A 57,671-nucleotide genomic window follows, 5' to 3' on the forward strand; every position below is an offset into this window, starting at 1 on the left:
GGTTTACGGTAACTCGTTGATGTGAAAAACTTTCCTTGGTGTCCACAATTTTTATGATTTTTCTTGCCCCCACGGTTTGGGAGCATTTTCGGGCATTTTGGGACACCATGGATACCAAGCCTTTTCGACCCAAATTCGACCCAAAATTCGCCTCACATGAGAATGAAACATTCGACTCTGGTGTCCAGCGCTCTCTCCGCCACCCTTGGTGTCCGGTTTGGTGTCCAGCGATGTGTCCTGCTTGGTGTCCATTCCGGTGTCGATCCTCGTGTGAAAATGCCGCATTCTCCACCAAGCCGTTTGCAGTGCCGGAAAGGTATTTGGCGTCAATTTGGAGCTTTGGTGTCCACCTGTCGCTTAACCGGCATCTGCGAAGTAGTTTACGCCAATCTGGAGCCAGATATCGGGACTTCCGGAGTGCCAGTAGCTCCGACTACAATCACAAGCTTTCGCGTTTGCATTCTTCCGCAAGGCGATTGAAACAGTAAACTAAAGTTGGTTGGAAATCCATGACAGATAACCAGCAATTGAATAACCCCTCAGGACCGAGCACAGTTACGATCAAGCGGCTTTTCGCTGAATCGGGGAATAGGTGTGCGTTCCCCAAGTGCAAATCTACCATCGTCGAGGGGAAAACGGTGATCGGTAAAATCTGCCACATAAAAGCCAGAGAAAAAGGCGGACCTCGGTTCGATGTGAATCAAACTCCGGCGGAACGGCATGACTATAACAACCTGATCCTGCTCTGTGGAAGGCATCATGATGTAATCGATGACGATCCTGATGCTTACACGGTAGACCGTTTGCAGAAAATGAAATCAGAGCATATGGCGAGTGTTGGGCAACTTTCTGAGGAACAGACTGAACAAGGAGTCAGACTGCTAATCGATCAGTCTCTCTCCACAACATACCAATCCGGTGGAATCACCGCTCATACTGTCAACATTCATTTCAATGGATTGACAACCAGCGGCTCAGCAGAGATCACGAAAGCTAGGATTCACCACCCGACTCTGAACCTCATTTTCACGGGCGCGGATTTTGCTCCAGTCTCGGGTGCAGGCCAAACATTATGGAGCCGCGACATGGGCAGATTCGAGAAACAGTGGGTCGTGGAGCACGGGCAGATTGCACTTTTAGCGAAGTTTACGAACGAGGCTCAAAGGGGGGCTCAGAATGTGGGTGGTCCTGTAAGAGCCCAACTGATTTACCGAAGCCAAGAAGGAGAATTTCGGCGGATTGGAGGATGCTGGTTGGAAGCAGCATCCGACATTATCGAATTTCGCGTCGACGAGACGCAGGAGTTGATAATTGCGGCGATGCTCGATGATCGGGTACACACCGTCGAAAAACGGCGAGTACCAGCCGAGTTCAACATGGAGAGCATTATGACGGAAGAAAAACCAATGCCCGACTTAACGGAAGGGACCGTCGTCGTGCGTCTGACCAACGCGGACACGGGGGACTTTCTGCTTGAACATGAGTTCCGGTTCACTACGAGGCCGCTGAAACTGGTTGAACTATCATAGCTCGTAGTAAATGAGCCGTGCTCGGACAGCTAGCCAAGCTTTCAGAAATTAAGGAACCTATACTTTTCAACTCATTTAAGGAACGCGTTTGGTGACACGATTGGGGATCACAACCTCCTCAAGGATTTCGAGAATGTGCGGGCATCTGGCGTTGTCATCAAGCCGCACGCGATAACCATGTTGACGATGAAGTTCTGCCGCAAGTGCAGTGGTTACATATGCGTAGCAGCTTTCTGTGTAGCTGCCCTTCTCTTCGGAGAAGACGTCAAAGCGTACCTTGTCGTCACCCTGCCGCATCACGCTCTTTCTGTAGGGGCGAATAACGGCCATTTGACCGTGTGCAGCAAACCTCGTAGCGGCTCCGGAAACCATTGAACGCGCAACTATACCGGGTCGATAGCCCCGGTCAACATCAGTACCATCGCGCTTTGCTGCATTCTTCGCTGCTTTATCAATTTGCTTCAGGATGGGCGTTTTCTTCCCGGCTGTCCATTCGAAATGAACTGTCATCCCAACTTTCTGAGATACGGAGAGAAACTCCTTCCAGAGATCAGAATTTTCTACAGGCTCGCCGTGCTGATTGCGCCACCCATTTCTCCGCCACATCTGTGCACGCGATCTATTGTCATCAACATAGCGAGAATCAGTGATGATCTGTACGCGAGATACACCTGACCATGGAGAGTTTCCGCGAATCCAATCAAGCGCACGAATACATGCAAGCAGTTCCATTCGATTGTTGCTGCTTTCAGAGCAGCCAAAATCGAGAATCTGTTCATCTTCTCGACCTAGATGGTCCGGGTACTGCACAATCGCGGCACAGCCGGAACTGCCGCCTGGGTTTCGGTAGCATGATCCGTCGGTGTAGATGTGAAGTGCGCGGGGGTCGAGTTGCATCTTGCTGAGAAGTTTAAATCAAATTTGTAATTCAGGATGCGCAAAAGAAGAGTCCCACGGCTGCAATGCCTATCAACACGCCTCGCATGGTATATGACTATGCCTTCAGCACCCTTTTGAGCACCCTCAATTGCATCAAAGCAGCGCTTCGAACCGTTCCAGTGCTGCTGTCAACTCCCGTTTGGGTAACCGTACCGTCGGATCATCCGCAAAGACGCTGAGAGCCGCATGAAGTGCCTTCACCGTAGTCAAACGCCCCCGGTGAATTTCATCCACGACCCACAGAACCCCGTGAACCTCAATCTTGTTGCTTGTCGCAAGCGCCCTGAGTTGGCCGTCGCCGGTCAGGAGGATGCTATCTGTTCGACTTTCAGCGAGTGCATAAGCAAAGCCATCATGGACGGACAGACGCGGTCTGCTCGTAATGACATCTCGCGCACGGAGCACCTGTTGACCAGGTAAGTCCACAACCTGCAAGCCACCTTGAAGCAGTATTCGCTTATCTGCCGCCGTAAAGCTGAGCAGCTCGTCCTCGAAGAGGGTATTCGGGATGAGAATCTCATACGGAAGGCTCAAAAAGACCCCGAGCAGCGAGGCCTTTTTGAGGTCGATGAGACAACTGCTGTCACTGACGATGATCCGCATTGGCTACCAGCGGTCCTTTCAAACCGGATTCCACCAAGGGTAGAGGAATTCGCAGCAGTTCCGCAGCCTTGCTGAGGGAAACAAAGTCCTCGGCCAGAGCGCGGTAGCAGAGCCGTTCAAAGCGAAGTGGCCGCTCCTGCGATCCGCGCTCGCTTTGCGGTTCCAGTTCTTCCGGTTCCTGAGTCCGCCAGCCACGCGCTACGGTTTGGAAGGCATAGATCAGAACCGGCTCGCTGATAACGCCAATCTGCCGCAATCGCATCAGCAGCGCCACGCCGCTCACGCGATACTGGCGTTTCAGGTAGATCAGTTCCCGGTAGCCGAGGGCATTCCGCTGTTTCCCAACCTCGCGGAGCAGGTGAGCGCGCGGCATGAGGAAGGCACCGGCAAACAGAGTGGCAGCCTTCTCTTCATCCTTGTCGCTCAAACTGGCGGTGTCAATCAGCCGGTGAGCCAATTCGTGGGCCAAGGTCAAGCGCCGGCGCTCCAAAGAAAACTCCTTGTTGACGACAATCACCGGCAGGCCGGGATTGTCCTTGCCGCGACCGACTATGCAGGTAAAGCCGGAAACCCGCTGAGGAAGAGAAACAATGAGCACCTTGAGCCCTTTTTCCTCTAGCAGTTCGGTCATATTGGGAATCGGGTCAATTCCAAGATTCCACTTCTTCCGCACTTCGGTAGCGAGCGCCTCCGCATCGGCCGCTTCGTTCAGACGCCGGAGGGGCGCAATCGGGCACTGCCAAGCCGAACTCTCCAACTCCAGCACATGCTCAATCTGCAAATAGCGTTCAATCCACTCCAGGACTTCGGTCTCAACAACGGCCCGGTCAGCGGCGGTCGTGCTGGCCTTGGTGCGGAACTCTACGCCAGACAGCACAACTCCCTGGGTATCCATCAGGTAAGCGATTGATACACCAAGGGTTTTGGCCAAGGAGATCAGAACGCCCGAACTCGGAATATCCTCGTTGCGTTCATACTTTCCAATGGCCTGTGCGGTGACCCTGTCGTTCATTGCCGCTGCCAAACCCCGGAGGGAAAGGCCAGCCTTACGCCGTGCGAGCTTGATGCGATCTGCGATCATGGCCAACTCCTCTCTCTGATTTACAATTATGCACTACTTAGATGTTTTGTAAACTGATTTTGGTGCAATGTAGAGAACATTTCCAATGGCCGTCGTGGCCGTGTGGCAAATAATCGCATCTGAGAACGCTTTCCATCTGAGTGCGGGTGCTCAGACTCGATAACAGAATTCGTCTGCATAGATGAACTTGGTGGCCGTAGCCAGCGCCGGGGAAGGCCAATCATGCGCCAGCGGAATACCATCATTCCCAATAATCATTGGACTTGAGTCCAGAGGCAGCTTACGTTTCGGCATATCGCGGCCTTTCAGGGCCGCTGGAGGTGCCGATGATTGTCATGCTCACATCCGCCATTCGGCGCAGAATTGCCCGATGGCGGTCTCCTCACTGGATTCGCCCGTTCCTCAGCCTCTTCACCGTGCTCATTGTCTCGCCTGTATTCGCGCACGCAATGAGCAGCTCTCCCTTCGATAGTGGTCTCACCTCGATGCAAACCCTGTTTACCGGAACCGTCGCCAAGGTGGCCAGCCTGATCGCCATCGTAGTAGGCGGCTACCAGTTCGCGCACGGCGAACCGGGCGCGAAGAAAACCCTGGCCGGTGTTGCCGCCGGCACGGGAATCGCCGTCATGGCAACCAACGTTTTGACCTGGCTGTGGGGCAGCTAACCTCAGCCAGTCATCAAGAGTGAGGGGCGTCGATGCAAACACACACCAATAGCCGGAGAACAAACCGCGTCTACAAGAGCTTGCACAAGCCCCTCACATACCTCGGCGTCGAACGCACGTTGTTCTACTTCGTCTGCGTCGGAGCCGTTGGCGCATTCAATCTCTTCAACAGTCTTGTTGCAGGGCTTGCCGTATTTATCGGCGGATACGCTTTCGGGCGTTGGGTCACAACGAGCGACCCGGCCTTTCTGCGCATTCTCGCCAAGTCAGAGCGGTACAAGCTGCGCTACGACGCGGCCAAACAAAGCGTGCCGCGCGTGGAGGTGCTTTGATGCTGCGCCTGGATAAAGTCATCAAACCGTGGAAGGAGGCAGCCGCACTCTGCGACCACATCAATCTGTATGGCTTCTGGAATGAGACGGCATTCCTCACCAAGAGCGGCGATCTTGGCATAGTGCTACAAGTCCCCGGCGTGGATTACGAGAGCCTCGACCATGCCAGCCAGGAGTACGCTGTCAAGCGGTTGGAGTCTGCCCTCAAGTCCTTCGGACCGGGATTCCACGTCTATCAATATCTCTTCAAATCGAATCGGCCGGATATTCCCTTTGCCAGCTACGACGATCCAGTCGTGCAGGCGGCCATCGAGCAGCGCAAGCAGTTCTTCGAGGCCAAACGCGACCACCTCTATCAAATCGAAATCTTCTATTGCATCCTGCTCGAAGGTCCGCGCTCGAAGACCGGTCTGATGGCCGCGCTATCGTGCCTCTTCAGCGATCCCGCTGGTGCGGGCGCTGAGTTGAAGGCGCAGTTTATTGGCAACAGCATGAAGACGCTGCTGCGCTCGCAGATCGAAAGCGACCTCGCGCAGCTCAGCCAGCGCGTGCAGGCGTTTACGCGCCAGCTTGGCGACTTCATGCAGATTCAAATTCTTGACCAGAACGGCCAGTTCAATTTCTTCCGCCGGTTGCTCAACTACGATGAGCGACGCATCGCCGGACGGCCGAAGCACACGCAATTTCTCGACTACCAGGTGGTCAACTCCGATCTTGAAGCGGAGCGCGACCATCTACGCATCGGTGGGCATATTGTCCGTGTGCTAACCATGAAAGAGGCCATCGGAGAGACGCGGCCTCTGGTGCTCGACGCCCTGCTTAAGATTCCGGGGAACTTCTACGTTGTCACCGAATGGGTGCCCCTTGCCGCGGACAAGGCGCGCAAGGAAGTGGACAAGCGGCGTCGCCACTTCAACATCTCGAAGACCGGATTCGTCTCGCAGCTTGGCAACAGCGCCGCCATGGTGAATCCCCGCGATGTGCTGGTCGATGAATCGAAACAGGCCGACATCGAGAACCTCGGCGACTGCCTGCGTGATCTGGGCGAAGGCCAATCGCTGGGCGAGTTCTCGCTGACCATTGTTTTGTATGGCGAGGATAAACGCCAACTCGATCAACTTGCCGGAGAATTCACCGGAGTTTTCACCAATGCTGATGGGAACTTATTCGTAGAGACCTACAATCAGCTCAACGCTTACTTCGCTACGATTCCCGGCAACTACGCAATGAATCTGCGCCGGATGTTCCTGCTGAATACCAACTATGCCGACTTGAGCTTTCTGTTTACCATCCTGCCCGGCGAAAGAACGAATGCGCACCTTGGTACGGAGTACCTCGCCGCGCTTGAAACAGAAAACAGCACGCCCTACTTTCTGAATCTGCATAACGGCGAAGTTGCACATACGCTGATTCTCGGCATGACAGGATCTGGCAAATCGTACTTGTGCTGCTTTCTGTTGCAGAACGCGCAGAAGTACGCGCCGCTGACCTTCATCTTCGACATCGGCGGTAGCTTTGAATCGCTGACAACGATCTTTGGCGGTTCGTATCTCAACGTCGGTCAGGAGGCGCGTGACTTCACCATCAACCCCTTCTCGCTGCCTCAGACCAAGGAGAACCTGCAATTCCTTTTCAGTTTCTTCCGCGTGCTCATCGAAGGCAACGAGCAACGCTATCGGCTTGACTTCAAGGAAGAGCGCAAGCTGTGGGATGCCATCGAGCGGGTGTATATGCTGGAGCCCGATCAGCGCACGATGTCGAACTTCGCCAACATCGTTGGCGAGTTGAAAGAGCGCCTGCACCGCTGGACACGCGGCGGGCAATACGGCTTTCTCTTCGACAACGCCGAGGACACGCTTTCGTTCTCGCGCTTCCAGACTTTCAACTTCCACGGCTGGGGCGATGCGCCGGATGTGCTGGAGCCACTTCTCTTCTATGTCCTGCACCGGGCATCGAATGAAATCAGTGATCCGAAGAAGCTATCCACCTTCAAGCTCTTCCTGCTCGATGAGGCGTGGCTCTTCATTCGCAATGAGACCATCCGCAACTATATTGTGCAGGCGCAGAAGACGTGGCGGAAGCACAACGCCGCGATGATCCTGGCCACGCAGTCCATCAAGGAACTTCAGGAGTCGGGAATGTTGCAGATCGTTTCCGAGAGTTGCCCAACCAAAATCTTCCTCGCTAACCCGGAGATGGACCGCGACGTGTACCGCGAGGCGTTCCATCTGAACGACACGGAACTCGACCTGATTGCCGGTCTCGTTCCTCCGGGCCAAATGCTCATTCGCAAAATGCAGACATCGAAGAAGGTCCAGTTGAACGTCGATTCGGTTTCGCACTGGACGGCGACCAACAATGCCCGCGACAACCTGAAGAAGCGCGATTACTTCGAGCGCTTCGGCATCGCCGATGGCTTACGCCATCTGGCCGAAGACTTTCCCTTCCGGCCGCGCACACAGGCCGGTGTTGTATCAACCAAACCCCAAGGAGCGACCCAATGAACAACAAGCACATCTGCATCGCCGGGCTTGCCCTGGCGCTTACCTCCGTTGCCGCTGTCGCACAGGATGCGTCGGCTCGCACCGTTCAATATCATTCGCAGGACATCGTTCCCATTCACGCCAAGCTGAAGTACACCACGCTGATCGAAGTACCAACAACCGAGAAGATCATGGAGGCCGCCACGGGCGACAAGGACTTCTGGGTTGTCGATGTGGTGGGTAACTTCTGTTTTGTGCACCCGGCCAAGGCCGGCATCAGTTCCAACCTGAACCTCATCACCGACAAAGGCAACATCTATTCGTTCACGCTTCAGGATGTTTCCGGCAGTTCTGTAACGCCGGACCTGAAGGTGATCGTCGAGCCTGCCGACCGCTCCTCGATCGTCGCGGCCAGCGGCCCTCCGCAGTTTGTTCCCGCCGCGCAATTGGAGCAGTCCAAGCAGCAGCTTGCCGCTCTTCAGTCGCACGTCTCCCAGGCAGTGGATGAATACAAGAGCGCGTACCCAACGGAACTCAAGTTCGATTACGTTTACAAGCGGAACGAAGCGCCCTTCGATATTCAGTCGATCTATCACGACGACAAGTTCACTTACATCAAGACCAATGCGCCGGAAAAGTTCAGCGTCTACGAGATGAAGGACGGCAAGCCGAATCTTGTCACCTACGATCTTCGGGACGGAACGTACATCATTCCCAAGGTCATGGACTCGGGATACGTCGAGTTGGGCAAGAAAAAAATGGAGTTCACGCGCAAGGGATAACAGCGAGGTGAGAGATGGCAGAACCGATCATCAATTCTCAGAGTAGTGCGCCTACAGAACCGGAATTGCGCCAGAACCCGCACGAACCGATGGGCGTTTTGCGCAAGAACCTGAAACCTCTGCTCTATCTTGGCGTGGCGGGGCTGGTAATTGCAGCGGCGGTCTTCAGTAGCACTGGCAAGAAAACGCCCGCGCAGCAGGCAGCGGCACAACATGAGCCGCCTCAGCCGATGGTGCAGGATAACACCGACAACAACGTGCAGGATCTCAAGAACCAGCTTGCCACGGAAAAACAGCAGAGTACGCAGGCTGGCCTTACTCCCGCCCAGGCCTCGGCCATGTCAGCATACAGTCCCACGGGACAGCAAACGCCGTGTGTCCCTGGCCAGACCTGCCCGCAGCAACAAAACGGCTACGGACAGGCCGCTGGAGAGCCACAGCTTTCTCCGGCACAACAGGAGGCGCAGCAACTCGCCATCAAAGAACGGCAGCTTGCGTATGATTCTCGCTTCGCCTCGAATCTTGTCTATGCACACCAAGCTGATGCGGCTTCGCCTGCGACGACCGCACGTCAGTCTACAAGTAACCTCGTCGCAGCGCGAGCGGCGGGCGATCCGTCGTTTGCAACTGGCGGGCAAACTTCCGCCAAGCGCAGCGCTGAGGTCAACATTGATTCCGCCGTTGGCCAGCCTTATGTGATCTATGAAGGGACGACGCTGGATACCGTGCTGATGAACCGGCTCGACGGCGATGCCGTCGGTCCGGTCAAGGTGCTCGTGTCCAATCCTGTCTACTCGCACGATCACCAGCACGTCCTGATTCCTGACGGAACCGTCGTGCTGGGCGAGGCCAAGAAGATCGGTTCCGCCGGCTTCGGCCAGCAGCGCCGCATGGCTGTCGCCTTTCACCGCATGATTATGCCAGACGGATATTCGGTCGATCTCGACCAGTTCCACGGTCTCGATCAGATCGGTGCAGAGGGTCTTAAGGACAAGGTCAACAACCACTACCTGCAAATCTTTGGCGCGTCGATTGCGCTTGGCATTGTCTCCGGCGCGGCCGAGATTGAGCAGGGCGGCGGAACGATCAGCACGAGCGGTTCCCAGGCATTTACCTCAGGAACAGCCAGCAGCGTCTCGCAGTCGGCAACCACGGTCCTCGACCGCTTTATTCAGATACCGCCGACCATCACCATCCGCGAGGGGCATCGCGTGAAGGTTTACTTCACCCAGGATATGCTTCTTCCGGCATACGAAAACCACACCATTTCGCAGACATTTTGAAGGAGATATTCATGTACAGCATGGCCAGAATCTTCGCACTGATGGCAGTTCTTGTTTTCACACTTCCCGGCTGCCAGAGCCATCAAGCTAAGATCGATGCGCTCCAGAAGGAATACGACCAGATCAACCAACAATTCGCCAAGGACTGCTCTGCCGAATACCTCAAGGTTCCGCCTACGCTCAGTCCGAAATGTGTTGACGAAAACAAGCAGATGAAGGACGCATGGGACCGGCTGCAAGCAGAGCGCGCGAAGAAGTAGTCACGGAGGACAAAATGAAATTCACGCTCACGTTCGCACTCGTTGCGGCGGCAGGACTCGTGCCGTCCGCACAGGCTCAATTCGGCTCCGGGATCGTCTTCGATCCTACACAATCAGCGCACGCTGTCCAGCAGATTGAGCAATCCAGCCAACTCTACACGACGACAGTAGAGACGACGCGGAACGTCATCGCCGCATACAACCTTGCGCAGCACATGACGACGCTGCCGCAGACACTCTACACCTCTTTCAGCAACCTCGGGCGTCAGCAGTGGACCACTTTAACAACGCCCGCGAACACCTATGGCAACTCCCTGGTATGGATGAACTCCGCATCCACGGGATACGGTGCCGCGTCGGCGAACCAGACGGCCAGCATTCCGCGCACGGGACAGATTGCCGGGTACAGTTCACTGAGTTCTCAGGGCCAGCAAACTATTGCTGCACGCGGCGCAACAGTCGATCTTTCGGACGCTGTAAACGCCAGCAGCTTGCAAACCATCGGAACCATCCGCGCGAATGCCGCGCAGCGTGAATCTGACATCAGCCAATTGGAAGCTGCCACCCACTCCACCGACTCGTCCCAACACACGGAGATGGCAACTTTGCAACGCATCAATCAGGCGCTCCTGATCGAGCTACGAACGCAGCAGGAAACCAATCAGCTTCTCCAGGCGCAGGCGCTGCAACAACTCATTGGGCAGAAGGTGCAGCAGGACAACCTCAAATCACTCTTTCAAACTGGCAACAGCTACCAACAGACCTTCAACAGCGTAACCCCACAGCAGACGAGTTCCGGCACGCAGTGGGCATTTCATTATTGAGGGAAAGGAGCGGCGAACATGGATTTCCTCATCCTCATCAAGAACGGCTGCGACAGTATGACATCAACCGCGTCACCGTCCATCGACTCGCTGGGGTTGCGGATGGTAATTGCGCTAGCCACAATCATGCTCGTCTGGTTCGGTGTACAAGAATCATTGGCTTCGGCTCAGGGAGGCTCCGGCTTCAACATCGCAAAGTTCATCAGCTTCTTTATGCTGATTACCTTCGCCTATTGCTTTGTGAAGTTCTACGACAGCTCGATTCCTGGCATCGGCTACTCGCTCAAGAGCTTCATCAGCGGTGGGACCAGCAGCCTTGTCGATTACATCGGAAGCGACTCGACGCAGGAAGTGCAGACCACCATTCACACAGCATTGAGCAAGGTCGGAACCATGTCCCCTTCGTTGACTGAGCCGTACACCCTGCTCTGCACGTATACGGTTCAGATCATCCTCAGCATCCTGACCGCGCTGATTGGCGTCATCATCGCCTATGGCGCAATCGGAGCGGCGGTCATTGGCCTGCTCGGACCGGTATTCATCCCGTGGATGGTTTTCGACAAAACCGACTTTCTCTTCTGGGGATGGCTCAAGGCTTTTCTTGGCTTCGAGTTCTACAAGGTCGTAGCCGCGGCAACCATGAGCGTGATGAGCCACCTTCTCATCTCCTATCTCACCAGCGGCGCAATGAACGTGAGCAGTCCTTCCAATCTGATTTACGTAATGCCGGGCCTACTCATTCTCTGCATTGTTGCCGGCTTCGTTCTGCTCAAGATTCCCACCATGACCGCGACGCTCTTCTCTGGCCATACCGGAGGACACGGCATGGGAATGGGCGGTCTGATTACCGCCGCGATTATCCGAGCGGTGTAGCAGTAAGGAGGCAACGAAATGGCAACCATGACCAGACCAACATCCGACATCACCCGCGCAGCGGAGCGGTACTTGGAACAGTACGGCGACCCGCTGGTCATGAACACCTATTTGAAGGTGACGATTCTTGTCCTCTGCGCGGTCTCTCTCGCACTGGCGGCGCTTGCTTACAAGAGTCAGCAAGCGCTTGCCAATATGCACCCCATGATTGTCCGCATCAATGACGTTGGCCGCGCCGAGGCGATTGACTATCGCAATTTCCAATACCGCCCGCAGGAAGCCGAGAACAAATACTATCTCACGCGCTGGGCGGAACTGTACTTCGCGCGCAATCGCTTCACGATTGAGCGTGACCAGACAAACGCTCTCTACTTCCTGAACAGCGACGTGCAGCGTGCCGTGATCGAGCAGGAACGCAAGGACAGCATCATCCAGAACTACGTCCGGGACAGCACGCTTCCGTATGTCGATGTGGAGGTCAAGAACGTCGTCCTTGACGACCTGCGGCAGTCGCCCTATTCGGCGCGCGTCGAGTTCGAGAAAGTCTACACGAATACGGCGGATCATACCGAACTCAAGCGCGAGCGTTGGACGGCCAGCGTGACCTACGTCTTCCGCGACAGCGTGAAGAACAATGAGCTGGCGGTTAATCCTCTCGGATTGACCATCGTCCGCTTCAGGGCCGACCAGGCGTTCGAGTAGTCGAAGCCACTCCCATAACGAGGTGTTTCATGTCCACACGCGGCCACAAATCGCGGCAGCTACGCCCTTCGTTTCTTCGCAGACGGCACAACGCATCCTCACGGGCGATGAAGCAGTATGGCCCATCGCCGCAACTGGTCCTTGTACAAGCGGCAAAGAGACGGTTCCGCGTCATGCGGCGTAAGGCTGGCTTGCCGGGAATGCCTCTTGCTATGCGTGCCATGAAGCGTTCGTCTTCCCGTTTCCTCCCTTGCTTGTCCGGTCACACGCTTCGGGCCTTATCCGACGCCCGGCGGCACTACGCCGCTCTGCTTCCCGGACTCCTCTCCCAAAGCGAGTTTGGGCCCCTGCTCCAGAATGCGCGGCTTGGCACTTGGGAGTCGGGCTCCTCGCTCGGGCTTCGCCAAGGGGTGACCCGGCCAATCCGGGAATCCAACTCAGGAGACTTCACCATGTATCTGACAGTTATGTGGAATTGGGTGTCGCTTTTCCGGCGCGTTTCGGGCCGCGGCCACTCGCCGGTGGCGAGAGTCCACCGGCGCGGGTGCAAGGATGAAATGGCGGCCGGTGCCCAGTTCCTCAGGCTCGCACCGTCCGCACATCTCAGCGCCACGGAGAAGAGGATGAAGTCGAGCCAACTTGTCAGTGAGATCCGATGGGATCGCATACCGTTCGTCGCAGGCCACAGAGATGCCCGCGCCTGGCTTAGCTTTCAGGCGTGCCGAGGTCTTGCCCTCAACACGCTGGATGCCTACGGCCGCAACCTGGAGCGATACCTGCGATTCCTAAGCGCCGAAGGCAAGCAACCGCACGAGATCAGGCAGGAAACCGTGGGCGCCTGTCTTCGGAATCTGGTAAAGCCATCGTCTACCGAAGGAGAACCGGACCTCCGGATGGCGAACGCGACCATCCAGCAGCATCTGGCGGTGCTTCGGATGTTCTACGACTTCCTTGTGGAAGAGGAGCGCTGCACAAGAAACCCGTTCCGCCGGGGAGAAGGTCGTTCGGCGCGGTCTCTGGTGCAACGAGAGCATCGGCTTCCCACGATTCCAACCGAGGAAGAATGGTGCCGGATTCTCTCCGAGGCTGCAAAGGAACCAATCCGCAACCGCCTGATGTTGGCGATGAGCTACGATGCCGGTCTTCGCCGGGAGGAACTGTGCCTGCTCGAAACATCGGACATCGATCCATCGCGGCGCACGATCCGCGTGCGCGCAGAGACCACCAAGAACCGGAGGTCGCGTGTCCTGCCATATTCGGTTACGACCGATGAGTTGTATGGCCAGTACCTGGAACACCGCCGCACTCTGAGCCGGCAGCGCGGGCGGCTGTTCCTTTCGCAGTCACCGCGCAACCGCGCACAACCCGTCTCGATGTGGGCGTGGTCCAAGGTCGTCACCGCCATCGCGAAACGCGCGGTGGCTCCAGCCTTCACGCCGCATACTCTACGACACCTCTGTCTGACCGATCTCGCGCGAGCGGACTGGGACATCCACGAAATCGCGACCTTCGCCGGTCATCGCAACATCGAGACCACGATGATTTATGTGCATCTCAGCGCACGCGATCTGGCGGCCAGGTTCAACTCCACGATAAAGCAGTTGCATCAGCAGCGGCTGGAAGCAATGGGGAGGCTGTTTCAATGAGTGCGAAGAAAACAACCGACACGTGGAGCTGGCCCGTCGACGCAACAAAATACGATCGGGCACACAGCCTGACTGCCAGGGAGCGCCACTTCCTCGCAGTGGAACTGCCGTTGCGGAGCAAATTCAGTAAGACTAGGCAGCCGTCGCTCGATGTTGTCCACCGGCTTGTACGTCCCTTGCACGACGTCTTCGATCATATCGAGTACAAGGGACAAAAACGTCGTTCTCTCGTCTTTTACCTGCTGGAAGAGATGGGGCGCCGTAATCGTGCTCTGTGGGCCTGGACAGACGAGGAGTGGATCGAGATCGTTGAATCGCGTCGACATAACGGCAATCACATCGTCGCAGCGGCCTTCCTGCTGCGGGGTTTTGATGCGCTGGCGAGCTTCCCCAAACGGCGGCATGTTTTTTCATGTCTGGCGCGCCGGGTCTTCGGGTTCAAGGTTGTTGCGGAGGCTGAGAGGCAAATCAAAGCTGGACTGCGCGATCTTGGCTACCGCGCCCGCACGCTGCGGATAGCGCCGCTCACTCTGGCGCAGTTGTTGCTCATCGTGCACTCTCCGCGCATAGAAGACATTACGGAGAGCGCACTGCTCCAGATACAAGAACAAGGCGGCACTGTTGCTTTGGAGCAGTGCATAATCGCGCTGTCACGTCTGCTGGTATCGAAAGGGATCATCGAGAGCCCGATTCGCCGTCTGGGATTACGACCTTCACTGATGCTTGGCACTCCCGAGGTCATCCTTGCGAATGTTCCTGACGAATGGGCGCGTCTGGCTCGGTACTGGCATGACACATCAACGCTGACCCCCAACTGTCGGCTTCGCCATTACTATCGAATCCTTACAGTGGGTCGATGGATGCAAGCGACGTATCCTCAGCTGACAAGTCCGGCAGAGTGGACACGTTCTATGGCCGCCGAAGCCGTTGCCATGTGTCTCCAGCAGAAGAGCGGTGAATGGGCACATCGTCCTGTGGCAGAAGTGCGTAACGCCGGCCGTCTCATGGCCGCACACACTCGTATCCACTCGCTATCCACGCTGCGGAGGTTCTTCAGCGACCTGCAACAATGGGAAGTCATTCCGCGCCGTTTCGATCCGTACGGTGCGTTTCGAGCACCTCGATCCCTGCAATCACTTGTCGACCGCAATCCCCGCATCCTGTCCGACGATGTATGGGCCAAACTGATCTGGGCCGGACTGAATATCGCAGCGGCGGATCTGTCGGCCCAAGGCCGCGGCGCGGCGCACTACTATCCCTTGCCCCTGGTGCGGGCGTTATCCGTCGTGTGGCTATTCGCGGGTCTGCGCTGGGACGAAATCCGGCGGCTTCGACTGGGCTGCATACGATGGCAGCAAGATGCTCCAGGGGAGCGCGTCTGCTTGTTGTCGGTTCCGGTCAACAAGACCAGCACTGCGTTCACAAAGCCCGTGGATGCAACCGTTGGTGAAATGATCGAAGTATGGGAAAAAGAGCGACCCGCGCAAGCGAAACTGACGGATCGCAAGACTGGTGAGCAGGTTGATTACCTGTTTGCGCATCGTTCCAAAACACTGGGCGATAACTACCTCAACGGTGTTCTGATCCCCTCGCTGTGCATCAAGGCTGGTGTCCCACACGAGGATGTCCGTGGCCCCATAACCAGTCACCGAGCACGCAGCACGATCGCCACTCAGCTCTTCAATGCGCGCGAGCCGATGTCGCTTTTCGAAATCCAGGAGTGGCTGGGGCACAAGCATCCATCTTCCACGCAGCATTACGCAAAGATCAATCCGTCGAAGCTGACCAAATCGTTTCAGAAGGCTGGCTACTTCGAACGGAACATCCGGGCGATCGAAGTGCTGATCGACCAGGATGTGGTTCGCAAGGGGCTGGCGACCGAAGAGGCGTGGAAGTTCTTCGATCTGGGCCACGGATACTGCACCTACGACTTCTTCGATCAATGCCCGCATCGTATGGCCTGCGCCCAATGTTCGTTCTACGTTGCAAAAGAATCTACGCGGGCTCAGGTTCTGGAGGCCACGGCCAATCTCCTCCGGTTGCGGCAAGAGATCCCTCTTTCCGAACCTGAACTGGAGGCGGTCGAGCAGGGCCTGGCAGCCTACGAAACGCTCATCGGGAAGCTTGCCGATGTTCCGACACCTGACCGCCTATATCAAATCGAGACCGCGCCTGCTCTCCAGGCACGCAATGGTGACAACAAATGCTAATCGCAACTATCTTCAAATCACACCCACCCGCGCCGGTGGACTCCCACCACCGGCGAGTGGCCGCGGTCCGAAACGCGCCGGAAAAGCGGCCCCAATTCCACATAAAGAACCGCATTTCACTCATCGGCTTCCTCGGCCAAAACGCCACCACCTACACCGCCAATAACGCCAGCTTCACCGTTCTCTCGCTTGCCACCAAGAGTTCGTACAAGGACAAGAAGACCGGCGAATACAAGGGCCATACCGAATGGCATCGCTGCATCGTTTGGGGCAAGTTGTCTGAGTACGCGAAGACGCTCACGAAGGGCGCGCATCTGGCCATCGATGGCGAGTTGCGCAGCCGCGAGCGCGTGGACAAGAAGACCAGCGCCAAGCAGCGCGTATGGGAAGTGCGCGTGGCTTCGATCCTGAAGCTCGACCGCGCCGAGAAGGCCGCCCCGGAAGAGGCGGAAGAGACAACCGAGGACGTGCCCGAATAGGGCACGTCCTCAATCCAGTTCAGTTAGGAAGCTAAAACCATGCCGCTTCATATCCAAGGAGTCGTAAAACGCATGTGCCGCCTCTCTATGAACACCGCTCGAAAGCACGAATTTGTAACAGCCCGCCTGCTGGCATTGCGCCTTGGCATGTTGCATCAAGGCACGACCTATTCCGCTGCCTTGATGCCCGGGAGAGACAGCCACATCTTCCACCACCCCGGAGCGTCGCCCATGCTTGGCAAGATTGTCCATGACGAGCAGTTCATAGGTGCCAACAATCTGCTCTTCGAGTGTTGCCACAAAGACGTGATAGTTCGGGTATTGCGTAAAGACGACGAAATGTTTCTGAGCTTCTTCCGGCGTGAAAGGTTCCTCCGACTCAATTCCTGCATTTTGGTAGAGCAAGAGAATTTGAGCCACGTCATTAGCAGTCGCTTCGCGGATGAATAAGCCTTCCATACCAGAAAGGATATATCACTCATGAGTTTTGAATTAATTCTTCCATTTCTCCGGCCCATCGAGCCGCTCCTGCTCGACGAGAACATCAGCGAGATCATGGGCAATCCCGACGCATCATGGTGGTATGAACGGGACGGAATCATCCACCAGGAGTTATCGATTTCCTTCGACGCCGGCAAACTTCGCACCGGCCTCGAAGTCATTGCCAACAACCTCGGCAAGAAGCTCGACGAGGACAATCCCCTGCTTCACGCGCAGCTCCCGGATGGAAGCCGTCTTGCGGCAGTCATTCCGCCCGTTGTGCGGCCAGCTCCGGCGCTCGTAATCCGTAAGTTCACCAGCCGCCATTACACCATCGATGACCTGATCGCTCGCGGCACGCTGACGCGACCGCTTGCGGAGTTCCTTGAGGAGCAGATTCGCAACGGCAAGACGCTGCTGATCAGCGGCGGAACCGGCAGCGGAAAGACCACGCTATTGCGCATTCTGGCCAACGCAATTCCCGACCACGAGCGCATCGTAGTCATCGAGGATACCTCCGAACTGGACATTCAGAAGCCGAACATCCTGGCCACCGAATGCCAGACCGATACCTTCAAGACCAAGATCACCTTCGACGATCTGCTGAAGTCCGCTCTGCGCTGGCGTCCAGACCGCATCATTCTGGGCGAAGTGCGCGGAACCGAGGCGCGCACTCTGCTCGATTCCTTCAATACAGGCCACTCCGGTTCGCTTGCCACCATCCACGCCAACTCGGCCGCAAAGGCATTACGGCGCTTTGCGAATCTCGTCCTTCGCAGCAATGCTCAGGCGACCTTTTCGGACATTGAAGCGGAGATCGGCGAGGCTGTCGATTTCGTTGTTCATGTGGACCGCGAGCCGGGCCGCCGCGTTGTACGCGAAGTGTTGCAATTGAACGGCTATGACCGGAGTACGCAGAGCTTCCGGTTGGAGCCGGTATTCCGGGCTGAAAGCCGCGCAATCACGGAGGTCAAGCCATGCTGAAAGCGACTGTTTCCCGCAATGAATCGGCCTGCATTCGCGTTGCCTTTCAGGCCGCGAACGGCACTGGTAATCTCGCCCGCGAGCTTGCTTCGCGCCATTCTCAAGAGCACCGTTCCGCTGTCCTTTCCCGCCGGCTTGCGGACACCGCATCGGCTCGCCTTTGGCTTGTCGATGGCTTCCCGATTGCGGACCTTCTCACCATGCTCGAAGTCCGCCGTCGCTTCGAGCTTTCCCCAGACGTTGCCCGCGTCTATGCCGTCGAGATTCTCTCGGCTGCAAGGGCGGAGATTCACCTTGCTAATCAACCCGTAATCGCACACCAAAAGGAGATTAAAAATGCCGCTGCTTGAGATCGTTCAAACCCACCAGATTTCTGCCACGATCCGCCTTGAGCAGACCACCGCCGAGCAGATCGACCAGTACGCCGCGTTCCTCCACGTCTCCGCTGACGATGTGGTAGACAAGGCGTTGGCCTATGTCTTTGCCAAAGACCGCGACTTCCAGGAGTACCTTCGGACCCCGGAAGCCGCTCGCTCTGCGCAGAGCCTTCGTGTCCGTCGCCCATCTCAGAATGGCGATGGTGCAGAGCCTCAGCCGCGTCGTACCAAGCCTACAAGAGGGGTGGATACCGCCAGTGATTCACGCCCACGCAGCAGGGATGGAGCGGTTTGATGCCCGTTCGGTGCTCCGCACCGGGTTTATCTCGACACTCCATCCCTGAAAGGGTGCTGTCGAGCTACTTTTGTAGCTCGTTGGCTACTACTGAAAACAAAAGGGTTGCGAAAACACGGTAGCTAACGAGCTACCGAAATTGATCGCACAGGAGGTGCGTTCATGACTGCTTTGACAGATACAGGACACATTACGACACGGAAGCTCAAAGGCCGCACACGCCGTGCCGTTACACTCAGCACAAAAATTACGCCGCAGGAGTTGGAACTGATAACGGCGGCATCCGAAGCAAATGGCCGCGCGTTGGGCGAATGGGTCCGGGAGGTTCTTCTCACTGAAATTCATTCGCCTTCAATTGCCCTTGGAGCGGACCAACTCATGACCGAAATCATCGGCCTGCAACTCTTTCTCACCAATGCTCTGGCACCAATTGTCTGTGGTGAGCACATCAGCGCCGAACAGTATGACGACCTGATGCGCAACGTGAAAGCCACCAAGCGCCAGGCCGCGCAGGAAGTCATCGCGCAGTACATCGAGGAGAAGAAGGAGGCAAACCATGCCTGAGATGAATTTTGGCAGGAAAGAAACGATTATCTGGCCATCGCACCAACCGATCTACACCTACGGCGCGATCTTTCTTGCGCTGGTTGCGGCGGGATTTTTCGTCTATCTGCGCTTTGCGATTGCGCTCAATCCGTTGGAGCGATACTACCTGCCGACGTACATCAAGACCTCCATATCGCTCAGTGTTCGTTCCTCGGGAAAGTACCAGGTTCTGCTTGTCTCCGACGCCAGCGGAAAGGCGTGGTATGCGCTGAATGCCAATGTGCAGGCAGGTTCCACGCCGCAGGCAAACGATAAGCCGATCCCGCTGGCGCTTTCGGATACTGCTCGCCAACGCGGTATGGTTTCTCTCTATCGCGGCGCACAGACCGTTTATCAAAACCAGCCGCTCCATGCGTGGCTCCAGAAACAAATTTATTCCGGCGATACCGTTGCCAGCATCTTTGAACAACCGCTTGTTTTTGGCTTGGTTGCGCTGCTGTTGCAACTTCCGTTCTCGATCACAAAGGACATTCGCCGCCGGAAGCAGATGAAGTATGGACGGCGTCTGAAGGGACCAATTCTTGTCACGCCAAAACAGTTCAATAACGCCATCGGGGGAACCGGCATCGGCCTCAAGGTGGATCAATGCGACAAGATGCTGCGCATTCCCCTGCTGGCCGAGGACCAGCACTTCGAGATCATCGGCGACACCGGCAGCGGCAAGACGACAATCATCATGCAGATGCTCCGCCAGATTCAGGCGCGTGGCCATTCGGCCATCTTGTACGATCCCGCCTGCGAGTTCATCGAGAGGTTTTACGACGAGAGCCGGGGCGACATCGTGCTCAACCCGCTCGACCGCCGCTGCCCCTACTGGGGACCATCGGAGGAGCTTGTTCGCCGCGCTGAAGCACGCACCATCGCGGCCTCGCTCTTCCAGCCGACCAACGAGCGGAAGGGCGAGTTCTTCATCGAAAGTCCACAGAAAATCTTTGCGCACCTGTTGCTCGACCTGCCCACGCCGCAGCAGTTGGTCAACTGGATGTCGCACCCGGAGGAGATCGACCATCGCGTCAAAAATACGGAGTTGGCGTCGCTGATCGATCCATCGGCCCCGCAGCAGCGCTCCGGCGTTCTCGGCTCGCTGAGCCTGATCGCCGATAGCTTCCGATTGCTGCCCACCAAAGAAGAAGCCAAGTCGGAGTGGACCGCACGGGAGTGGTCGAAGGAACGCAAGGGTTGGATCTTTATTACCTCGCAACCAGCAGAGCGCGAGGCACTCCGCCCGCTTCACAGCTTGTGGATCGATATGCTTGTTCTCCGGCTGCTCAGTGCACCAAAGCCGGAACAGCACCCGGTATGGTTTGTGCTGGACGAACTGGCCAGCTTGCAGAAACTTCCGCAGCTTCATACTGCGATTACCGAGAATCGCAAGTCGCGCAATCCAATCGTGCTTGGCTTTCAGGGCAAGGCACAGTTGGAGGTCATCTACGGGCATCTGGCCGAGGTCATGCTTTCCCAGCCGGCGACCAAGATTTTCCTCAAGACAACGGAGCCGAACGCCGCCGAATGGGTCAGTCGCGCCATCGGCAAAGTGGAGATCGAACGCATGAAGGAAACGCACTTCGACGGCAGCCGGAGCTTTCGAAACTTCTCGCTCGACCGCCAGACCGAACCGCTGGTTCTCGACTCTGAGATCAGCGGCCTGGACAACCTTCACGCCTATCTGAAGCATGGCAACTACGTTGCCCGCTTCTCCTTTTCCGTGCTGGATATTCCTGCGACAAAACCAAAATTCATCGAACGGCTGAAGGACGATTACATCGTGCGCGAACCGAAGAAAGAAACGCCAGTGAAAGAGACACCACCGCCAGAACCGTCTGTTCCGGTGGCGGTGCCCGCAGTCGATGCAGCTAAACCCAAACCAGCGCCGGTCGTCAAAGCCACGAAAAAATCACCTGATAAGAACCAGACCGAATTGGCATTCGGACCGAGGATATAAGCCATGCTCACCATTTCCAAACCGCTTTCAGCGAGCCAGGCGCAGAACTATCACGCGAAAGAATTCACCGCCAAGGAACAGAATTATTGGTCGCAGCGCGGTGAGATTCAGGGTGAATGGCAAGGCCGACTTGCTTCGCAGTTCGGCCTTGCCGGGGCGGTCTCCGCCGAAGATTTTGCCAAACTGAGCCAGGGACAACATCCGCAGACGGGCGAACAACTCGTCCGCCAGCGCGCCTCCTATCAATATATGGATGCGGACGGCAAGACGGTCAAAACGATGGAGCATCGCGCCGGGTGGGATGCGACCTTCTCCGCGCCAAAATCTGTTTCGCTCACCGCGCTTGTCGGCGGGGATGAGAATGTCCGAGTGGCGCACCGCGAAAGCGTCAAGATCGCTCTCGAACAGCTTGAACAGTACACGCAAGCACGCATCGGCGGGAACAACCCAGCGGAGACAACCGCCAAGTTCGTTGCGGCCAAGTTCGAGCATGATACTGCGCGTCCGGTCGATGGGTACGTTGCCCCACAACTCCACACGCACGCCGTCATTTTCAATATGACCGAACGCGATAACGGCCAGTTTCGCGCCCTTCAGGAGCGCGGGCTATTCCAGTCTCAGCAGTTTGCAACTGCCGTCTATCAATCGGAGTTGACCTACCGGCTTCGCCAACTTGGTTACGAGATCATTACCGGACGCAGCGGAGCGCCGGAGATCAAGGGTTATACGCAGGAATATCTCGACGCATCCAGCCCGCGCAGCCAGCAGATTCGTGAGTACCTGGAACGCACCGGGCGCACGGGCTCCGAGGCAGCGGAGATTGCCGCGCACTCGACCCGTGACAGCAAGGAGATTCATTCGCAGCGCGAAGTCATGGCGGCGCATCGCAAGCTCGCCGCCGACTTCGGGCACCAAGCCGAAGCCGTTGTCCGCGCTGCGCGCGAACAGCTTCAGCATCAACAGAAGCCCGTCAACACCATCGACCGCGTGCGCGAATCGCTCACCTTCGCCCGCGACAAAAACTTCGAGCGCGAGGCCGTCGTCGATGAGCGCACCCTGATTCGTGACGGTCTCCGCCGTGGCATGGGTGAAGTTACCTACGCCCAGGTGCGCGGCAATCTTGATGCCCGCCTCGCAGCCGGAGAATTCCAGGTTGTAGACCATGGGCAGAATACACCGGCGCGGCAGTTTACAACCGCCAGGACCATCGAAGCCGAACACGAGATCGTCCATCGGGTAACAGAAGAACGGAATCAGATTGAACCTGTGTTGTCCCGTTCGAACGCGATTGCTGTTGCCGACCAACACCAGTATCTCAATCGGGCGCAGAAATCCGTGGTCGAGGATGTATTGAGCGCTCCCGACCGTGTTCAGGGAATTCAAGGCTACGCCGGGGCTGGCAAAACAACGACACTTTCTGTGATCCGTGAAGCTGCGGAGTCCCGAGGTTACACTGTCGAGGGCTTCGCCCCGACCTCACGCGCCGCACGACAATTGAATGAAGCTGGCGTCGAGTCGGGAACCCTGCAAGGCTTTCTTGCACATTCCGCCAAGCCGGATGCAGCCGAACAAAAGCACTTTTACCTCGTCGATGAATCGAGCCTTGCAAGCACCAATCAGATGCGCGAGTTCCTTGCGCGGCTTGGTTCCAACGACCGCGTTCTCCTGATCGGCGACACGCGCCAGCACCAGGGTGTCGAAGCAGGACGCCCCTTCGAGCAGTTGCAGGAAGCTGGGATGCGGACAGCCAAACTCGACGAAATCGTGCGCCAGAAAGACCCGGCGCTGAAGTCAGCCGTCGAAATGCTAGCCAAGGGGCAAGTTTCCGCAGCACTCGAATCGCTCCAGCAGCAGTGCCGCGTAAAAGAAATATCCAATCCAGAAGAACGCATCCGTGCCATCGCCAAAGCCTATGTCGAATCGCCAGAGAAGACGCTGATTGTTTCTCCCGACAACGCCTCCCGCCGCGAGTTGAATGTTGCCGTGCGGCAGGAATTGAAAGCCAACGGAACCCTTGCGCCGGAGGATCGCACCTTCCGGGTGCTCGTTCAGCGCCAAGACATGACCGGCGCTGAACGCACTTGGGCCAGCCACTACGAGATCAACGATGTGGTGCGTTATTCACGTGGCAGCCAGGCCATCGGCATGGAGGCCGGGAGCTACGGAACCGTAGCTGCGATCAACCCCGCCGCCAACCTGCTCACCGTCGAGAAATCCTCCGGCGGAGAGGTTTCCTATGATCCGCGTCGCCTGACCGGCGTCAGCGTTTACCGCGAGATTGACCGCGAGTTCTCCGTCGGCGACCGCATCCAGTTCACCGCGCCCGACAAGGCGCTTGGCGTCGCCAACCGCGATCTTGCCTCCGTCGAATCCATCTCGCCGGACGGCCGTATTTCAGCCCGTCTCGACAACGACCGCCAGATCGAATTCGACGCCACAGAACATCGCCATTTCGATCACGGTTACGCCGTTACCAGCCACAGTTCCCAGGGACTCACCGCCGAGCGTGTCCTTGTGAACGCCGATACCGGCGTCCATCCGGATCTGCTCAACTCTCGCTTCGGCTACGTTTCCATCTCCCGCGCCAGCCATGAAGCCACGCTCTTTACCAACGACCTCGCCAAGCTCAGCCCACAACTCAGCGCCGATGTCTCCAAGACTTCTGCGCTGGAGATCAATCAACCTGCTCCCGTTTCCCAAGAAATCGGCATGGGAATATGACGGATGCAAACAGTAGAATGGAGGCTGCGCAAGCCTCCACAACGTCCGCGTTTATCGGAGGAATTGCAATGACTGACCTGATAGCCATGCCTGAGAATTACGACAACATCCGCACTGGAATCGTCGAACTGCTCAAAGCGGCGCGCTCCGCTGCCGCCCGAAATGTCAATTCGATCATGACCGCCACCTATTGGGAGATTGGCCGCCGTATTGTAATTTTCGAGCAAGGCGGGGAGCAGCGTGCCGAATACGGCGAACAGCTTGTCGAGCAATTAGCCCGTGATCTAACTCAGCAATTCGGCAGAGGATTTGGACGAGCAAACCTGGGACAAATGCGCGCTTTTTATCTGGCATGGCCCGAACAGAAGATTTCCCAGACACTGTCTGGGAAATCTATAAACGCCATTAAACTCAGCGCCATAGACAGTTTTTCTTCAACCGTTTCGGCCCTTGCATCTCGCTTTGCATTGCCCTGGTCTGCCTACGTCCGGCTGCTTTCCGTCAAGCGCCCAGAAGCGCGGTCTTTTTACGAGGCTGAGGCGTTGCGGTCGGGGTGGTCCGTTCGCCAGCTTGACCGCCAGATCAACAGCCAATTCTACGAGCGCATCGCGCTCTCTAAGAACAAAGCCGCCATGCTGGAAAAGGCTGAGACCGCCGAACCAGGAGATGCAATCACGCCCGAAGCAGCCATCAAAGATCCGTTCGTCCTTGAATTCCTCGACCTCAAGGACGAATACTCCGAATCGGAATTGGAGGAGGCGCTCATCCAGCACCTCACCGATTTCCTGCTAGAGTTGGGCGACGATTTTGCGTTCGTAGGCCGTCAGCGCCGGCTGTCTATTGGTTGAAACACAAATGGTAATCAAAGCTCATTTGCTCCCCCGTGCGCCAACTACAACAGTGAATTGAGCACACATTCTGTTGGAGCTTACCGCTGCGCCATTTTCGGAGGAAGACATATGCCTTGATTGTTCCAACCGCACCGGCTACAACACGCTGCTCCTGCGTCACTTGGAACTGCTGGCTGTCCACGGCTTTCGCAACATCACGAGATCATCGTCTAAACCATGACGCAGAACATCGAGCTTGGGCGAAGCAGCCACAAGACTCTCGGTCGTGATTGGCATTATTCGAAAAGGGAAGAGGCTGGGACTATCGATCAAATCCCTTAAAGAACTCGCGAAGTTGTCCCTTGTATAGAGGGATGCTTCGGCAAGCCAAGCAACCAGTTGAGAATCATGAACGGTCAGCGTTGGCCCGGTGGTATACATTCCTGTTGTGCCGCTTTCTTGAAGCACACCCCAATCAATATATGACCGCAGTACGCGTCGAGTTGCTCGGGAAACGGTCTCCCGTTCACCGTATTGCTCGCAGACTCGACGCTGAATCTGAGCTGCAACTGCTGAGCCCTGAAGCCTTAAGAGCCGCCCTGCTTGCAATGCAACACCGGACCAGAATGGGTACACTGCCATCACCATGCCCCAATGGATGGCCAGGTGCTCACGACTAGGAACATTTCTGAGCAGCTCCAACCCTTCAGTCCTTAGAGCTTGGAGATCTTCAGGAACTGATAGCCATGTTCTCAACAGAATCGTGATGATCTTCTCGCGATTCCCGCGTTCGGCCTTCCCACCGATGGACACTTTGTTCTCAAGCAATTTCTGCAAAGCACCGCTAACTGAAGCCTTGTTATTCCCAGAAAGGACTAAATTAGCTGTCTGCTCCAGCCATTCGAGACGCACACGTTGACTGAATCCAATTTGGTTAGTCCGTGTGCTCATTCGCACCTTCTCTCGATTTTAATCAAGGGAACGATCAGTTCCTCGACTGAAATGCCGCCATGGCACACGGTTTGCTTATGTTCTTGAATGAACGCCCGCCGCGCAGGGGCTAGGAGTGGAAAGTAGTTCTCAGGGAGGCCAACTTGGTTCCATTCCAATGCGGTAGGAAAGCTGATCTTAACCTTGTCACGAAGCGCGGCATCGGGATAGACGCGGGCCCTTTCTCCTCGCAAGTCTGCTACAGCTCCTTCCGTCGGACGACCGCACCCTTCAGCCTCGATATTGCCATGGTCAGATGTCAGATATACACGGAATCCATTGTCCAAAAGAAGATTGAGCAGGGTCTTCAGGTAAGGTCCCCTGGCCCATTGGCCAACTTGGTTATGCATTCCTGCAGTGCCTAGCTCCATCCCGTGCATAATCTTGTCAATCTTGTCGATAACAAGCCCAGCGATCCTTACTCTAGGATGAGAGACAGCGTCAGAAACATTCTCTAGACATCCGTCTCCCAGTCCTTTAAGGTAAACAATCTCGTTTTCCGTGAAGCCCTGATCTGCCCAGAACTGCGTCCATAACACCGGCTCTCTGTCCGTCGTCCAAATACTGTTTGGAAAAAAGATGGGAGCCTTACCTGCAAAGGTCGCTTGACGCGATACTGAAGTGAGAGAGGGAATCCAAGCAAAGACTGCCTCTTCCCGAAATCCAAACTCAGGTTGCTGTTGCGCAAGCGAATCACGAACTATTAGCCATTGGTCCATCGCAAGTCCGTCCATCACGATCAGTGCCAGCTTTGTCCTATGGTCTTGATCCGTCTGGCGGGCAAGAAACCGCGGCAGATGATGCAGCATGACAGGAGGTACTGGGGGAAGATTGACAAGTCCCGCATATCTCTTCAAAAGCCACGCTGTGAAGCCTGCGTCCATACTAGCCTGCAAGCTTTTTGCTGCCTCATTTGTTTCTCCTGGAGCGATGTTAGGTTCTTCGGCCATGAGCACAACGAGTTCAGCCCATGTACGGGCGAAGTGAAACCAGTCTGTATGTTTTGCGTCATCAGCGGGAATGGATATCTGCAAGCCAGCTATGAGTTTGCCAAGCCGACGATACTTATCGTCAACCGGGGCAGTTAGAATTCCAATGGATGCCCAGCTACGAGATAGCGAATCAGTAAGCTCGTGCGAGATTGGATGTAGCATACCTTCAACAAACAGGTTATCGATGTATACTCGAATATCCTGGTGTTCAAACGGAATGTCCGCCGGCCCCTTGATAGCCAGACTGTAGGCCCCTTTGGCTTTACTTTCGCCAGATTCACCTTTTTCTATTTGGCGATCAAGAAAAATCGGCCAACGTTCCTGAAGAAATGCAAAGAATGCTTCTCGGTCTGCTACAAGGACCTCAAGTGGCCAACCATCGAAGATACTGTTTTGACGAAGCAGTTGGATGAATCGTTCGTTCAAAACGTCTGGGATTCGTTGATCTCGATAATGCCGCCGTAGAAGGACGCGTAAGAGGTCAGATGGTTGCTTAATCAACTCGGGAGCAACTTCAAAAACATGCCGGAGCACGAATTCCTTTGTTGCATTGTCGCCCAATAGACCGGGCGCACGCTGCTCCTGTGCCAGATACAACGTGTCCAAATCTCCACGATCCAGAGCAGCCACGACAGGATAACTGAGGCCTGGAAACAAATCTCCTAGACTGAACGAGAGCTTCCGACCTGCAAGGAGGAGATCGAATGGTAAGCCGCTGATGTCAGTCGATTGAGATCGCAATACGACCACTAAGTCAGTTTGCTCACCTCGGTCCCAACGGGATCGAAACTTCGATTCGTAAGCGTAGCGAAATGTAACGCTGTCTTCGAACGGAACTAGCTCGAATCCTCGTTCGCGAATTCCTTGGAGAATTCCTTCTTCAAGCAGTAGCCCGTCTGGGTCAGCCACAAGCGTGAGCCGTGCACTATTAGGAGTGAACTCCTTTAATATTTGAGCTCGCCAGCTACTCATGGTCACCGCCATCCACCCGAATCACAAGCAGCGGTACCATTTCAGGAAAGGCGTACGCTTTCTGATCAAGCTGCTTATGCAAATTCAGCTCCTCTTGGGCAAGTTGGTTCATTCGATAATTGCGCACCTCAACCAGTCCGATTCGCCGAACAGTTTTGCGACGTGCGGAAAATGCGTAATTGGCTTTCTCTCGTTCACGCGCAATGAGGACCCGGTGCTCACGGACAAGTTCTTCATAGATCGGCTTGCCTTGCTCTTCCGCTGCGTTCTGAAGCCTAACAAAGGCAGTTTGGGAATCCTGCGAATCTTGTACAGACAAGACACGAACGTCTGTCGCGAGGAGCTGATCCCACACATGCCTAGCGGTTTGCATATAAACCATTCCGTTGTCGGCCAGGAAGAGAGGCATTATCTTTCTACGATTCCACTCCATAGCCGCAATTGCAATGCGCCACAAGGACCAAACCCCATGGACTTTTTCGGAAAGACCCGGTATCAACACGACAGAAACCGGCTGCCCTGGAGCAAATCGAGGCAACCGCATAGTCAATCCGCGGACCTTCGACTCTTCTAAGGTAAGATGCCTGGACGCCGGAAGTCTGTCAGCTTCCTTGCCCGTGAAGACTACATTTTCGTATGTCTCACCATCGGGCCATGTGAGGTTCCAGCTTTGACTTCCTCTTTCGGCTTGGCCGCCATGGGCTCTCAGGTAGCTCACGGTCATACGCTCAACCCAATGTGGCAAGGGGTGAGTCAGAAGTCGTTGGGCTTCACCTGGCTCCAGATTCTCGGTTGCACCGAGCACTGACGCAGTTCTTCGTGCCTCGCGTGCCTGCTCTTCCAAGCGAGCAACCATGCTCTCCACAGACCCTTCCACCTTCTCAGGATTGAGAATCGCCTCGACATACATTTCGTCGAACATCTGGCCTGCTTGAGCTGAGTCAAGTACGTCGCCGGTCTTATCTATTCCGAATTCCTGAAAAATGATGGCGAGTTTTTCCTCCAAGACTTCGCGGACTCGGTGCTCCACCGAACCCTCGAAGACAAAGTTGATGGCACGGACCACATGGGCCTGGCCAATACGATCAACCCTGCCAATCCGCTGTTCAAGACGCATTGGATTCCATGGAATGTCATAGTTAAATACCACATGGCAAAACTGAAGATTCAGTCCCTCCCCGCCGGCATCGGTTGAGATGAGAATGCGGGCATCTTTAGCAAATGCCTCCTGCACGCGCTTACGGTCGTCCATCTCCATCGAGCCATTCAGACAGACCACTGAGAACCCTCGCTCCGTCAAGAAGCGGTGCAGCATCTTCTGGGTGGGCACAAATTCCGTGAATACGAGCGCCTTTAATTCTGGGTCATTCTCCTCAGATTGCAGACGGTAGAGCCAATCGAGCAATGCCTCGGCCTTGGCATCTGAACCTATCTGTTCGCAGCGGGCAGCGGTATCCAATAAAAGCTTAACCTCAGCGCGTTCGTTCTTCAGCGCCTTGAGCCGAGTGCGAATCAGCACTTCAATTTGCTCTTGGCCGTCCAGGTCTGCCCAATCCTCCTCGGAAGTGACCGGGAACAGCGTCAGTTGCTGCTGCGGTGTGGCAAGCGCTTCGAGCCGCCTTTCCAGCGTGGTGCGAATGGCGCTGGTGCTGGAGACCACCAACCGTTGCATCAGGATCATCAGAAAGCCGATGTAGCTTTTCTTCTCCTGCATGGCTTGGTTGTAGCCTTCACGGACATATTCGGTGACAGCCTCGTAGAGAGCTTGCTGAGTACGGTGACGCTCTTCCCAGCGAACCGGAATGAGCTGAGTATGCCGAGGTTTGAACAGCGGCTTGCCATCAGCATCTATAGCCTGCCGCTTTTCGGTGCGGATAACATGCGGCTGAACCCGCTCGCGAGTAACGCTGCTGATGTCCGGAAATTCCTTGGCGTCGATGAGCGATACGAGCCGGTGAAAAGCGTCCGTCTTGCCCTGGTGCGGGGTTGCGGAAAGCAGCAGTAAATAGGGCGCGGCCTCGGCTAGCCCTTGGCCCAGCTTGAAGCGGGCCACTTGGTCAGTGCTGCCTCCGAGCCGGTGCGCTTCATCCACAATGATCAGGTCCCAACCGGCGGAGATCAGGTCCTCGAACCGTTCGCGGTTGTGGTCATTCAATTGAGCCGATGTCCATCCGCGGCGCTTTTCCAGGGGCTTGACTGAATCGATCGGGACGACAACCTGAGAGAACATCTGCCATGCGTTGGCAGGGAGAACTTCCGCGTCGTGATTGTCCTTATCGCCATGATCAAAGCCTGTTGCCGGGGCGATCCGCCTGAGGGTCTTGATGTCCTCGGGCAGCACCAGTTGAAAGTCTTCACCAAAATGAAAGCGCATCTCGCTGACCCACTGGCTCACAAGCCCCTTGGGGGCGACAACCAGCGTCCGCTTGACCAAGCCGCGAAGTTTAAGCTCCCGCATGATCAGGCCGGCCTCAATCGTCTTGCCCAACCCGACCTCATCTGCCAAGAGGTAACGTACACGGTCGTTGGCTATGGCACGGGACAACGCGCGAAGCTGATGCGGAAGTGGGATGACGGCAGACTCAATTGGTGCAAGCAGCACGTCATGCGTCAGTGCGTCGGCCACCCGTGCGGCAGCCGCAATGTAGGCGATTCCGTCCGGCGACGCGGTGCCTGCGTCCTCAATAGACTGAAGCCTCGATGCGAGGATACGGACCACTGAGTCGCGACTAGGCAGCCACACGCGGCATGTCGTTTCGCCCCACAGTGCCTGAGCCTCGATGACCTGACAGACCTGTTCATGGTCTGTGCTGTAGTACCACTCGCCGATAGCGCACTGTGCAATCATTTATGCTTCCTGCCGCTAAAACGGTCTTTGTACTTCTTCCAAGTAGCTTCAATATTGATTCCACCGGCAATAGCCGACTCCAATCTCTCCAACGCGAGTTTGCTATATCCCTTAAAAGTGGTGGACTTCCTCCTCAGCACTTTGAAGCAATCAGGATCCTCTTGAATCTTTAGCTCAATTATCAAGGCGCTAATTTTTGGCCCGGATATATTGAGCTTTTTTCCAAGATCATCCCTGCTGAGATTAAACTTGTCCCAGATATTGACCTCTTGCTTAATCACAGTGCCAACAATAGGATCGCCTGTCTTTGCTACTCGAACCGCCAAATCAGCGTCCTTCTTGATCCTCAGATAGACGGAAATACCATTACCATCAGTATCTAGCTTCAATTGTGCAACCTCTGGCAGGATGATGCTCCAATCATCTCCGCGCCTTCGTCTACTGACCACCTTACGAAGTTCGGATTCGGTAACCCGCTCGGCATCGTCACGAGAGGCCGTTGCTAATGCCAGGATAGGCCGCAACCTCGCAGCCGCCTGAATTCCTTTGCGACTTCCAGCACTAAGAAGCGTGTCAATTTGGCTCAGTTCGCTGTCGATCAAAAGCTTAAAGTCCTTGGGCGGTCGCGTTGAGATGGGCAGCACTCTTGCCGGAATGAAATCTGCCAACTTTGCATTGAACGCGCGGGACAATAAATCATCAAACAACGTGACCGCAGCTTGAGCCTGAATGTAAAGAAGATCCTCCGATACCTCTTGATAATAGTGAGCAGAGGTGTCGCGATATGCATCAAGGATCGACAGGGTTGAGCGTTCATCAGCTGAAATCACTTTGATTTGGTTCTGGGCTACTTCTAGGCACCTGTCGAAACCGTATGAATACTTCTCGCTCTTCAGATGAACGACGCCAGTCTTATCTTTAATGATCGCTTTGAGTAGCATCTCGAAGGCGTGATGCAATAGGATCAACACGCCCTCAGCACGCCCGTCATTATGCGGTCTGTTGAACAACTCGATCCCGAGCACCAGCGAGTTGATGGCGCGGCCCTTCAACTCGGCGACATCTCTCTTGGCTTTCGGCATTCGTTAATCCTCTCCCGAGCGCGTGACCGCTTGGTCATACCACATGAGGAGCTTCGGGTCTTCTTGAAGGATGTCCTCAGGAATACGCTGTGCAACGGCGATGATGGTGCGGTAGTCGCGATTTTGCCAGCAATACTTGAACCCACACCGGACGGCCTCCAGGCGAATGACTTTCATCTTCTTTCCCTTAGCAATTGGCGCGGGCTTTGGCTCCAGACCTGGGATGAATCCCTCTTGGGAATCAGGCTTGGCGTGCTTGTAGCCCGGAGGCAGATACTCCCAGAACTCTTTGAGGAGCGAGCGTTCCCTCAGCTTCTCCAAATCGCCTGCCTTGTTTGGATCTGGCACGTACCAGCGATCCTTCGCCTTGGACAGGAGTGCCGGATCGTCCTTAGCCTTCTTCCGCATCTCCGCCCAATTGCTGGACAAGTAAGCGTGAATCTGCTCAGGTACCAGTCCCGAACCATCGAACCGAAGAAAATTCTCCTCCAGCAAAACTGATAGCTCTAGCGGCTTTTCATATTTCTGCCAGCCGCCGAGTTCCTTCATAAAGAGCGGATTGATATCCTGAAACGTTTGCGGTTTCTCATTGAGTAGATTGCGTAACCATGCGATAGCGGAGGATTCGTCTGAGACAAAGAGAGACATTTGTTCCATGCCTCCTGCTGTGAGTTTCTTCTTGTCGTATTCCAACACCTGTTCTGGAAGAAAATACATACCATCGCGTGGAGAAAAACGTTGCGCCAAACCCTCCTGGAAGGCCGAACTATTCAGCGGAACAGGATATCCCTTGCGGACGAAGTAAGCCACCATTTGATCATAAAGAATGCGCGGATCACGTTCAGCGACAGAAACCAATTTAGTAATGTCAGTCCCTCGCTTGATGATCGGAAGGTATTTCAAATGTGTGCGCACAAAATCCCAAACGCCCTCTTCCGTTCCTGCTTCACTCAAAAACCGAGCCTCAAAACCTCCATTTGGTTTGTACGCGGAAATGATCAAGTCTTGTTTAACGGCGGTAGGCGTAGTAACGGCCTTGAAACTTCCTTGTTGCTTGTCCAATGCAGAGACATTAGCCACTATAAACCCAGCCTCCGTAATTGCCGTTTGGATACTGTTCCAGACCGATGCCTTTGTATTGGAAAACTCAACCGTCATCCAGCGACCAGGCTTGAGCACTCGATACACTTCCACGAAGCACTCAGCCATCAGTTCGCGGTACTCGTCGACGCCTTTGCTTTGAGTGCCATCTTCAATGGCCTCACATGTATTATTTGTCTTGACTTTTAGCCATGATTCCGTAATGTAGCTCAATTCAGAATAGCTAAGGTTGGATCCAAATGGAGGATCAATAAACACATAATCTATCGAGTTAGCTGCAACTGCAGATGACGTGGTTGAAGCATTAAACAAGGCAAAACTGTCGTTTGCTTTACCAAACGACCGAAGCTTGTCGGCTTTCTTATGAAAGAAGAATAGAACGGACTGCTCCGCTGGACATGAGGAGACGTAAAGCGTACCCATTACACCAGCGTTAACCCACCCTAGGCCGTTGTTCTCAACGCGCCTCTCCTTATTGTGCTTAGCTTGCTTGCTTAGAATCCGAAGGCTTCCCAAAACAAACTGGCTCAAAAAACGGCTAATCTCTGAAGACTGGACCAAGCTCCAAAAGCGAGCAAGAACCCATAAATTTCGCTTCGTGAAGAAATGATGTACATGTGTAATCCCTGTGGGGTCATTGCGCCTCGTTTCACCGCCTTCAATCATACGATCTGAAGGAAACCAATACGGGATATTGCTGTTCTCAATCTTTTCAATGAGAGCTAGATCACTTTTGTCTGGCGCCTTTTCAAATCGCTTGCCTCTGACGGTGTAGTTGATGAGTACAGGGACCTGCTTGGCCTGGTGAATCGTTTCGTTAATTGCCTTATCGAACTTTGTTAGCCAAGCTCGCTCCATCATCCGTTTGGTCAGCTTCGCCTTGCATGACGGACAAGAAAAATCATCTTTTACTGTTCCTTCCTTCTTATCAGTGGCCACATCCCAGAAAACAATCTCATGTGTACATTCGGGGCAGACGAATACATCCGACCATATAGTGTAGTTAATTTTTCCTTTTGTCTTGCCGTCGGTGTCAAGGGTTTCATACATCCACCCACATTCTTCTTCAACTTTTGTCAGGATTCGTTTGACCTCGTGCTCGAAAACGCTTACGTCTACGGGTGCATTGTAGTTATATGCAATGAGTGTGGCCGCTGGTGATAGGTCATTCAAGACAGATCGCCGCATTCCGAGTTTGGAGAACCTTACCCAGTGAGCCTTTCCGCTCTCGTCCGTCTCTTGGCGCGAAATTTCGCCGTCTGTGTCCACCTTGTAGCCTAGGGACTCAACCATGGCCCGATCATTGCACATCTGTGCCGCAACGCCCGTCATTCCCGTGCCACAGAACCCATCGAATACTACATCGCCCGGCTCAGTGTAATGGAGAATGTATCGCATGATCGCTTTGTGGGGAACCTTTGTGTGATAGGAATGAGCGTTGTAAACCGGGTCGTTCTTTCCCTCGCTTACGTCTGTGGCGAACGGCTCCCGGCTGTATGGCTTGCTTGGGTCGTAGGGCTTGCCATAGCACCTAATGAAGTCGGCGATAAACGGATTCGGGCAGGCGGTATAGTACGGCGGGTCAGATAGAGCCAGGATGTCCTCGTCCGAGCCAATGGGGAATCCTTCAATCTTGCGAAACTCTGGGTCCTTGAGCTTGTCGCGCAGCTTCTCCATAAAGTATTCACGGCGCTTCTCGTCGGTTTCAAACGTCTGTCCGAGGCACTCGACTGGTCCCTGCGCCGCTGCAACAGGTTGCATATCAAAACTGGTTTGATCTTCTGTACTCTTCGCCATCAGGTTTTCCTACTCCAGTACGATCCGGACTTTGCCGGGTTCCATTCCCTTGGTGATCTTGTCGAGAAACTCGCCAAACCGTTTGTTCATTTCTTCCGGTGTCGCGGGTGAACCTCCCGCAAGAAGAGCCTCACGCAATTCTGCTGTCTTGACCAGAACCCTTTTCAGCCCTGAAAGTACCTCTTTCATCGCTTGAATGAAGTCATTATCCAAATTCTCAGGGAGAGCCTTTTTCTTGAGGAAGCCGTCCACCAATTTGCGTTGACCGGACTTCAGCAGGCTCAGGTTGTCCTTGGTTGTCGGGTCATCCAAATCTGTGAGCAGCGACCGAGTCCAGTTCTCGACCAGCTTGTCCAGTTCGTCATCCAAGGAATCAAGCACCGCCGCAGCGGGAGCCCCAACCGTTTCCGTGGCCGGCTTGAAGTTGCAGTGTGGGCAGATGGCCGTTGTTCCCAATTCCTGCTCGGTGAGAGCAAAACAGCTCTTCAACCCAGCAAGTCGATTCTGGAAATCCAAGAGCTGCTGCCGCGGCAGCAAGTCAATGGTGGACAGCCGCTGCAAATCCTTGAGCCGCCGGTCAATCAAGAGCTTGGCCTTGCGTTTATCCTCGCTTACGCCCAGCCTTGCTTTGGTGTGCATGGTGAGGTAGGCCAGCAAGTACGCCTTTTTCATATCCGCGAGCTTGCGCTGTGTTTGCTGCCGGAATGTCGAGGTACTCCTCTTGGCCGGATCGCCGAGTTCAGCAATCACTTCGTCCCGCGCCGTCTTCATCTTGCTGATCCATTCGTGGCCGTCGGGCAAGACGGCCTCGGCGGTAGACAGATACGATGCCGTAGGACCAAGGTCATTCAGCAAATCCTCAAGGGACTTAATCCCGGCGAGAGCAGTAAGGCTGTCGCGATACGCGGTGACTTGAGCGGTGTCATACGGAAAGTTCTTGAGCTTTCCAGTCGTAGTGTAGGGTTGGAGCGATTCAAGGAAGGCCTTGGTTTTCTCCAGTTTGCCTCCCAGCTTCTGGAGTTCGTCGTCGGACATCAGGCTGCGTCCCCAGAACGTGAACCCGTTCTGAAGGCTCTGCTGTGTGAGCACGACCTGCTTCACATAGTTGCCAACGGCCTTTTGCAGTTCCTGAACTGGCTCGTCCTTCCCCTGTGTGATGAGTTGGGCCATGCCCGGCGTGAGTCCGAGGAGTTCGAAAAGAGCCTTGAGAGCTGGGATGTTCCAATCCTTGGGCCTCTCGATATGTTTGAACTGGCTCAGGTCGTCGATGGCCGTCCCGGCAAGTTGCAGCAAGCCAGTGGCGTCAAACTTGCTTCCCGGAATGGAGAGCACTACCTCTCCGGAATAAACCAGAGCGGCCACCAAGACCACGGTCCATTCTGGTTCCAGCCGGTACGATTGCGGCGCGAGGTATTCCACACCGAGAACGTCCTGAATCAACTCAGAACGGTTGACCACCTGGCCGTGCCCCTTCTTCTTGGAAATACCGAGGATGTAGTTGGCATACCTTGACCGGGAAGGATCAAGACGGTCGCCATCCAAGAGTTCCAGAGCGTCGAGTACCGCGGTGGCCTGTTTGGTGCGCGATTGCCCTGCGATGGCTCGCAGAGCATCCTGCGCGGCCTGGGCCCTGTTCTGTCCGGTTATTAGCACCGAGAAAATCGGATACTCGGGAGCCTGGTCCTGAAAGTGGGCACCTAAAGAAACGCCGGCAATAACATTCACTAAGTCGCGGAAGTTGTTGCGTTCGTAAGAACTAATATTGGAGAGTTCGCGGATGGACTTCCCCTTGGCCCACTCGGTTAGGGATTTTGGCTTTCCTTGGTAAGTAATATTAAATGCCGTGGCCATGTTCTTCTGCAGCCATTGCACGATGTCACGGAGAAAGATGGCTGCCTTAGACTCGTAAGTTGACTTCGCCTGACCTGACGCAGTGGAACTAAGATCAACCGCTGCTGCATAGTTTTTCAGAGCGTTGCGAAAATCTTCGTCAGGACTCGCAAGATGCAGAAACAGTTCATCGGACTTCTTTTCATCCTTATAATGCGGTGCATCGAATGGCTGAATGAAGTAGATGTAAAAATCACGCGGTGGCACCGTGGTGGAGCGCTCGTTCGGCGTTCCAAAAAAGAGGTACCCCAACCGGGCAGCCTTGTGCTCTAACCATTCGAGTTCATGCTGCCATATCTTGTATCCCGTCCTATATGTCTGGTCTTCGCACTCCATGACACGCCGCAATGCATCGTAGTAATAACGGTCGAGTTCCGAGAGATCGAGGCTCTCAGCCCGCTTCTCGATCAGCGCATCGAAATCGTCGGTCTTCTTGAGGTCCAAGAAGTATTGACGATTTTCTGGATTTGAAGAGATGAACTGGCCACTCACGGTCTTGTGGATTTCACGCAGGACGGTCTCGACTTGGGAAAGGAGGTCATCAGCTGGATCGCCGCCCAAGTCTTCAATGCCGGGTTGGAAAAGGCAGAGGCCATCGCGCAATTCCTCCGGCGTCGCACCCAAGTTCGCGTAAATATCCCCGGTTGTCAGCCGGTGAACAGACAGCGCGTGGATGAGTTGGAATGCCATCGGCTTGTATGCTGGGCGCGTGAACGCCTGGTCAATGCGAGCCTCAAGCACAGAACTGCACTCAATCACAGCTCTAATATCAGGGACTGCACGAAAGGATGGGTTATCACGCAATGTCTTCCAATACCCGTCGTAGGCTATGACCCCTGGCCGGTCGTCCGGCACATCCTGGTTGAGAAGCTTTTTCATTGCGAGAGAAAGAGTTTTCAATACTTCGCGCTTTTCGACGGCTTTGACACGCTCGAAAGTATCAATGTAGTCAGGATGTACGGGGAAGAGGCGCACGAAGTCGTCCATGCGCTCGTTCATGTGGCCGTAGAACTTGGCAAAAGGGGTTAGATACTCCCGAATTTTTATCTGTTGGTCTGCTGTCTTTTTCAACAAGCGTTCAGCAACAACAAACTTAACATCTTTATGAGCAATGAGGACTTGCTCGAAACGATCTCTCACCCGCTGAATGCTGTCAGCTACAAAGGAAAAACGAGGGCTGTCAAAAATTGCTTCTTGGACACCAGCGATGAAGCGCAGCTTAAGGTCCCTACATGCCTCCCCGATCTCGCGCAGAAAATTGAGATCCAGGATCAATTCTTGATCTTTACGCGTACGCAGGTAGTCCAACAGCTCATCAACCACAAGGAGAAGTCCGTGATTGGGATACACCTTGTGAAATGCAGCCATCATCTCTTCGAAGCTGCGCTTGTTGCTTGACACCTTGTCCGCTTGCGGGAACGAGTATGACACACCCATTGCGGCTAAGTGCTCTTCTAGTTCAGCCACGAGGATGTCCCGCAACGACATAGTGGTCGCGCCGATTTCCGTTCTTACAACCTTGAAACGGCCGCCAATTGTGGCCGCTGCACTAGCCACGCTTTTGTCGTTCAGATAACCGGCACAATCACCATTCTCCGCTACGGCAGAGATCACAGACATAAGGTGTGACTTACCTGTGCCATAATTGCCGACAATCAGCAGCCCCTTGTTGTCCATTGGATGGTCGAATTGAAGCTGCGGGATAACAAGGTGGACGAGTCTCTCGGACATTTCTCCAGAGATCACATAGGTCTTGACAAGTTGCATAGCATCAGCAGCTTTGTCTGCGTCCCTTAACTGAATCACGGACTCGATTGGCTCGAAGTTTATTAAGTCTCCGTATTTCACTGCGTATGCCCCTTTGCGTGCTTGATCTACGTTTTCATACACCTGACTCCGGAAAGACTACGAGGAAATCTCGTAGCGAATACTGTCTGTATTCGGGATGCCCAGGAGTTGCGTAGAACATCTGACTGCCGCTGATCGTTCCACTGAAAGCGGCCACCACCGTTTTGTTTCGCGAGACTCCCTGCAAAAGGCGCAGGGGGTCTTGTTTGAGAGAAATGTCGAAAAGAATTTCGATGTTGTCTAGAAGAGTCACATCGCCTGGGGATTGATCCACAATCTCAGCAAGGAGGCGAGGGGTCTGCAAAGCCCTCTGGCGCTCTCCGTAATCAAGCATGCGCCGAGAGAGTTCCAGATTGATATTTATGAGCGGAGCCGCTATCCGGCCGTGCACTTCCTGAAGTGCAGCAGTCTTGCCAGTACCGGACGGGCCCACCAGAAGGACTAGACGATGGTAGAGTTCAGCGGCATCGACGACTCTTTGTATTATCGTATCGGCAACTGGCTCGGCCATTAACGGTCTCCTCTCGCACCCTGCCCATTTGCTCGCGTCTCCTCAAGCCAAAGATCGATTGCTGCCTTCCTGAAACGCCAATGACGACCGATCTTTTGGGACGGAATACTGCCTTCTCGAACGAGCTTGTAAAGTGTAGATTTCGGAATCTTCAAGTACGCTGCTAGCTCCCCTATGGTCAGAATTTCCCCAATATTATCAACCATATGTGTACCTCGCTGTGGTCCCGAAACTTAACGGATAACGTCTCATACTGACCTCCTAATTTATCATTATTGACAGTTACTGACAATTATTTCTTCGAAAATATACATATAAAGATAAGATTGAGTCCCGCTGATGCAGCTCTTATCCCTTTATTTTGCGGGTACTTCGCGCCACGCCGCACGTCTGAGCATTCTCTTTCTCTGGGACAGCCTTTACTTGCCTAACGCTGTGGCCGCACCTGCCGTATCTATTGAGGTATCTGCGCATCGTGTTCATTTAACGAGAGATATAGAGACCACAGGGCCTCTCGGCCAACGCGACACATCATGGATGATTAGCAGAATTTATAGCGCTGTCCTGCCTGAACCAGAACCAGACAGCAGAAAGCATTCGTGACAACCTGCCATAGCCGTCCCTGGCGGGGCCGCTGAATTCGTATGCAGGTTGTTTCTTCAGTCCCACTACGCGCCCTCGGGTGGACGGCCCAGCGCACGATGAAACCGTGCGCTGAACGGGCCTTCTCCGTCCGTTCGGAGCGCGTCTGCGCGCCAAACAAAGTGCGTGTTTGTCACTGACCGCGCTTTTCCCTCCGGACCCCCACCGTCGTGCGCTGCGTTTGTCTCTTTTCCGCCAACCGTCTTCGCGCTTCCCAGCCGTGGGTGAGAAAGACGCTCAGCCGGTTTCGGCGGAAAAGGAGAACAAAAACATGAATTTCAATAGCAACCACAACAGCAACGTCAACAGCGGCAGCAGCCACACCGCGCCGCACAGCAAAAATGCGGCGCTTCGCACTCGCAGCGATTCACCCTATCAGCAGCGCACCAGCCAGAAGGACAACCCGACACAGCAACTCATCAAGCAAGCCGTGGACTTTCTCATTCAGCAGCTTGAGGCGGGCAAGAGCGAAACCTTGACCGCGTATCTCGGAGCAATGGCGCGGTTCCATTCGTACTCGTTTGGCAACATTTTGCAAATCGCCAGACAACGCCCGACGGCGACGAGAGTCGCAGGTCTTCGCGCATGGAACGAGCTTGGCCGTTTCGTAAAGAAGGGAGAGAAGGGTATTCAGATTCTTGCGCCGATGATTGGTTACCGGCGCAGGAGAGACGCGGCAGAGCAGGAGCCGAACGCTAGTCAGGACGCGAAACCCGCGCCCATGCTGATTGGTTTCCGCGCCGTTTATGTTTTTGACATTTTACAAACGACCGGCGAAGACCTTCCAGAATTCGAGCAGAACATTACCGGCGAAGTGGGCGCACACCGCGACCGCATGATTGCTTTTCTTGCTGCGCAAAATATCAAGCTGGAATTCAACGAGAACATCGCGCCCGCTCTTGGCGTCAGTTACGGCGGAAAGATTGTCTTGCTGCCCGGACAGTGCGATGCGGAGGCGTTTGTGACTTTGGTCCACGAGGCAGCTCATGAACTCCTACACAAGGCCGAGCGACGCACCATGACCACCCAAACCGTGCGCGAAACAGAAGCCGAGGCCGTGGCCTTCATCGTGGGGCAGGCCGTGGGCTTGGAGATGGGCAGAAGTTCAAGTGATTACATTCAGATGTACGCAGGAAACGCGGCGCTGTTGGCCGAAAGCCTTGAAGTTATCCAGCGCACTTCCGCAGTAATTCTGGACGCCATTCTCACGGACGAAACAGTCCCGGAGAATGAGGCCGTTGCGGAGGTGGCGTAATGCGAACCATTCTTCGCATCCTTGAGCGGGCCGGAGGTTACCGGCCCACGCTCTATCTCAAAATTGAAAACCCGCCTTATATGGCGCTTGTCATCGAGGCCACGCCGGAACTCGGCCCGCTCAATGCTCCGGCGCTTTCCGTTGCGCACTATGGCGAACAGAACGGCGACCTGATGCGTGACCCGGAAATGTGTTTCGAGTTGACCAATCCGCTTGGCATGGGATGGATGATGACTCCATTTTACTTTCGCAACGACTACGCAGGCGTGGAGCAGTATTCCCGCACCTGTAACGCAAAAAACTACATTTTCTATTCTGACCTTTTCCATGAGCACGAGAGCTTCGCTCGTTTGTGGGACAAGAATCTTCGCGCACAAGGTTTCTTTGAAGTCTTCATGCGCAGCCACTAATCCGCCACTCAACGGGCGGGCGCTTGCGGCCCGCCCATGCTTCCACGCTCGACAACCTCAAAGGAGAATTTGCAATGACGACTGAAGTTCAATCCGAATATCGCAATCTGCCGCTCGACTCGCTCACTGAGTCAGCGAACAATCCACGCAAGAGTTTTGACACGGTCGCTCTTAATGAGTTGGCTGAGTCGATCAAAGCGCAAGGCATTCTTGCGCCGCTTGTCGTGCGGCCCGTGGGCCAGCACTTCGAGATCGTGGCCGGAGCGCGGCGCTACCGCGCGGCGCAACTGGCAGGACTGGAAACCGCGCCGGTGCGCATCGTCGAATTGACCGATGCTCAGGCGCTCGAAACCAGCATCGTCGAAAACCTGCAAAGGCGTGATGTGCATCCAATGGAAGAAGCCAACGGTTACGCCCGACTTTTGGCGCTTGACGAGCCAAAGTACAGCGTCGAACAGATTGCCGCCAAAGTTGGCAAGGCCCCTGCTTTTATCCTCGCTCGATTGAAATTGGTCGAGCTTGTACCCGCCGTCGTGGAAGCATTCACGCAAGACGAGATTGGTTTGGGCCATGCGCTCTTGCTGGCCAAGTTGCAACCCGAACAACAGGAAGAGGCGCTTGCAGCTTGCTATCAGGAGCAGTACACCAGCGGCAGCAAGTCAAAGCGCATCTTGCTTCCCGTTCGCAACCTGCAACAGTGGATTGAGCACAACATTCTGTTGGAACTTGCCGCCGCGCCGTTCTCGAAAAAAGACGCCGCGCTTGTGCCCGAGGTTGGCGCGTGTGTCGATTGCCCGAAGCGCACCGGCCACAATGTTCTTTTGTTCGAGGGTCTATCGGCGCAGCATGATTCGTGTACCGACCCAGCCTGCTACCAGTCCAAGCTGGACGGGTTTGTCGCGCAGACTATCGCGGCCAAACCAAAGCTGGTACAAATCAGTACCGCATACGGGCCGACGAAGGACGGCAGCACAGCCGTCCCGCGCAACAAGTACGTTGAGATTCGCAGCGAAAAGCCGACGAATCCGAAACAGCGCGATTGGCCAGAGTACAAAACGTGCAAGTTCACCACCGAGGCCATCGTTACCGAAGGCAGCGAGAAGGGCGAGTTGCGCCGCTTATGGAAATCTCTCCATAAGCGCCGTTATGCAAAGTGTCTGATTATGCGCAGCGCCGCAAGGTTATAGGCCGTTTGCGCAGGTAGACACTCGGGATTTGTACTGTTCAACCACTGCTGTCCGGTTAAAAGTCGAACAGAATCAGTTGGTTGGGATCGGCAGTTAGTGAGTTTGTGTAGTCCTTCTGCTGAAGTGCCTGTGAGATGGGCATTTTCTCGAACAGAGTTACCGAGAGCACTTGCAGCAAAGTGTAGAGTGAGCCGGACAGTTCGAGTCTCTTCTTGACGATGGCGACCAGGAGGTAGACCGAGACAGCTATCCATATTTGGGTCTTGACGGCGTTTTCGCTGGTGCCGAAGAAGACCTTGATGCGCAGATGCTGCTTGATCCATTTGAAGAACAGTTCCACTTGCCATCGGCTTTTGTAGAGAGCGCAGATGGTGACGGCAGGTAGTGTGAACTGATTGGTCAAGAAGAGTAGATCCTTGCCGGTCTCTGGATCATGAAAGCGAATGCGGCGCAGGTGGCTAGGATAATCCTTGCGGCTGTGATACCCGTTAAGGGCGATGGACTGGTCTGCCAAAATGCCGGTCTGCTTGTCCACCTGTTGGGAGTAGATACGTCGGGCATCCAAGTTGTTCTTGGCGCGGGTGACAAAGAATGCTCCGGCCAAGTGGAGGCGATACAACCGGGCGTAGTCGAGATAGCCACGATCCATGACATAGTAAGCGCCAGCCTGAGGAATGATCTCGTCGAGCATGTTGACGTCGTGCAGATCGCCCGTGGTGACACGGATAAATGTGGGTATGTTGCCGCGTAGATCGAGCAGGGTATGCATCTTGACGGCGGACTTGGTGGAGCGAAAATGCGCCCACGGAAACAAGGTCAGGCACAGATCGATGGTTGTAGAGTCCAAGGCGTACGCAGCGGCATCAAGGTCCATGCCGAGGTCTTCCGTGGCGTAGAGCTTGCGGGCCTGGACCATCAGTCGTTGCGCGAGTTCAGCATAGATGCGCCAATCGCGGCTCTCGTTGGCCTCAGCCAATGTCGAACGACGCACCGGAGAGCGGAATCCCATGGCATACAGCTTGGCAGGCTGTGCGCACAGGCAGGCTTCGATGTCACGCAGGCTCTCGCGATAGGTCAACTGAGCAAAGGCCATAGCACGGAACTGCTCGGTACAACTGAGGTTGCGCACCCGGCGGTCGCCGCCATAACGGGCCACACTGCGGGCAAACGAAGTCCACGGAAGGAAGTCCATCAACTGCGCGAACAGCAACTTGCCAGCGTTCACAGCCGCCTCCAGAAAGCATCTCTGGAATCAGCATCGCGGCATTTTCAAATCGACACCACCCCAAAACGTCCGCAACCCTCGGCCCATCAGACGGTTGCAGGCAGCAAGTTAGTCGTCAACCGGACAGCAGTGCTGTTCAACATATTCGAACTATCCATAATTTCGGTGGTCTTCTGGTGTGGGTGTTACTGACGCCCAGGAGATGATGATGAAAAATGAAGCTGTATTTCCTGCCCAGGCGCGGGCATGGATGGAAGATAGTGTTCTGCAGCCTTATATCTCGGAGTTCTCCTCCGACCTTGAGCACGAGCGTTACGCGGCGGCGACCAGAGGCCACTATCTGTCTTGCGCTGGGCATTTCGCTGCATGGGTAACGCAGCAGGGATTGAAGATTGAGCAAGTGGACGAAAAGAGCACCGCCCGCTTTGTCGCTGAACACCTGCCACACTGTAATTGCCCGTCACGAGCCCGGCGAAGCGGCAACGACTTTAAGACGTCTCTTGCACATTTGCTGCACACACTTCGCACGTGTCGCGTTATCCCCAACGAAGAGATAGTTCGGGACCCTTTGCAGGATGAACTCGACCGTTTTGATCGCTTCATGGAGGAAGTCAAAGGGCTTGCTCGTAGTACACGACGGCATAGCGTGGCTGTGGTTCGCCGATTTCTGACCAGGAAATATGCATCGGGATCTATTTCCCTGGCAAGGATCCAGCCCAAAGACATCAGTAGATTCGTGTTGGGCGAGCAAACAACATACGCCCAGGGAACGATTAAGCTCTTCTGCGGAATCATCCGCAACTATCTTCAGTTTCGGGCGTTCACTGGGGACTCGGTCCAGAGGCTCCTTGATGCCGTTCCGAACGTGGCACGCTGGCGTCTTGCATCTCTGCCGGAGACACTCTCCGAGCAAGAAGTTCAGCAACTGCTCGATTCTTTCGGACAACCGAGCCGGGCGGCCAAGAGAGACTACGCCATGGTGCGTTGTATGACAGATCTTGGCATGCGAGCCTGTGAGGTTATTCAGTTACGCCTCTCGGACATCGACTGGCGCGCCGGCACGATTCGGCTAGTTGCAAACAAGTCCCGGCGCACCGACGTTCTTCCCTTGCTAGCAGAGACTGGAAGTGCCATCGCTGAGTATCTTCGGGCGGAACGGCCCCGGACTTCCAACCGTGCCATGTTTGTTCGTCATTGCGCGCCATACGATAAGCCCGTCAAGGCTAACGTAGTTCGCAAAGCGGTGATGCAAGCATATCGAAGATGCGGACTGCCATATTCACGAGTTCACATCCTTCGTCACAGTCTGGCGAGCAGGCTACTCCTGGCCGGAAGTCCACTCAAGGAGATCTCCGACATTCTGCGGCACCGCTGCCTCGACACCTCGATGATTTACACCAAGGTCGATGTAAACAAGCTCAGTACCGTCGCCATGCCTTGGCCGGGGAGGTCGCTATGACTTCACAGCGCTCGATGCAGTCTCTGGTTAAGGACTATCTCGATGAGCGTCGCCGCTGCGGGTTTGCTCTCACCTCTCCTGCATTTCAGTTGATGGCTTTTGCTCGCTTTGCAGACCAATCGGGCCATCGCGGCCCACTGACGCGCCGCATCATCTTGGACTGGGTTCAGGGCCAGAGGCCATCTGCTAAGCGCATGGCTTGGGCTGCCCGATTAATGATCATAAGGCCGTTTGTCGCATATCGCGCGCGATTTGATCCCCGAACAGAGATTCCCGACGCGCGCATGTTTGGTAAAGGGTATGTACGTGTCACTCCGCACATTTACACGAATCAGGAGATCCTCGATCTTCTGGATGCTGCCAGAAGGATGAGGCCGTGTGGAAGGTTCCGTCCGGCTACTTACGAGACACTGTTTGGACTATTGGCCGCCACGGGACTGCGCATCTCAGAAGCATTACATCTGCGATACGCGGACGTCGACTTCACGCGTGGGATTGTGACGGTACGACAGACCAAGTTTTCGAAGTCGCGGCTCGTGCCTCTCCATCCCACAGTTTGTGCAGCATTGGAGCGGTATATAGCTGTGCGACAGCGATATTCGCCAGTGTCCCCGGAAGCATTCGTCTTCGTCTCCTCCGATGGCGCGTCCTTGCCAGTTCGCACTGTTCAGAGCGTTTTCGCGCAATTGCGTATGGACCTTGGATGGAGTTCACGCGGCGCTCGCGCCGTGCCCCGCATCCACGATCTGCGACATACGTTTATCTGCCGGCGCGTCCAACTCTGGTACCAGCAGGGTGCCAGCATCGAAAACGGGATGGCTGCCCTTTCGACTTATGTTGGACATGGTAGCGTCTCAGAGACCTATTGGTACCTTACCGGCATTCCAGAACTGATGGCCATCGCCGGCAGGAACTTCGAAAAACTCGCAGCGAAGTCTCGGGAGGACAACCGTGGCTAAACCTTCATTGGCCCCGACTTTTGCCACCCTGCTGCAACGCTTCTTCATTGATCATCTCCAGCGGGATCGGGCGCTCAGTTCCTGCACGATCTCTGCCTATCGAGACACCTTCAAGCTGTTGCTCTGTTTTGCCGAAAAGCGGCTCGGAAAGTCACCAGCCAAATTCACCCTGGCTGATCTCGACCAAGATCTTCTGCTTGCCTTCCTCGATTATCTGGAACGCAAGCGCAACAACACGATCCGCAGTCGAAACGCCCGTCTCGCCGCCCTCCGGACATTTCTGAAATACGCAGCTCATTACGATGTGAAGGAACTTGCCGTCGTTGAACGATCGCTGGCGATCCCGGCAAAGCGCTATGACAGACCCATGCTCGGTTTTCTGTCGCGGCCAGAGATCGAGGCTGTTCTTGATGCGCCGGACCCGTCCACATGGACCGGGCAACGCGACCGTGCACTACTGACCATGCTTTACAACACCGGAGGACGAGTGTCGGAAATCATCGGCATTCGCCTTAAAGATCTAATTCTGGAGCATTCGCCCTGTGTCCATCTCCACGGAAAAGGACGCAAAGACAGAAGCGTTCCATTGTGGGGCTCTACCGTTTCGCTCCTGCGGAGATGGATACGGCGCCTCGATTCCACAGAAGAACCTAGCTACCTGCTTCCGAATCGCGGCGGAACGCTAATGACTCGCTCCAATGTGACGCAGCGTCTGGAACTCGCCGTCCGCGCCGCCGCCCTGAAGTGTCTGTCGTTGCGGCAGCGGACCATCTCCCCGCACATCATTCGCCACACAACCGCCATGCACCTTCTTCAGTCCGGTGTCGATATTACCGTGATTGCATTATGGCTTGGTCATGAAAGCCCAACAACCACTCACATGTATATCGAAGCCGACCTCTCGATGAAGCAACGCGCTCTTGATCGCTTGCAGCCCGCAAAAACAAGTGGCCTTCGGTACCAGCCTCCTGACCAACTTTTGCGGTTTCTTGAGAGTCTGTGAAATTATGCGCAGCGCCTGCTCTCGCCAACCGCACAGGCGCCCAGTTCCAGAGGCCAGACCTGAGCGGCGCTGCGCATAATCAGAAACTTTGCATAAAGGCGCATCTGCTCGAATCCCGATTGCCCCATTCATCACGCCCGCAAGCAGCGGACAACTGCCGATGCAGTCATCAAGGCCGAACAGGAGAAACGCCGCCGCGAGGAGGTGATGGCGCAGACTACGGGATTGCGCGTATTGAAGTCCATCGGCGAAGCAGTTCCCGTTCGCCTGATGAAGCGCGACCTGCAATTTGTAGTTGAGCGTTTCGCCGCCGTCTTGGACGACCGCCGATTGGCCATCGTAATGCGCCAGCACGGCATCGGCAAACCAACCAGCACTGCCGACGCCCCGGCCAAGTTGCTTGCGTCCTTTCTTCGCAAGTCCGACGAAGGCACGCTCGGACGCCTGTTGGTTGAAGTGGCCATTCTACAAACGGCGCACTCGCCCAACGACTCAGGCAAAGCCTTGCGCGAAGCCGCCGACTACTACAAGGTGGATGTGGCCGCAATCACGGCCAAGATCAAACAAGAGTTCGCCGCGAAGGAAAAGTCGAAGACCACGAAGAAAGCCACGCCCAAACCGCCTGCCAAGGTCGTCAAGAAGGCCGCAGCAGCGTAACCAACAACCACCGATACAATTGCGCGGAGCCTGAAGTCACAGGCTCCGCATTTTTTATGTCCGTTGCCCGTCTACCCGCCCTCATTTGCGCTCCCGCATTAGCGGGAGGCCATTTCTTGCCCACCCGACGGTCACGAGCGCGCAGCTGCAGCGCGCCTAAGATTCAGAACTATATCACGTTACCGATCCTGCTCTGCGAACTTTGGGCCGCGCACAGTTCTCGATGCCTCTGCAAGGTATCAACTAATAAGGAAGACCGTAGAGAATATCTATACAGATGGTGTTGAACCAGGCGGAAAGAAACCAAACCCCGACGAAGAGAGCTTAATCAAATCCAACTTGACAATCTCTATTGAGCCCTTTACAGAAGAATAAGTCGCTTGATAGAAGTCAAAATCTTTCCGCCCTTTCTCGATACACTTAGACTCGATTATTCTCATGATGGCAAGCTTGTCCTCGAGAGGGGTGTTCATTCCAAAGATCACCCCATCAAGGTCTTCAAATCTGTATTTCAGCTTTCTGTCTGCCTTATTGGAGAGATCGATGGTCGGCCCGGACAATACGAGCCTGAATTCATCCTCGTGCTCCCAGTCAGGCAGTTTGGTTGTCATCATCCTCTGATGATTGTCCCAATACTCGCTTCGCCACGATTTTGCCCCTGTGACAAGATCGAGCCCGGTAGCGCTGACCTTCCCATCACCGTCTGAAAACCAGAATCCGAGCTGCTCCCCCGTCAGGTTTCCCAAAGACCTGAAAAAGTCAATCTCAACAAATCTTTCTTGGTATGTGACCTTAGTCAGTTCATGGAAGACCTCTCCATATATATCCTTCAAGACGCCCCGGACGCTGCTAATCCCAGTCTTCTGCGACAACACTATGGATTGAACCCCTGCTGTATTCTTGTGCGTCTTGAACTTGAGACAGACCCCACGGTGTGCGTCGCCGTAGTTCCCCCACATCGCTGCGTTCGCAGGGTTGGAAATACAACATGCTGCGTACCAGTCGTTGTACAGCAGCTTTTCTAGCTGTCTGATGTAGCGTTCCGGAAATCCGGAGTAAATTGCATCCCAAGCAGGTCCATGGTTGCGAGCAGCCCCGGTATAGGCTCGTATGAGATTACACTGCGCGAGCGCATTAATGGCTTGGCGAGTCATCTGCTCAGTTATTGCAGTGCTCGCGCCGTACTGCTGATCAACACGGCCCTGCGTATCGAAAAACTCTTGAAAGCGGAACGGAGGATCCTCTCTCAAGCGCAGATATTCATCAGGATCGCAAAGGGGGACGTTCGGACTAATGCCAGTACAGACCGTCTTAAATGCATAGAAATGGAGAAATGATAGCGTACAGAAAAGCTCGTTACGTCTCATGGGAGAAATGCGCGCCTCCAAGAACGAAGGAAGCTTGGCCACCTCGTCGTTATGAAAAAACCGATCGCAAATGTTATGATATGTAACCGCATCTGAAGGAGAGAGAACGTCTCCAGTCTGGTACGTAAATATCTCGCCTTCAGCAAAGACCCGGTCAGGTCCATTCTTGACAACGAACAACACGGCTTCCATTAGGCATAGCAGGTAGTGTCGGAGGAAGTTTGTCCATACGATCGCATCGCCGCGCCAAAAAATGTCCTTATATCCCTCCATCGGGTCATTGAGTTCCCGGGGAGACGCAAAGTAAATCTCTTGATTCTCCAACTCGTGATACCCGTCAAGTAATGCGTGCGCGGGTCTCAACCGATAAATATAATCATCCATTCTGTGCTCCGGGGGACCCGAACTCAGTTGCGACACGTCCTCGGGTGGCCCAAGTCTCGATTCCGTGAACTGGAAAAGCTCAAAAGCCTCAGTACTCGCAGACTACTCATGAAAAGTCGCCATCTGTCTGGGAGCAGATGCGGCTGGTGGAGGATAGCAGCGCACGCGTGGGCTCAGGGACGCCTCAGGGAATCCTCTTCTCGATGTCGGCGGCAATAATCGACATATACGCTTCTGCCGCCGCGACCGCCTCTTCCGCCTCCACTTCACCGATGAGCGCGATGTCGTAAAAGGCATCGTTGCGCTTGCGGCGCATCCGGTCGAAAAGGTCAAAAGTCGGCTCGAGCGCCGGATCGAGGTGCTTCTGCGCAAACTCAAGAATGGCAATGTGGTGGCCAAGCTGTACGCGAGGGCGCTGCCCGTGGCTCAGCATCAGCGACAGTGAGGCCTTTAGCACGGCCTGATAGGCCGTCTGGTAGGCGGTTTCTTCGTCGATCACCAGGTTTTTCCGGGCCGCGACAGTCTTCTTCTGCGCGTCAGCCAGGAATTGCTTCACCTGTTTGGGATCGATCTTCTGCGGCTTTGTCGTTGCCATTCCGAATCACCTCAATACGCTTCCCGTTCCAAATGTCGGTGACAAAGGAGTCGTGCCGAGCGAGCCTTCGCTCCAGTTCCTCGGACGTGAAGACAGTGTAGTTGACCTCGCGGCGCAAAGCGCGCTCGGCCTTGCGAACCTCCCGCGACAGCAGCGCCTGATCAGGTCGGCCCACGATCAACAGGTCGATGTCGCTGGCCGCGTCCGCCTCCCCCTTGGCGAAGGAACCGAAGATCCACGCCGATTCAATGCCACCAACCGGCTGGAGCGCCCGCTTGAGCGTTGGCTCGATGCCCACCGACCCCTGAAGCAGGGCGAAGACCGGTTTCAGGTATGGGTAGGCGCGATTGACGCTGTAGTAGAGCTGCCGTCCCTCCGGTTCCGCACGCAGAAACCCCTCGCGGGCAAGCCGTGCCAATTCGCGGGAGAGGTTTGTCGAGTCGGCATTGAGCGCCACGGCCAGTTGGCGCACGTAGACCCGCGCCTCCCGGTTCATCAGGAAGAAGGTAAGCACCTTGCGCCGCAACTCGGATCGAAGAGAAAGCATTGCAGTAAAATTATACTGCAAATGCAGTAAACGCTCACTACGTTTAGCCGTTACTAGCCGGTTTGGATTCGGATAGCTGGAACGGCGTTTCCCGATACAATCCGGCATTTGGCAAATAAACCAAGCTGAATGAGCGCAATGGGCTGTTAGCGTAAACCGAGAATTCCGCGTAGGCTGATCGGTGGGCCAGGTCGACTTGTAGGATAAATTCTGTTAGTTGTTCTTGATCGGCTGACTTCGGATATGTTGGGCCTTCGAAGGGCTCCAAAATCGTTGTCGCGTGACGACATTATTCGGTTCCGCCATGCCAAACAAGTGGCATGGAACCGTGGCTGCGTGCGAGGTATCGACCAAAGATGTATATGTTGGAGGCGCATGGCGAGATCAGACAGCCAGCGAGCTCTTCAAATTGCGCCTTATCACTAGGTTCCCAAGTAGATTTCCGGTACCAACTAGGTCACAGGAGCAACGAGAAAGATGAAGAATTTAGTGTTGGGAAAGTGGAGTTCTATTTGTGATTCCGCAAAGCGGGAAACATTCCCCTGCATTTTGTCCTTCGCCGTCGGGATATTGTTATGGGCTGTGAGTCGACTGTTTTTCGTAGATCCGATATTCCACCAAGTCCTTCTGGCTAGGTATGGCAGCTTTTTAAAGATAGCTGCACCATCCGCACCCTATGCTATCTACGCTTTGACAATCGCAGGTGCGATTGTATTGATGGCATCATTCAAGATAGCTGCCCTTTCCTGGCGTGCCCTGAAATCGTGGTTTGCTGGCGTCTATTCCGGCATGCCAGTTGTTTCCTTCTTTGCTGCACTTCTCTTTTGTGCAACTGAGACAAAAGCTCTCCATGTCAGAGCCTTTTGGTCTGCCGTTTGTGTACTGTTTGGCTGTTTTGCCAGTTATGTGCTCAAGCGCAAGGCTCTTTCTAAGTCTAAACTCTCGGCTGACCCCAAAGACTTCAGCGTTGGTAAGGAACCTATAAGTCGCAAGACTATGCCGTCGGAATTTGACGAGCCAATCGATGCGTGGGAAGACGATCTACTGGGAAGGGCGCCACTGATAGAGATCGTGTCGATTAAGCTCCTGGTAGCGATGAAGCCAGTAATTGCGCTGAATGGAAAACTAGGTGTCGGAAAGACGTCACTGCTCAATCTGCTTCGACGCCATCTCAAAGGCAGAGCCATCGTCGTATACTTTAGCACTTGGCTTCCGGGCTCCGAAGAGACCCTCGTCAAGTATCTTCTCTCTGATATCGCTGCCGAATGCCGGAAGCAATACATAGTCCCGGGGCTCAGGCATGGTTCCAGAAGACTGGCAAATGCACTTGCAAAAAGTGTTCCCCATCTGCAAGGGGCCGTCGAACTCATACCGGCATCAACGCAGCGCGACGACATTGAAGGCCTGAAACAGGCGCTATGCAGACTGCCCAAGCGGGTTGTGGTTTTACTTGACGAGATTGATCGAATGCAGCAGCAGGAGATCGCTTCCTTACTGAAGATGCTCAGAGGCATATCGGCCCTGCCCAATCTGAGTTTTGTCTGCGCACTCGACATAGACAAGATACTGGAAACTGCAAAGCTCCAGAATAATCAAGATCAAAAGGAATACTTCGAAAAGTTTTTTGTTGAAATAATCCCAATCTCAGAACCAGAGATAGATACCTTGCACGAGCTTGGAGCGCATGCAATAGTGCGTTCATTTGAACGCACAGACTGGTTTGCTTCAAAGGCGGAAGAGAGCGACCTTCAGAAAAAGGTCGAGGATCTATGGGATGAATGCATAGCTCCGTTCTGTACTAACCTTAGAAAGGTTGGGCTGCTCGCGAACGACGTGCACGCGACCGCCGCGCTGCTACGACGGGAGGCTAATCCAACCGACCTGGTATTGATTCAGACCCTACGTCGCTTTTCGCCTGCCGTGTACGACCTCATCAGCAAGAATTCATTAACGCTCTCGGGGCAGGTTACCAATATCTCGAAGTACCGCCCTATATCGGACGAGGAAAAGAGGACGATCGAGAAAAATCTAGTTGGAGATATCGATAAACTCTCCACTGAACCTGACGAAAAAGAGGCCGTAGCGAAAATACTCTCAGAGCTATTTCCACTCTATCGGGGACTCGATGGACGATTGAACATCGTTCGGAACACGGTGCGTGACACTCCTGAAAAAGATAGGGGCGTCCAGAACCCGGCCATGTTTGACGCCTATTTTCGGTATGAGCTTCCGAGAGACGTGTTCAGCGTGGTTAGGCTAGAACGGATTCTGGACTCCCTAAACGGCGCACAAAACCAGCAGCAAGCGAACCAGGTCCTTGTGGACGCTCTCGATTCGATGAAACCTGGTTCCGGCAAGAGAGCTGATTTTCTCTATAAGCTCTCGCAGGCAGCCTCGTCGTTGCCCCAAAGCGGCGCGAAAATGCTTGCATTTTCCGCCATGGAATGCGCTGATAGATATGCATACGATCCAAGCTTCGGCATATTTGGGGAATCGTACTATGCATATCAAACAGTGGTTGTGGCGCTACTGAAGATAGCGGAGTCAGATCGCCATCAGATGGTCAGAGAGTGTATAGGAAGAACGACCAATGACGCTATGGCATTTGCCTTACTTGCGGAACTGACAAGCAGTGAGAGACTTGAAAAGCGGGGCGATGTTTCCTTGTTTATACCGGTTTCTGATCTCTATAACGCCTTTATTCTTCGCATGCGGACGCGATTTGGAGAGGAGGCAGACGCGTCTGATCCTAAGCTGCTTGCGACATCAAGCCGGCTCGCCTTCAACTATTGGGGCTTGCCACAGCCATCTGACAACAAGATTTCGGTAAGTCCAGAGGACCGTAAACTTCAGGAGTTCTTCTGGATAAGGCATGTCGGAACCAGCAAGAAGGTCTTGGCGGAGACATTCGACAGGTTCTTTCTTCCAATGATGCGTTACACGTCTGATCCGACAGCGCTCGTCGAGAACTTTATCTCCATTCCAAGTCTTCGCAAACTATACGAAGAAGCAACCAACGAAGAAGGGCTCACTAAGGAGAGTCAAGGGGCACTCAGGAGGCTTTCAAATCTCCTGGACGGGAAATACCGTGACGAAGTCCCAATGGACGAATGGAAGGAATAGCAAACGCTGTGGCTGGAGCATGACGTGCCGGCGCTAGCATTATCCGTTGACAATCGTGGCTCGGGCGCTCTTGGGGCTAGGACTGACAGGGCCGTTCTGGCATCAAGCAAATCTGCGGGATGGATTCGTACCAGCAAACGCCCATGTCCGCTAGAGGGTTTCTCGGATAACGGTAAATCGCCTTTGCGCTCACCGAGGCTGATTACTACCGGCAAGTTACCCAGTGTCTACTGTATTGTCCATGAGCAAGCCTCGATTGCCGGTATTGTGTATGTCAGAGCCACGACATCTTTTGTCCTTCACTCGTGTGTTCTGCATTCACTCAAAACTGTCTCCATCATTGCTGGCGGCATAATCGCGGAGTGTATCCGTAGTTGGACACTCCCGGCAACGGCAAGCTGCAAGGTAATTATTTGCCGACAGAATGCTCTGTTATACCGGAAACAGCGTCGGCTGTTCTTCGGCAATATTTTTGTACTTGCGATGGTACGCTCGGACGAAAGCGTTCACGAGTTTGGAGTCGTCACCTCGACGAATGGCCGTGTGCGTGTCCAGCAATAGTGGGGCATGAGTCAACGGGCGGCAAGTGATACCGGGCGCGTACATGTACTGAGTCAATCCCTGAGTTGAGAACGAAATGCCGAGGCCAGTTGTGACCATATAGACCACTTCTTGCGGAGACAAAATATGATGCAGCTCCCGGATATTGATACCCAGTGATTTTGTCAGGTCCATAAGATTCTGGTAGAGAATAGGATGCGCACTTTCCTGGAGTACGATCCAGCAATCTTCTTCGAAGTCTGTGAGTGATACTGTGCTTTTACTCGCGGCGGGATGATGTTCAGGCATTACGGCGTGGAGCGGAGCTTTTGACAGGAATGTGTATAGAAGGCTCTCTGTTTGAACAGGGCGCGTGATGATTGCCATATTCAATACGCCGTCCAGAAGTTTTTGGGTCAAAATGGGCGCAACGTCGGTCGTGGTTTCCACCCTGAGCTTTGGAAACTGCGGCAGGTGAACTTGGAACAGCAGCGAGAGCAAGCGCGGGTCGATGTAAGGCGAATGACCGACGAGCAAAATATGCTCCTTACCCTCGTATGTCATCTGGCCGCGATGAATACCAAGTTTGATGTGCTGTTTGGCTTGGCGAAACTCATTGACAAGTTCGGTTCCGGCCTCGGTAAACACAACTTGCTTGCTGTTGCGGTCGCAGATCGGGAAGCCGACAATTCCTTCCACCTGCTCAATCTGGCGGCTCAAAGTGGATTGGACCAGATTCAACTGGATTGCCGCACGAGTAAAATTCAGAGCCTCAGCCAAAGCCAGTATGGCCTCGATATGTCGCGTCTCAATAGCAACTGGCATAACGCACTCCTGGTTTGGGGATAACCAAGACTGGAGATGGCAGATGATCTCCAGAGCCGCTTACGATTCCAGTGTCCTGACGCCAGCGCGTTCAACGCCCATGGGCACATCTGGCCCACCAATAAAGTGGGTAGTAGCAATTGATGGACCAAATCATGCGACAGAATTTGCGCTTGTAACAGGTTGCAAAATAAGCACTTGTATTACTAAGGCCGAGTTGCGAAAAGGATTACGGCTATGTAAAAATTACCCGGAAGAGAAAATTTTACCTGCTGACAGATTGATTTTCCAGACGAAGCTTTATTAACACCGAAGGCGACAGAATCGCTTTACTCACCATTACGACCCTCGATGCCGTCGAAGATGATCGCAATGACGGCGTCGACGAAATCCATCGATAGAACAGCATTTTCGTACGGCACCAGAAACCGATGGTAGATTGCGCCATAGAGGGCATCCAGGATAACGTCAGGGTCTAGATCCGGTCTCAGCTCTCCATGATGCATTCCTCTTTCAAGGATTTCTCGGGCAATTTGCCTTCGCGGCTCTACCCAATTCATCTCAACCGCGCGACGTAAACTCTCGTCAGTTTGCGCCCGTCCGATCAGGGTTCTGAGAGTCCGTCCGTGACGTCCGCGGTAGACCCGGACGAGTAGCTTCATTGCGGCAGCGAAGGTTTCCCGAACCGTTGACTTCTCAACAATCGGTGCATCCTTTGTTACTTCTGAAAGGAAGGCATCCATGACAATCGCGGAAATGTTCGGCCACCGGCGGTAGATCGTCGTCTTCGCAATCCCGGAACGAGCTGAGATTTTCTCTACCGTAAGGGCTTCAAAGCCAATCTCTTCGCCAAGCTCCAACACGTTACGAAGGATCAGCGCAGTTGCCTTCGCTCCTCGCCGTCGTACCGGCTCATTCCCCCGCTCTAATACACCAGCATTTTTGCCCATGAGCTTTTAAATTGCGTCCTTTCGGCAGCTCTTGAATCAGAGTACTATAGCTACGTAGCGTAGCGATAGGAGAAATATGAGTATGCGCACGAGTTTTGCAGAGTTGCCTTTTTCTGGCAAGGTGGTCATCGTTACGGGAGCCGCCAGTGGCATCGGTCTGGCGACGACACAATTGTTTCTCGCTCAGGGGGCAATGGTAGTTGCAGAGGATATCAACCCTGAGATCGAAAAGCAGTTTGCTGATATGTCGACTGTCGCTACTCTAGTTGGCGATGTTTCCAAGGAAGAGACGGCAGTGCAAGCCGTTCGGCTTGCAAAGGAGCGGTTTGGGCGGGTCGATATTCTCGTCAACAACGCCGGTCGTATCGTCTACAGGCCCGCAGTCGAGATGTCGCTGGAAGACTGGAATTCGATCATGGACGTCACCTCGACAGGAGTCTTCCTTCACTCCCGTGAAGCACTGAAAGCAATGATTCCGAACAAGAGCGGAGCGATCATCAACATCGGATCGTATGCCTGTTTTCAGACCTTTCCCGGCATCAGCGCCTATGCTGCCGCCAAGGGAGCTCTCGCGCAACTCACGCGAACCTTCGCCCTAGAGGCGATCGATCACGGTATCCGGGTGAATGGTGTGGGCTCAGGTGACGTGGTTACCAATCTCCTGAATACCTTTAGGCCAGATGGTCGCGAATTTCTCGCCCAGCATGGCAGGAACGCACCCATCAAGCGGTCGGCGAGGCCGGAGGAAATCGCTGAGGTCGTGGCATTTCTAGCGTCAGACAAGGCCAGCTTCATTGTGGGTGCCATGGTGATGGCAGACGGCGGTATGAGCATTGCCATCCCAAGTGAATAGAAGTGTCCACGCGTGAGATCTGGCAATGGCGTTCACTGATGCAGTACGAGGAGGCGCGAGAGATCGCGAACATCGTTTTGTGTACAGAACTATTACAATGTAGCGCATCGCGAAGACGACACCTTCATCGACCAGCTTGAAGCTGCTGGTGTGGCCTACGTTCCGTTAGGAGGTTTCTCGCCCGTTCAATCGTCAGTTCTGGACAAGGCCGCAACCTCTCTGGAGCAGACGCCGCTTGCGGTCGCTTTGGCCTGGCTGCTACAGCGCGCGTCAAATGTCCTTCTAATTCCAGGCACAACGTCCGCAGAACACCACTTTAGTGACCGCGCGGTTCAACCCGCCGACTTCCAACCCACCACCTTACAGGTGGTGGTGGTTGAGATGGATCAAAAATCTTCAGCTATGCGTGGGAGGAATACCCGTATTCCCAAAAATCATTGGACGCAAGGGCGGCTTCCGATGGACCGTAGAAGCACCATGAGGTCGGAACTCTGGCGCTGGTTGCGCCGTTTTTCCGAACCGTCAAATATCGCCATCGACGGAGGAATCTTCCCCATGATTCTGGAAACCCTGCAGAAGCGCGAAACCATCATGAATATCCACGAGGTCGCCACCTTGCTTGGCCTCAGTGAATCTTTGATCTATCGTATGGCCGCAGCCGGCCAAATTCCCACCGTTCGTTTCTCTGCGGCCGTGCGTTTCGATCCTTCCGAGCTGGCAGTCTGGTACGAAA

48 protein-coding genes and 1 pseudogene (1 of these 49 only partly in view) are annotated in these 57,671 nt (G+C 54.7%); 31 read left to right on the plus strand and 18 right to left on the minus strand.

The features are described from left to right. Positions 1-509 precede the first annotated feature (509 nt). The gene (locus ACOBR2_RS08570) at positions 510-1,529 is read left to right on the plus strand and encodes a hypothetical protein (RefSeq protein WP_420239606.1); all 1,020 of its coding nucleotides are present in this window, start codon (positions 510-512) and stop codon (positions 1,527-1,529) included. Between the two features lie 75 nt (positions 1,530-1,604). Here the strand turns inward: ACOBR2_RS08570 and ACOBR2_RS08575 are convergent, their stop codons facing one another. The 3 genes from ACOBR2_RS08575 to ACOBR2_RS08585 all read right to left on the minus strand — a co-directional run bounded on the left by ACOBR2_RS08575 (position 1,605) and on the right by ACOBR2_RS08585 (position 4,152). Then, complete coding sequence (locus ACOBR2_RS08575; RefSeq protein WP_420239607.1) at positions 1,605-2,426, minus strand: RNase H family protein; 822 nt, start codon at positions 2,424-2,426, stop codon at positions 1,605-1,607. Between the two features lie 135 nt (positions 2,427-2,561). Next, the gene (locus tag ACOBR2_RS08580; protein WP_420239608.1) at positions 2,562-3,071 is read right to left on the minus strand and encodes a hypothetical protein; all 510 of its coding nucleotides are present in this window, start codon (positions 3,069-3,071) and stop codon (positions 2,562-2,564) included. Next, on the minus strand, positions 3,052-4,152 hold the full coding sequence (locus ACOBR2_RS08585; RefSeq protein ID WP_420239609.1) for a helix-turn-helix domain-containing protein: 1,101 nt from the start codon (positions 4,150-4,152) through the stop codon (positions 3,052-3,054). Before ACOBR2_RS08585 ends, ACOBR2_RS08580 begins: the two co-directional genes overlap by 20 nt. Positions 4,153-4,478: 326 nt before the next feature. Between ACOBR2_RS08585 and ACOBR2_RS08590 the strand changes: the two genes are divergently transcribed. From ACOBR2_RS08590 to ACOBR2_RS08645, 12 genes are all read left to right on the plus strand, one after another. Continuing rightward, positions 4,479-4,817, plus strand: coding sequence for a TrbC/VirB2 family protein (locus ACOBR2_RS08590; protein ID WP_420239610.1), 339 nt, complete (start codon positions 4,479-4,481; stop codon positions 4,815-4,817). Positions 4,818-4,849: 32 nt separating this feature from the next. Next, a complete protein-coding gene (locus ACOBR2_RS08595; protein WP_420239611.1) occupies positions 4,850-5,149 on the plus strand; it encodes a VirB3 family type IV secretion system protein in 300 nt (99 codons plus the stop codon). Next, positions 5,149-7,653: a VirB4 family type IV secretion system protein gene (locus ACOBR2_RS08600; RefSeq protein ID WP_420239612.1), complete on the plus strand. Its 2,505-nt coding sequence runs from the start codon at positions 5,149-5,151 to the stop codon at positions 7,651-7,653. Before ACOBR2_RS08595 ends, ACOBR2_RS08600 begins: the two co-directional genes overlap by 1 nt. Next, positions 7,650-8,414: a TrbG/VirB9 family P-type conjugative transfer protein gene (locus tag ACOBR2_RS08605; RefSeq protein WP_420239613.1), complete on the plus strand. Its 765-nt coding sequence runs from the start codon at positions 7,650-7,652 to the stop codon at positions 8,412-8,414. The genes ACOBR2_RS08600 and ACOBR2_RS08605 overlap by 4 nt, the downstream gene beginning before the upstream one ends. 14 nt (positions 8,415-8,428) lie before the next feature. Continuing rightward, on the plus strand, positions 8,429-9,697 hold the full coding sequence (locus tag ACOBR2_RS08610) for a TrbI/VirB10 family protein (RefSeq protein ID WP_420239614.1): 1,269 nt from the start codon (positions 8,429-8,431) through the stop codon (positions 9,695-9,697). 20 nt (positions 9,698-9,717) lie between these two features. Next, on the plus strand, positions 9,718-9,957 hold the full coding sequence (locus tag ACOBR2_RS08615; protein ID WP_420239615.1) for a hypothetical protein: 240 nt from the start codon (positions 9,718-9,720) through the stop codon (positions 9,955-9,957). Between the two features lie 14 nt (positions 9,958-9,971). Further along, complete coding sequence (locus ACOBR2_RS08620; protein WP_420239616.1) at positions 9,972-10,781, plus strand: hypothetical protein; 810 nt, start codon at positions 9,972-9,974, stop codon at positions 10,779-10,781. An 18-nt stretch (positions 10,782-10,799) separates the two neighbouring features. Beyond that, a complete protein-coding gene (locus tag ACOBR2_RS08625) occupies positions 10,800-11,654 on the plus strand; it encodes a type IV secretion system protein (protein WP_420239617.1) in 855 nt (284 codons plus the stop codon). 18 nt (positions 11,655-11,672) lie between these two features. Beyond that, positions 11,673-12,356, plus strand: coding sequence for a VirB8/TrbF family protein (locus tag ACOBR2_RS08630; RefSeq protein WP_420239618.1), 684 nt, complete (start codon positions 11,673-11,675; stop codon positions 12,354-12,356). A gap of 452 nt (positions 12,357-12,808) precedes the next feature. Then, the gene (locus ACOBR2_RS08635) at positions 12,809-14,002 is read left to right on the plus strand and encodes a tyrosine-type recombinase/integrase (protein WP_420236292.1); all 1,194 of its coding nucleotides are present in this window, start codon (positions 12,809-12,811) and stop codon (positions 14,000-14,002) included. Continuing rightward, positions 13,999-16,212, plus strand: coding sequence for a tyrosine-type recombinase/integrase (locus ACOBR2_RS08640; RefSeq protein ID WP_420236291.1), 2,214 nt, complete (start codon positions 13,999-14,001; stop codon positions 16,210-16,212). Before ACOBR2_RS08635 ends, ACOBR2_RS08640 begins: the two co-directional genes overlap by 4 nt. Further along, positions 16,206-16,691 (plus strand): single-stranded DNA-binding protein, encoded by a 486-nt coding sequence (locus ACOBR2_RS08645; RefSeq protein ID WP_420239619.1) that lies wholly within the window; start codon positions 16,206-16,208, stop codon positions 16,689-16,691. The genes ACOBR2_RS08640 and ACOBR2_RS08645 overlap by 7 nt, the downstream gene beginning before the upstream one ends. 9 nt (positions 16,692-16,700) lie before the next feature. On the opposite strand, the gene ACOBR2_RS08650 is transcribed toward ACOBR2_RS08645, so the two are convergent. Next, positions 16,701-17,150: a GNAT family N-acetyltransferase gene (locus tag ACOBR2_RS08650; RefSeq protein WP_420239620.1), complete on the minus strand. Its 450-nt coding sequence runs from the start codon at positions 17,148-17,150 to the stop codon at positions 16,701-16,703. Between the two features lie 21 nt (positions 17,151-17,171). Between ACOBR2_RS08650 and ACOBR2_RS08655 the strand changes: the two genes are divergently transcribed. From ACOBR2_RS08655 to ACOBR2_RS08685, 7 genes and pseudogenes are all read left to right on the plus strand, one after another. Next, complete coding sequence (locus ACOBR2_RS08655; protein ID WP_420239621.1) at positions 17,172-18,155, plus strand: CpaF family protein; 984 nt, start codon at positions 17,172-17,174, stop codon at positions 18,153-18,155. Then, complete coding sequence (locus ACOBR2_RS08660) at positions 18,149-18,505, plus strand: hypothetical protein (protein ID WP_420239622.1); 357 nt, start codon at positions 18,149-18,151, stop codon at positions 18,503-18,505. The genes ACOBR2_RS08655 and ACOBR2_RS08660 overlap by 7 nt, the downstream gene beginning before the upstream one ends. Further along, a complete protein-coding gene (locus ACOBR2_RS08665) occupies positions 18,492-18,827 on the plus strand; it encodes a hypothetical protein (protein WP_420239623.1) in 336 nt (111 codons plus the stop codon). The genes ACOBR2_RS08660 and ACOBR2_RS08665 overlap by 14 nt, the downstream gene beginning before the upstream one ends. 162 nt (positions 18,828-18,989) lie before the next feature. After that, positions 18,990-19,391 carry a hypothetical protein gene (locus tag ACOBR2_RS08670; protein ID WP_420239624.1) on the plus strand — a complete coding sequence of 134 codons (402 nt, stop codon included), beginning with the start codon at positions 18,990-18,992 and terminating at the stop codon, positions 19,389-19,391. Beyond that, positions 19,384-21,375, plus strand: coding sequence for a type IV secretion system DNA-binding domain-containing protein (locus ACOBR2_RS08675; RefSeq protein WP_420239625.1), 1,992 nt, complete (start codon positions 19,384-19,386; stop codon positions 21,373-21,375). Before ACOBR2_RS08670 ends, ACOBR2_RS08675 begins: the two co-directional genes overlap by 8 nt. A gap of 3 nt (positions 21,376-21,378) precedes the next feature. Beyond that, positions 21,379-24,096, plus strand: coding sequence for a MobF family relaxase (gene mobF, locus ACOBR2_RS08680; protein WP_420239626.1), 2,718 nt, complete (start codon positions 21,379-21,381; stop codon positions 24,094-24,096). Positions 24,097-24,164: 68 nt separating this feature from the next. Continuing rightward, a pseudogene (locus tag ACOBR2_RS08685) lies at positions 24,165-24,938 on the plus strand (PDDEXK nuclease domain-containing protein); the annotation flags it as partial. Positions 24,939-25,103: 165 nt separating this feature from the next. Here ACOBR2_RS08685 and ACOBR2_RS08690 read toward each other — a convergent pair. The 8 genes from ACOBR2_RS08690 to ACOBR2_RS08725 are packed head-to-tail and all read right to left on the minus strand — an operon-like array spanning position 25,104 to position 39,163. Beyond that, positions 25,104-25,877 carry a hypothetical protein gene (locus ACOBR2_RS08690; RefSeq protein WP_420239627.1) on the minus strand — a complete coding sequence of 258 codons (774 nt, stop codon included), beginning with the start codon at positions 25,875-25,877 and terminating at the stop codon, positions 25,104-25,106. Next, a complete protein-coding gene (pglZ, locus tag ACOBR2_RS08695) occupies positions 25,874-27,880 on the minus strand; it encodes a BREX-3 system phosphatase PglZ (protein WP_420239628.1) in 2,007 nt (668 codons plus the stop codon). The genes ACOBR2_RS08690 and pglZ overlap by 4 nt, the downstream gene beginning before the upstream one ends. After that, complete coding sequence (locus ACOBR2_RS08700) at positions 27,873-30,728, minus strand: DEAD/DEAH box helicase (protein ID WP_420239629.1); 2,856 nt, start codon at positions 30,726-30,728, stop codon at positions 27,873-27,875. The genes pglZ and ACOBR2_RS08700 overlap by 8 nt, the downstream gene beginning before the upstream one ends. After that, positions 30,725-31,810 carry a DUF3644 domain-containing protein gene (locus tag ACOBR2_RS08705; protein WP_420239630.1) on the minus strand — a complete coding sequence of 362 codons (1,086 nt, stop codon included), beginning with the start codon at positions 31,808-31,810 and terminating at the stop codon, positions 30,725-30,727. Before ACOBR2_RS08705 ends, ACOBR2_RS08700 begins: the two co-directional genes overlap by 4 nt. Positions 31,811-31,813: 3 nt before the next feature. Next, positions 31,814-34,708 carry a DNA methyltransferase gene (locus ACOBR2_RS08710; protein WP_420239631.1) on the minus strand — a complete coding sequence of 965 codons (2,895 nt, stop codon included), beginning with the start codon at positions 34,706-34,708 and terminating at the stop codon, positions 31,814-31,816. Positions 34,709-34,717: 9 nt separating this feature from the next. Next, the gene (locus ACOBR2_RS08715) at positions 34,718-38,488 is read right to left on the minus strand and encodes a DUF6079 family protein (RefSeq protein WP_420239632.1); all 3,771 of its coding nucleotides are present in this window, start codon (positions 38,486-38,488) and stop codon (positions 34,718-34,720) included. Then, complete coding sequence (brxF, locus tag ACOBR2_RS08720) at positions 38,481-38,957, minus strand: BREX-3 system P-loop-containing protein BrxF (RefSeq protein WP_420239633.1); 477 nt, start codon at positions 38,955-38,957, stop codon at positions 38,481-38,483. Before brxF ends, ACOBR2_RS08715 begins: the two co-directional genes overlap by 8 nt. Next, the gene (locus ACOBR2_RS08725) at positions 38,957-39,163 is read right to left on the minus strand and encodes a helix-turn-helix domain-containing protein (protein ID WP_420239634.1); all 207 of its coding nucleotides are present in this window, start codon (positions 39,161-39,163) and stop codon (positions 38,957-38,959) included. Before ACOBR2_RS08725 ends, brxF begins: the two co-directional genes overlap by 1 nt. 707 nt (positions 39,164-39,870) lie before the next feature. Here ACOBR2_RS08725 and ACOBR2_RS08730 point away from each other — a divergent pair. From ACOBR2_RS08730 to ACOBR2_RS08740, 3 genes are all read left to right on the plus strand, one after another. Then, a complete protein-coding gene (locus ACOBR2_RS08730; protein WP_420239635.1) occupies positions 39,871-40,854 on the plus strand; it encodes an ArdC family protein in 984 nt (327 codons plus the stop codon). Next, on the plus strand, positions 40,854-41,264 hold the full coding sequence (locus ACOBR2_RS08735; protein ID WP_420239636.1) for a DUF6908 domain-containing protein: 411 nt from the start codon (positions 40,854-40,856) through the stop codon (positions 41,262-41,264). Before ACOBR2_RS08730 ends, ACOBR2_RS08735 begins: the two co-directional genes overlap by 1 nt. 74 nt (positions 41,265-41,338) lie before the next feature. Beyond that, a complete protein-coding gene (locus ACOBR2_RS08740; RefSeq protein WP_420239637.1) occupies positions 41,339-42,451 on the plus strand; it encodes a ParB/RepB/Spo0J family partition protein in 1,113 nt (370 codons plus the stop codon). A gap of 55 nt (positions 42,452-42,506) precedes the next feature. On the opposite strand, the gene ACOBR2_RS08745 is transcribed toward ACOBR2_RS08740, so the two are convergent. Then, complete coding sequence (locus tag ACOBR2_RS08745) at positions 42,507-43,676, minus strand: IS4 family transposase (protein WP_420236255.1); 1,170 nt, start codon at positions 43,674-43,676, stop codon at positions 42,507-42,509. 202 nt (positions 43,677-43,878) lie between these two features. On the opposite strand from ACOBR2_RS08745, the gene ACOBR2_RS08750 reads away from it, so the two are divergent. The 4 genes from ACOBR2_RS08750 (at position 43,879) to ACOBR2_RS08765 (ending at position 47,754) form a co-directional block, all read left to right on the plus strand. Further along, on the plus strand, positions 43,879-45,135 hold the full coding sequence (locus ACOBR2_RS08750; RefSeq protein ID WP_420236218.1) for a site-specific integrase: 1,257 nt from the start codon (positions 43,879-43,881) through the stop codon (positions 45,133-45,135). Then, a complete protein-coding gene (locus ACOBR2_RS08755) occupies positions 45,132-46,094 on the plus strand; it encodes a tyrosine-type recombinase/integrase (protein WP_420236219.1) in 963 nt (320 codons plus the stop codon). The genes ACOBR2_RS08750 and ACOBR2_RS08755 overlap by 4 nt, the downstream gene beginning before the upstream one ends. Continuing rightward, a complete protein-coding gene (locus tag ACOBR2_RS08760; RefSeq protein ID WP_420236220.1) occupies positions 46,087-47,097 on the plus strand; it encodes a tyrosine-type recombinase/integrase in 1,011 nt (336 codons plus the stop codon). Before ACOBR2_RS08755 ends, ACOBR2_RS08760 begins: the two co-directional genes overlap by 8 nt. Before the next feature lie 207 nt (positions 47,098-47,304). After that, positions 47,305-47,754: a hypothetical protein gene (locus ACOBR2_RS08765; protein WP_420239638.1), complete on the plus strand. Its 450-nt coding sequence runs from the start codon at positions 47,305-47,307 to the stop codon at positions 47,752-47,754. A gap of 269 nt (positions 47,755-48,023) precedes the next feature. Here ACOBR2_RS08765 and ACOBR2_RS08770 read toward each other — a convergent pair whose 3' ends face one another. The 3 genes from ACOBR2_RS08770 to ACOBR2_RS08780 form a co-directional block, all read right to left on the minus strand. Continuing rightward, complete coding sequence (locus ACOBR2_RS08770; protein WP_420239639.1) at positions 48,024-49,505, minus strand: DUF2971 domain-containing protein; 1,482 nt, start codon at positions 49,503-49,505, stop codon at positions 48,024-48,026. 184 nt (positions 49,506-49,689) lie between these two features. After that, complete coding sequence (locus tag ACOBR2_RS08775; RefSeq protein WP_420239640.1) at positions 49,690-50,100, minus strand: hypothetical protein; 411 nt, start codon at positions 50,098-50,100, stop codon at positions 49,690-49,692. Next, on the minus strand, positions 50,042-50,647 hold the full coding sequence (locus ACOBR2_RS08780) for a nucleotidyltransferase domain-containing protein (protein WP_420239641.1): 606 nt from the start codon (positions 50,645-50,647) through the stop codon (positions 50,042-50,044). The genes ACOBR2_RS08775 and ACOBR2_RS08780 overlap by 59 nt, the downstream gene beginning before the upstream one ends. Before the next feature lie 477 nt (positions 50,648-51,124). Here ACOBR2_RS08780 and ACOBR2_RS08785 point away from each other — a divergent pair, with 477 nt between their 5' ends. Then, positions 51,125-53,770, plus strand: a complete 2,646-nt coding sequence (locus ACOBR2_RS08785) for a KAP family P-loop NTPase fold protein (RefSeq protein ID WP_420239642.1) — start codon at positions 51,125-51,127, stop codon at positions 53,768-53,770. 432 nt (positions 53,771-54,202) lie between these two features. Here the strand turns inward: ACOBR2_RS08785 and ACOBR2_RS08790 are convergent, their stop codons facing one another. Next, positions 54,203-55,135, minus strand: coding sequence for a LysR family transcriptional regulator (locus ACOBR2_RS08790; RefSeq protein WP_420239643.1), 933 nt, complete (start codon positions 55,133-55,135; stop codon positions 54,203-54,205). Positions 55,136-55,178: 43 nt separating this feature from the next. Here ACOBR2_RS08790 and ACOBR2_RS08795 point away from each other — a divergent pair, with 43 nt between their 5' ends. Then, entirely contained in the window at positions 55,179-55,442 is a 264-nt protein-coding gene (locus ACOBR2_RS08795; RefSeq protein WP_420239644.1) for a hypothetical protein, read from the plus strand. A gap of 22 nt (positions 55,443-55,464) precedes the next feature. Here the strand turns inward: ACOBR2_RS08795 and ACOBR2_RS08800 are convergent, their stop codons facing one another. Further along, positions 55,465-56,085: a TetR/AcrR family transcriptional regulator gene (locus ACOBR2_RS08800; RefSeq protein WP_420239645.1), complete on the minus strand. Its 621-nt coding sequence runs from the start codon at positions 56,083-56,085 to the stop codon at positions 55,465-55,467. 82 nt (positions 56,086-56,167) lie between these two features. On the opposite strand from ACOBR2_RS08800, the gene ACOBR2_RS08805 reads away from it, so the two are divergent. Then, positions 56,168-56,938 (plus strand): SDR family NAD(P)-dependent oxidoreductase, encoded by a 771-nt coding sequence (locus ACOBR2_RS08805; RefSeq protein ID WP_420239646.1) that lies wholly within the window; start codon positions 56,168-56,170, stop codon positions 56,936-56,938. A 477-nt stretch (positions 56,939-57,415) separates the two neighbouring features. Further along, positions 57,416-57,671: the 5' portion of a helix-turn-helix transcriptional regulator gene (locus ACOBR2_RS08810; protein WP_420239647.1), read on the plus strand. Its footprint extends 80 nt past the window's final position; 256 of the gene's 336 nt are visible here — the first part of the coding sequence; it begins with the start codon at positions 57,416-57,418; its stop codon lies off the right edge, out of view.

The sequence above is a fragment of the Telmatobacter bradus genome (assembly GCF_048629425.1).
Lineage (GTDB): Bacteria > Acidobacteriota > Terriglobia > Terriglobales > Acidobacteriaceae > Telmatobacter > Telmatobacter bradus.

Bases quoted from the DNA above. Each gene is read 5' to 3' on its own strand.
- ACOBR2_RS08570 (WP_420239606.1), top strand. From the start codon at position 510: ATGACAGATAACCAGCAATTGAATAACCCCTCAGGACCGAGCACAGTT.
- ACOBR2_RS08665 (WP_420239623.1), top strand. From the start codon at position 18,492: ATGCCGCTGCTTGAGATCGTTCAAACCCACCAGATTTCTGCCACGATC.
- brxF (WP_420239633.1), bottom strand. From the start codon at position 38,957: ATGGCCGAGCCAGTTGCCGATACGATAATACAAAGAGTCGTCGATGCC.
- ACOBR2_RS08770 (WP_420239639.1), bottom strand. From the start codon at position 49,505: ATGGATGATTATATTTATCGGTTGAGACCCGCGCACGCATTACTTGAC.
- mobF (WP_420239626.1), top strand. From the start codon at position 21,379: ATGCTCACCATTTCCAAACCGCTTTCAGCGAGCCAGGCGCAGAACTAT.
- ACOBR2_RS08670 (WP_420239624.1), top strand. From the start codon at position 18,990: ATGACTGCTTTGACAGATACAGGACACATTACGACACGGAAGCTCAAA.
- ACOBR2_RS08650 (WP_420239620.1), bottom strand. From the start codon at position 17,150: ATGGAAGGCTTATTCATCCGCGAAGCGACTGCTAATGACGTGGCTCAA.
- ACOBR2_RS08600 (WP_420239612.1), top strand. From the start codon at position 5,149: ATGCTGCGCCTGGATAAAGTCATCAAACCGTGGAAGGAGGCAGCCGCA.
- ACOBR2_RS08625 (WP_420239617.1), top strand. From the start codon at position 10,800: ATGGATTTCCTCATCCTCATCAAGAACGGCTGCGACAGTATGACATCA.
- ACOBR2_RS08780 (WP_420239641.1), bottom strand. From the start codon at position 50,647: ATGCTTTCTCTTCGATCCGAGTTGCGGCGCAAGGTGCTTACCTTCTTC.
- ACOBR2_RS08790 (WP_420239643.1), bottom strand. From the start codon at position 55,135: ATGCCAGTTGCTATTGAGACGCGACATATCGAGGCCATACTGGCTTTG.
- ACOBR2_RS08640 (WP_420236291.1), top strand. From the start codon at position 13,999: ATGAGTGCGAAGAAAACAACCGACACGTGGAGCTGGCCCGTCGACGCA.
- ACOBR2_RS08675 (WP_420239625.1), top strand. From the start codon at position 19,384: ATGCCTGAGATGAATTTTGGCAGGAAAGAAACGATTATCTGGCCATCG.
- ACOBR2_RS08605 (WP_420239613.1), top strand. From the start codon at position 7,650: ATGAACAACAAGCACATCTGCATCGCCGGGCTTGCCCTGGCGCTTACC.
- ACOBR2_RS08690 (WP_420239627.1), bottom strand. From the start codon at position 25,877: ATGAGCACACGGACTAACCAAATTGGATTCAGTCAACGTGTGCGTCTC.
- ACOBR2_RS08785 (WP_420239642.1), top strand. From the start codon at position 51,125: ATGAAGAATTTAGTGTTGGGAAAGTGGAGTTCTATTTGTGATTCCGCA.
- ACOBR2_RS08805 (WP_420239646.1), top strand. From the start codon at position 56,168: ATGCGCACGAGTTTTGCAGAGTTGCCTTTTTCTGGCAAGGTGGTCATC.
- ACOBR2_RS08630 (WP_420239618.1), top strand. From the start codon at position 11,673: ATGGCAACCATGACCAGACCAACATCCGACATCACCCGCGCAGCGGAG.
- ACOBR2_RS08795 (WP_420239644.1), top strand. From the start codon at position 55,179: ATGATCTCCAGAGCCGCTTACGATTCCAGTGTCCTGACGCCAGCGCGT.
- ACOBR2_RS08725 (WP_420239634.1), bottom strand. From the start codon at position 39,163: ATGGTTGATAATATTGGGGAAATTCTGACCATAGGGGAGCTAGCAGCG.
- ACOBR2_RS08590 (WP_420239610.1), top strand. From the start codon at position 4,479: ATGATTGTCATGCTCACATCCGCCATTCGGCGCAGAATTGCCCGATGG.
- ACOBR2_RS08610 (WP_420239614.1), top strand. From the start codon at position 8,429: ATGGCAGAACCGATCATCAATTCTCAGAGTAGTGCGCCTACAGAACCG.
- ACOBR2_RS08585 (WP_420239609.1), bottom strand. From the start codon at position 4,152: ATGATCGCAGATCGCATCAAGCTCGCACGGCGTAAGGCTGGCCTTTCC.
- ACOBR2_RS08645 (WP_420239619.1), top strand. From the start codon at position 16,206: ATGCTAATCGCAACTATCTTCAAATCACACCCACCCGCGCCGGTGGAC.
- ACOBR2_RS08635 (WP_420236292.1), top strand. From the start codon at position 12,809: ATGTATCTGACAGTTATGTGGAATTGGGTGTCGCTTTTCCGGCGCGTT.
- ACOBR2_RS08735 (WP_420239636.1), top strand. From the start codon at position 40,854: ATGCGAACCATTCTTCGCATCCTTGAGCGGGCCGGAGGTTACCGGCCC.
- ACOBR2_RS08615 (WP_420239615.1), top strand. From the start codon at position 9,718: ATGGCCAGAATCTTCGCACTGATGGCAGTTCTTGTTTTCACACTTCCC.
- ACOBR2_RS08660 (WP_420239622.1), top strand. From the start codon at position 18,149: ATGCTGAAAGCGACTGTTTCCCGCAATGAATCGGCCTGCATTCGCGTT.
- pglZ (WP_420239628.1), bottom strand. From the start codon at position 27,880: ATGAGTAGCTGGCGAGCTCAAATATTAAAGGAGTTCACTCCTAATAGT.
- ACOBR2_RS08750 (WP_420236218.1), top strand. From the start codon at position 43,879: ATGATGATGAAAAATGAAGCTGTATTTCCTGCCCAGGCGCGGGCATGG.
- ACOBR2_RS08740 (WP_420239637.1), top strand. From the start codon at position 41,339: ATGACGACTGAAGTTCAATCCGAATATCGCAATCTGCCGCTCGACTCG.
- ACOBR2_RS08655 (WP_420239621.1), top strand. From the start codon at position 17,172: ATGAGTTTTGAATTAATTCTTCCATTTCTCCGGCCCATCGAGCCGCTC.
- ACOBR2_RS08595 (WP_420239611.1), top strand. From the start codon at position 4,850: ATGCAAACACACACCAATAGCCGGAGAACAAACCGCGTCTACAAGAGC.
- ACOBR2_RS08755 (WP_420236219.1), top strand. From the start codon at position 45,132: ATGACTTCACAGCGCTCGATGCAGTCTCTGGTTAAGGACTATCTCGAT.
- ACOBR2_RS08800 (WP_420239645.1), bottom strand. From the start codon at position 56,085: ATGGGCAAAAATGCTGGTGTATTAGAGCGGGGGAATGAGCCGGTACGA.
- ACOBR2_RS08575 (WP_420239607.1), bottom strand. From the start codon at position 2,426: ATGCAACTCGACCCCCGCGCACTTCACATCTACACCGACGGATCATGC.
- ACOBR2_RS08580 (WP_420239608.1), bottom strand. From the start codon at position 3,071: ATGCGGATCATCGTCAGTGACAGCAGTTGTCTCATCGACCTCAAAAAG.
- ACOBR2_RS08775 (WP_420239640.1), bottom strand. From the start codon at position 50,100: ATGGCAACGACAAAGCCGCAGAAGATCGATCCCAAACAGGTGAAGCAA.
- ACOBR2_RS08705 (WP_420239630.1), bottom strand. From the start codon at position 31,810: ATGCCGAAAGCCAAGAGAGATGTCGCCGAGTTGAAGGGCCGCGCCATC.
- ACOBR2_RS08765 (WP_420239638.1), top strand. From the start codon at position 47,305: ATGGCGCAGACTACGGGATTGCGCGTATTGAAGTCCATCGGCGAAGCA.
- ACOBR2_RS08700 (WP_420239629.1), bottom strand. From the start codon at position 30,728: ATGATTGCACAGTGCGCTATCGGCGAGTGGTACTACAGCACAGACCAT.
- ACOBR2_RS08710 (WP_420239631.1), bottom strand. From the start codon at position 34,708: ATGGCGAAGAGTACAGAAGATCAAACCAGTTTTGATATGCAACCTGTT.
- ACOBR2_RS08620 (WP_420239616.1), top strand. From the start codon at position 9,972: ATGAAATTCACGCTCACGTTCGCACTCGTTGCGGCGGCAGGACTCGTG.
- ACOBR2_RS08730 (WP_420239635.1), top strand. From the start codon at position 39,871: ATGAATTTCAATAGCAACCACAACAGCAACGTCAACAGCGGCAGCAGC.